Here is a 45,066-nt window from a genome sequence, read left to right as displayed (position 1 = left end):
CGTCTCGGCCACGACATCGCCCGCGCTGTCGACGTAATAGCTGTCGTTCCCGTCCCCGCCGACCATCGTGTCGTTGCCGCCACCGCCGTTGAGGATGTCGGCGCCCGACCCGCTGGCAAGTACGTCGCTGCCGCCGCTCCCTTTCAGACTGTTGGCAAATCCATTCCCCGTCAGACGATCGGCACCGGCTCCGCCGACGGCATTCTCGATGACCACGCCATGTGCGATCGTGTAGCCACCGCGAATGGGGGCGGCGTAGGAGACATAGCCGCCGCCGCCGACCTCGCCCTTCAAGGTAGCAGCACGAAGGTCTATCGTGACGGAGCGTGAACCGTCATAACGAATTGTATCGGTGCCGCCTGTGTCCCAGATGCATTGGAATGCGGTGCCAGTCCAATTCTGATCAGGCAAGACGTAGGTCGAGTCGCCTAGGTTTGAGTTTGGATTTGGCCCGTATTTTTCCTGAAGCACAGCAAGATCAATGGCCATCATTGTGCCTTCGTAGCCGTAATCATTGATCCAGATCGTGTAATCTCCACCGCTGTTGGTGAGGTACGACGAGCCATAGGGTCCACCTGGCCATCCCTCGTCATAATTCATCACCGAATAGACGCCCTGACACAGGCCACCGATTCCATAGGACCCAACCGGCTGTGTGACGCCCGTCAGGATGGTCGATGTCCCCCCGTCGTCATGCATATGAGCCAAACCAAGCGCATGCCCGATCTCCTCAAGAACAACGGCATAGGTGAATCCACCCTTGTTGAGCATGCTCTGCCCCGTTTCGTAATCGGCCCAGCGCAGGAAGTCGTAATCAAGGCCGACATAGCCGGCATAGGGCTCTCCTGGGGGCACACCGAAACCAAGATAACCTCCCGATGACAGATCAAAACTACCCAAGCGCAACTCGGCTCCGTCCGGGGAACCGACTACGTTGAATTCGACATTTGCGAATTTTGATATCCCAGACAGGACAGAAAGGAGCTGGTTTCTCTGAAAATCGGTCCATCCAAGCGCAGGCCCATCGCCAGTGTAACCGTCAATGTAGGTCCCTGCAGGAGCGAAATAGACATCGATCGTCGATGTCTCTATCTTGGTTCCCCAGTCGATCGCAGTCAGCGGATTGCTCGATATTGCCAGAGCTTGGGTTGTCGGTTGCGTTACCGCACTCAGGTCATCAGGACCCGTTCCGCATACCCGCGTTACCCCTTGAAGTGAGACATTCGGGAACAAGTCGATTGTTCCAACCGAGTTGCTAGCCATTTGTTCCCCTCCCCAAGCGAACAACAAGCCGAAGCATCTCCGTTTTTTTGATTGACCTGCCTCGCTAACAGTCACTCGCAAATGCCGGGAAAACGGAAGTGCACAATTCCAAAATATAGATCTGATTGTTTGTTGTACCAACCGGAGCTTGCTGAGACAAAATGTAGCGAACACGAGGCAGCCTGAGGGCGAAGGCTCGCAAGCGGGTTCCGTCAAAAGGACTTTGCTTTCGTCGGACCGGGCGCCGATGAGCTTCTGACGGTCCTGTCAGAGCAACGTGGCTTGAGGCGGGCTGGCGAGCGCCCCTTTGGCCGACCTATCGGGTGCGGGGCCTCGGGACGATCTAAGGCTGGACTTCGACCGTCGGGCGGACCGGAGTTCCGGAGCGATCAGCTTAGTTCTGCGGCGGTTCGTTGAAGCGTTCACTGGGGCCGCGTCGAGCACCCCTCAGTTCTAAAGGCGTTGCCGAGGAGCGGTGCAGTGGGCATCCTGCTGTCAAACAGCACTCCCACGGGAAATGAACCGCACCGGGTTTGCCGGAGGCTCCAACGCCTGAGTAGGATGGAGCATGATGAGCAAGACGACGAACAAGTTTTCCAGTGAAGTGCGTGAACGCGCGGTGAGGCTCGTCTTCGACAACGAGTGTCAGCATGGGTCGCGCTGGCAGGCGATCGTGTCAATTGCGGCGAAGATCGGCTGTTCTGTCCATACGCTGAACGAGTGGGTCAAGAAGGCCGAGGTCGACAGCGGCAAGTGCGCGGGCATCCCGACCGAGATGGCCGAGAAGTTGAAGGCGTTGGAACGCGAGAACCGCGAGCTGCGCCAGGCGAACGAGATCCTTCGCAAGGTGTCAGCGTATTTTGCGATGGCGGAGCTCGACCGCCGGTCGAAGTGATGGTGGATTTCATTGGAGCGCACAGGAATGCGCATGGGGTCAAGCCGATCTGCGACGTGCTGCCGATCGCCCCTTCCACCTAGTATGATCATCTGGCGAAGCGGGCTGATCCAACTCGCCTGTCGGACCGTGCCCGCACTGATGAGGCCCTGCGGCCTGAGATCCGAAGTGTTTTCGAGGAGAACTGGCGTGTCTACGGCATCCGCAAGGTCTGGCATCAATTGCGCCGCGAGGGCTTCAACGGCGCCCGCTACACAGTCGCAGGGTTGATGAAGGACATGGGTATTCAAGGCATTATCCGGGGCAAGCCGCACAGGACGACGATCCCCGACAAGAAGGCGCCCTGTCCGCTGGACACGGTGAACCGCTAGTTCCGGGTGCCGGCACCCAACCTGCTCTGGGTCAGCGACTTCACCTATGTCGCCACCTTGAAGGGCTTCGTCTATGTCGCCTTTGTAATCGACGCCTATGCCCGCAGGATCGTCGGCTGGCGTGTCAGCACCTCGGCGCATGCGGGGTTTGTCCTCGATGCCTTGGAACAGGCGGTGCATGAGCGCCGCCCTGGGAAGGACATGGGGCTGGTCCACCATAGCGACAGGGCCTCGCAATACCTGTCCATTCGTTACACTGGGCGATTGGCGGAAGCAGGGATTGAGCCCTCGGTGGGCAGCATCGGCGACAGCTACGACAACGGCTTGGCCGCGACGATCAACAGGCTGTTCAAGGCCGAGGTCATCCACCGCCGGGGGCCTTGGCGCTGCTTAAAAGCCGTGGAATACGCGACGCTCGGATGGGTGGACTGGTTCAACAACCGCCACCTCCTCGAGCCGATCGGGAAGGTCCCGCCAACTGAAGCCGAGGCCAACTTCTATGCCGCTCCGGAAACCGAACCCATAGCCGCGTAACTGACACAAATCAGGCTCCGGTAAACCCGGTGCGGTTCACTACAGCCGTGCCATCTGCGCGTCCGTCAGCCAGCAAAGGTTGCTCATCGTCCAGTCTCCTTGCCGAGCCTGAATCATCCCGCAAGCGCAACTTCAATGAGTCCTGACCCTACCAGCTGCTCTCCTCATTTTCCGGGCAAGCCCAGTTGAGCGAAAGCGGTTGGTTCGGACAACACGTCCGCGAGTGTGACTTCGTCGAACACCGCAAGAAATGCCCTTGCGGCCCGTTTCGCTACCAGCGGCAACTTGCAGCAAGGCAGGATGATACAGCTGCCGCCGCCTACCTGGCATTCGAACAGTCCGAAATCTGTCTCAGTCAAGCGCAGGACGTCGCCAAGGTTGATTTCCTTGGGGTCTTTGCCCAAGCGAAAGCCACCAGTCCGGCCTTTGGTTCCGATGAGATATCCGGCCCGTGACAACTCCATCACCACCTTCTTCAGGTGGGATTGGGAGATGTCATAGAAGTTCGCGGCATCCTCGATGGTTATGCGGTCTTCCTGCCTGTTCGCGGCAAGCAGCAGCACTCTCAGCGCGTAATCGGTGAACTTTGTAAGGCGCATTTGCTCGACCTTCTGGGCTTGCAGACGTGTGGATAGCGCCCAACGGCAGCGCGGTGCAATGAGACGAATGGGCGCGCTCAAAAAGGACATTTTATTTGACCCAAATCAAGGAACGTCCGGAAAGGCTTGCGTAGGTCTGTCGGCATGATCGCTCGCATCGCCCAATTCTCCCTCTGCCTTTGCCTCAGCGTCGCCTTGGCAATGCTTGGGATGTCTTCGGCCAAGGCCGAGATACGCATGGGCGTCGCGATCCTGGGCCTCACCGCGATGGTCATCTGTTCTGATGGCGATTCCGAAATGATCTTCGTGGACAATGACGGCAATCCAGCAACTCCGCCGGATCACGGTGCGTGTTCAAGATGTCCTGATTGCCTGTCAGCGGGCGCGGTGTTCCTGAGCGCGGATCGGCCGGACATCACGTTCGCTACCGTGATCCGTACCACAGCCTTGGCGGAAATGGGGACAAGGCTCCCAGCTCTTCACGTGGTTGCGATTCCGATGGCGCGCGGCCCCCCAGTCTGGAAACTTTCCCATGTCGCGTAGCCGTTTCCCCTCCATTCGCAGTCGTCTTGCCATGCCGGCAGGGCTTGCAGTCGCCCTGATTGCCTGGTTCCTCGTTGCCTGCCCCGCACTGGCAGAGGCGGGCTCGTTCCTGGCCAAGTATCTGCCCGAGGTGGCTGCGGGTGAATTCGTTCCCGGTGCGGACGGGTTTGGCCGGATCCGCGACGACGTCGCGGCGGCGCCGGTCCTGAAGGCAGGCGAAACCATTGGCTGGGTATTCGTCACCTCCGATTATGTCGGCACCACCGGTTATTCCGGCAAGCCGATCCACACGATGGTGGCCATCGATCTGGACGCGAAGATTTCGGGTGTCCGGCTTCTTAAGCATTCCGAGCCAATTGTCCTGATCGGCATACCGGAAGCCAAGATCAAGGCACTGGTGAAGAGCTTCGTTGGCGTCGATCTGGCGGCTGAAGCCTTGTCGGGTGGCAAGTCGCATGATGTCGACATCATCTCCGGCGCAACTGTTACGGTGATGGTGATCGATGACTCGATCATCCGGTCGGGCATCAAGGTCGCCCGTGCCCTTTCGCTTGGCGGTCTTGCGCCCGAAGTCGCCACCTCTCCCACGGTCGAGGTCAATCCCGATGCGGCCGCCCCGGCCTCATGGACCGCGATGGAGGGCGACGGAACCGTGCGGCGCCTGTCGCTGGATGTGGGTAAGGTGAATGCGGCCTTTAGGGCCCTGAACGACCCGCGTTCCGACGCGAAGGCGCTGACCGATCCGCCCGAGACCACCTTCATCGACATGCAGGCTGCACTGGTTTCCGTGCCGGGCATCGGCAAGGCGCTGCTGGGGCCAGATGAATACGGCAATCTCGCGGGCTGGCTCAAACCGGGTGACAGCGCCCTGATGATCGCGGGGCGCGGGCAGTATTCCTTCAAGGGCTCGGGCTATGTGCGTGGCGGTATCTTCGACCGTATCGTCCTGATCCAGGATGATGTGTCGGTGCGGTTCCATGACCGCGATCACCGGCGGCTGAATGCCCTGGCCGCAGAGGGCGCCCCCAGTTTCTCGGAGCTTGATCTCTTCCGGATCCCGGCGGACAGCGGGTTCGATCCGGCCAAGCCCTTCCGCCTGCAGCTTCTGGTGCAACGGCAGGTCGCCGCGATCGACAAGGTCTTTACCAGCTTTGACCTGGGTTACCAGCTTCCGGCCCAATACCTGCGACCTGTGGCCGTCGCGGCATCGAAAACGTCCGCCGCGACCGAAGCCGCAACCGGTGTCGCTGCGCAGGACGAGGGGACGGCGCAGCAGAACCTCTGGAAGCGGATCTGGCGCGACAAGCGGGCCGAGATTGCCGGACTGTCGGCCATGCTTCTGGTCCTGACAGGGACCTTCTTCTTCCAGGGCTGGATGACGCGCAACGATCGCGTGTTCTTCTGGTTCCGCATCGGCTTCCTGTCGGTGACGCTGGTGTTCCTTGGCTGGTATGCCAACGCGCAGCTTTCCGTCGTGAACCTGATGGCGCTGTTCGGGGCGTTGGTCACGGGGTTCTCCTGGCAGGCCTTCCTGCTCGACCCGCTGACTTTCATCCTGTGGTTCTCGCTGGCGGCAGCGCTGATCTTCTGGGGGCGCGGGGCCTATTGCGGCTGGCTTTGCCCCTTCGGTGCGCTGCAGGAACTGCTGAACCGCCTCGCCAAGGCCCTGCACATTCCGCAATGGACGCTGCCCTGGGGCCTGCACGAGCGGCTCTGGCCAGTGAAATATATAATCTTTCTTGGACTGTTCGGCGCTTCGCTGATGTCGATCGAACAGGCCGAGCATCTGGCGGAAGTCGAACCGTTCAAGACCGCCATCGTGCTGAAATTCGTGCGGGCCTGGCCTTTCGTTGCCTACGCGCTGGCTCTTCTGGCCGCGGGGCTGTTCGTCGAACGCTTCTACTGCCGCTACCTCTGCCCGCTTGGCGCAGCGCTCGCGATTCCGGCGCGGATGCGGATGTTCGACTGGCTCAAGCGCTACCATGAGTGCGGCAATCCCTGCCAGACCTGCGGCAACGAATGCATGGTCCAGGCCATCCATCCGACGGGCGAGATCAACCCGAACGAATGCCTGAACTGCCTGCATTGCCAGGTCCTCTACCAAAGCCACAAGACCTGCCCGGTCGTGATCCGCAAGGACAAGCGGCGCGCATCGGTGGGCGACGCAGCACCGGTGCTGCGTAACCCGGAGAGCCTGAAGAACCATCCAAACCAGAAAGGAAAAGCCAATGTCTGATACGGAACAGAAGGGACTGAGCCGTCGCGGCCTTCTTGGTGCGACAGTTGGCGGGGCGGCGCTTGCCGGCGCCTTCGGCGGATCGCGCCTGGCGCTGCTTGGCGGCGGTGCCGGACTGTCGGCGCTGGCTGCCGGTGCGGCGCAAGCCGCGGGGCAGGCAGAATTCAACGTGCCTCCGGGCCAGCTCGATGAGTATTACGGCTTCTGGTCGTCAGGCCAGACGGGCGAGATGAGGATCCTCGGCATCCCGTCGATGCGTGAACTTATGCGGGTTCCGGTATTCAACCGCTGCTCGGCCACCGGCTGGGGACGTACCAACGAATCCCGCCGGATCATGCAAGAAACGATGACCGAGAAGACGAAGAACTACCTCGCCGCAAACGGTCAGGTTGTTCACGAAAACGGCGATCTTCACCACGTCCACATGTCCTTCACCGAGGGCAAGTATGACGGCCGCTTCCTGTTCATGAACGACAAGGCCAACACGCGCGTCGCGCGGGTGCGTTGCGATGTCATGAAATGCGACAAGATGCTCGAGATCCCGAACGCCAAGGCCATCCACGGGATGCGGCCGCAGAAATGGCCGGCCTCGAACTATCTGTTCTGCAACGGCGAGGATGAGGCGCCGCTGGTCAACGACGGCACCACGATGGATGACGTCTCGACCTACGTGAACGTCTTCACCGCAGTCGATACCGAGACGATGCGCGTCGCGTGGCAGGTGCTGGTGTCGGGTAACCTCGACAACACCGACGCCGACTATGAGGGCAAATGGGCCTTCTCGACCTCGTACAACTCAGAAATGGGGATGACCCAGGCCGACATGACGGCGGCCGACATGGACCATGTCGTGGTCTTCAACATCGCCGAGATCGAAAAGGGCATCGCGGCGGGCGATTTCCAGGAACTGAACGGCTGCAAGGTCATCGACGGCCGCAAGGGCAAGAACAAGAACTACACCCGTTACATCCCGGTCGCCAACAACCCGCATGGCTGCAACATGGCGCCGGACAAGAAGCACCTTTGCATCGGCGGCAAGCTGTCTCCGACGGTGACGGTGATCGACGTGACGAAGCTCGACACGATCTTTGCCACCGACGCCGATCCGCGCAGCGTCGTCGTGGCCGAGCCCGAGCTGGGCCTTGGCCCGCTGCACACCGCCTTCGACGGCAAGGGCAACGCCTTCACCTCGCTCTTTCTCGACAGCCAGGTGGTGAAGTGGAACATCGACAAGGCGATTGCCGCCTATAACGGCGAGAAGGTGGATCCGATCCTCGACAAGGTGGACGTGCAGTACCAGCCCGGTCACCTCAAGACGTCGATGGGGGAAACGCTCGAAGCAGATGGAAAATGGCTCGTGTGCCTTTGCAAGTTTTCCAAGGATCGCTTCATCAACGTCGGCCCGTTGAAACCCGAGAACGACCAGCTGATCGACATCTCGGGTGACAAGATGGTGGTCGTGCATGACGGTCCGAACTTCGCCGAGCCCCATGATGCCATCGCCGTACATGCGTCCAAGATGACGAACATCCGTTCGGTCTGGGATCGCAACGATCCGATGTGGGCGGAAGTACGCAAGCAGGCCGAGGCGGACAAGATCAACCTGGACGACTGGCAGGACACGGTCATCCGCGACGGCAACAAGGTCCGGGTCTACATGTCGTCACAGGCGCCGACCTTTGCCCTGGAAAGCTTCACGGTGAAACAGGGCGACGAGGTTACGGTGATCGTCACAAACCTCGACGACATCGACGACCTGACCCATGGCTTCACGCTTGGCAATCATGGCATCGCCATGGAAATCGGCCCGCAGGCAACCGCTTCGGTGACCTTCATTGCGGCAAATCCTGGCGTCTACTGGTACTATTGCCAGTGGTTCTGCCATGCGCTGCACATGGAGATGCGCGGTCGGATGTTCGTCGAACCGAAGGCCTCCTGACCGATGCGCCCGGCTCTTGCCCTGATCGCTCTGCTGCTTGCCACCGACCTTGCGTCGGCGGCGGAAGTCATCGTCGCGCCAGGGCCGGGATCTCTTGCAACCGCCATCGCCGGGGCGTCCCCCGGCGATGTGCTACGCCTCGGCGCCGGGTCCTATGACGGCGGTGTGGTGATCGACAAACCCCTGACCATCGACGGCCAGCCCGGAAGCCTCATCGACGGACACAATACAGGCAGCGTCATCACGGCGACTGGCACCGATATCATCCTGCGCGGCCTGACCATCACCCGTTCGGGCGGTCGCAACGAACAGATCGACGCGGGCGTCAAGATCGTCAAGGGCGCAGCCCGCGTGACTGTCGAGGGCAACCACCTGATCGACAACATGCATGGCGTTGACGTTCATGGCGCCACAGACTGCGTTGTACGGGACAATGTGATCGAGGGGCGCCAGTCGCCGCGCATGCTGGATCGCGGCAATGGCGTCTATGTCTGGCATTCGCCGGGTCTGATCATCGAGGGCAATGACATCCGTTGGGGCCGGGACGGGATCTTTTCCAACACCTCTTCCAAGGACATCTATCGCAACAACCTGTTCCGCGACCTGCGCTTCGCCGTCCACTACATGTACACGAAGGACAGCGAGGTATCCGGCAACATCTCGATCGGGAACCACCTTGGCTTTGCCATCATGTTCTCGAACAACGTCGAACTCGTCGGCAACATGAGCCTTGGCGACCGCGACCATGGCGTGATGCTGAACGCCGCCAACAGTGGCGATTTCGTGGGCAACCTGGTGCGGGGCGGAACGAAGAAATGCCTGTTCATCTACGATGCGAACAAGAACCTGATCGCCGGTAACCGGTTCGAGGGTTGCGGCATCGGCATCCATTTCACCGCGGGGTCCGAGCGCAACGCGCTGACAGGGAATGCCTTCATCGGCAACCAGAACCAGGTGAAGTACGTCGGCACCCGCGACATTGAATGGAGCCTGGAAGGCCGGGGCAACTTCTGGTCCGACCTCGCCGCCTTCGACCTGAACGGGGACGGGCTTGCCGACAGCGCCTTTCGCCCGAACGACTTGATGGACCATGTCCTGTGGTCGCAGCCTGCCGCGCGCCTGCTGATGGGCGCGCCTGCCGTCCAGCTTATCCGCTGGAGCCAATCCAGCTTTCCCGCGACGCTTCCGGGCGGCGTGGTGGACAGCCACCCCCTTATGTCACCGCCCGTCATCGCCGTGTCCGACAGGATCGCGACGATGGAAGCGGCAGCCGCCGGTCGCTGGACTGGCGCAGTCATTAATGAAACCGATGCCGATCCTGACAGTCTCGTCTCTCAGTAAATCCTATCCGGGCCTCAAGGCCCTGTCCGATGTGTCGCTGACCGTCGGTTCCGGCGAACGTGTGGCGCTGCTTGGTCACAACGGCGCGGGCAAGTCGACGCTGATGAAGATCGTGCTCGGACTGATCCCCTATGACGGGGGCACGGTGACGGTCCACGATGCGGCACCCGGTTCGACCGAAGCCCGGAATCATGTGGCCTATCTGCCCGAGAATGTCGCCTTTCATCCGGCCCTGACCGGGCTTGAGCAGCTTTGTCACTACCTTGCCCTGCGGGGCGAACCGGCATCCAAGGCCATGCCACTCTTGAGCCGCGTCGGTCTGGAAGCAGCGGCGAAGCGGCGGATCGGCACCTATTCCAAAGGCATGCGGCAAAGGGTCGGGCTGGCGCAGGCGCTGATCGGCCATCCGCGCCTGCTGATCCTCGATGAGCCGACCTCGGGACTGGACCCCGTATCCCGGCGCGAATTCTATGCTTTGCTCGACGGCCTTGCAGCCGAGGGGGCGGGTATCCTGCTGTCCTCACACGCCCTGACCGAGGTCGAGGCGCGGACGGATCGGATCGTCATCCTCTCGCGGGGCATAGCCGTTGCCGAAGGGACCCTGACCGAGTTGCGCCGGCGGGCGGCGCTGCAGATCTCGGTGCAGATCGTTCCGGCTGCGGGGGCCGAGGCGGCGATTGCCGCGGTCTTTCCGCAGGCTGAACATCGTGCCGGGTCGCTGCATCTTGCCTGCCAACAGGACGAGAAACTGGCCTTGCTCGCCCGGATCGCATCCCTTGGTGACAAGGTCGCGGATGTCGAGGTTCAGCCCCCCAGTCTTGAGGACATCTACAGCCATTTCAGCAGGGGGGCAGCCGCATGAAGCGCATTCTTTCCACCGCCCGAACCGAGGCCCTGATCGCCGCGCGCAACCGTTGGGTCGCCATTTCGATCGCCATGATGGCACTGTTTTCGCTTGTTCTGGCCGCTGCCGGATCTGCGCCGACCGGCACGCTCGGGGCTGACCGGCTTTCGGTGATCGTGGCGAGCCTGACCAGCCTTGCCGTCTATCTGGTCCCGCTGATCGCTCTTCTGATGGCGTTTGACGCCATCGCCGGCGAAGTTGAACGGGGGACTCTGCCGCTGTTACTGACTTACCCGGTCTCTCGCGCTGAAATTCTTCTTGGCAAGCTCCTGGCGCATCTGGCGATCCTGGCGCTTGCCGTTGCCTCCGGCTACGGAATCGCGGCCTTTGCCGCGCTCTTTTCCGATACCGATGCGGCCGAGGGTCTCCCGGCTCTCTGGCGGCTATTCTGGTCGTCGGTCCTTATGGGAGCGACGTTCCTTGGGGCTGGCTATGCGCTGTCGGCGCTTTCCCGTCGGCCCTCCGGAGCTGCGGGTCTGGCGGTCGGCCTGTGGCTTGTGGCCGTCGTGCTTTACGACCTGGCCCTGCTCGCCGGTATCGTGGCGAGCGGCGACGGGGTCTTCACGCGCCACATCTTTCCGGTCGCCCTGCTGGCGAGCCCGGCCGATGCATTCCGGCTATACAACCTTGCCGCCTCGCAGGCGACGGCTGCAGCCGCCGGCACCGCCGGGGCGGCAAACAGCATTCCAGTCTGGCAATCGCTGCTGTCGATCCTGCTTTGGCCCATCGCGACGGTTGGGCTTGCCATCGCCGCTTTCCGCAAGGTGACGCCATGAAACGTCTGTTGCTTGCGCTCGTCCTGGTTCTGTCAGCCTGTCGCGAGGACGAGGCAAAGCCCGATCCCGTCGCCCTGACACCCGAGGCGACCGGATACTTCTGCCAGATGAACCTGATGGAGCATGCGGGACCAAAGGCACAGGCGCATCTCGACGGTCTGCCCGGAATGCCGCTGTTCTTCAGCCAGGTGCGCGATGTGGTCGCTTTCGATCGGATGCCCGAACGCGACAATCGGATCGTCGCGATCTATGTCAATGACATGGGGGTTGCCCCGAGTTGGGAAGACCCCGGGACAACCAACTGGGTTGATGCCGAGAAGGCGGTCTACGTCGTCGGCTCGACACGGATGGGCGCAATGGAGGCGCCGGAATTCGTGCCTTTTGCCGACCCGGCACGCGCCGCGGCTTTCGCGGCGCAATATGGCGGCAAGGTTATGGCCCTTGCCGAGATTCCCGACAGCGCGGTTTTCCCCGTTGAAGGCAGCGCCGGCGGCGACGATGCCGACTATGCGGCGCGCTTGCGTGCCCTTGCCCCCAAGACAGGAGATTGACATGCCTCTGACCCGCCGTCGTTTCCTGGTCATCGCGGCAGGGCTGCCGCTTGTTTCCGCGAAGCGCGGTTACTCGGCGACCGATGAGTTGTACGAATGGCGCGGCGTGGCGCTTGGCGCCGATGCGGTGATCCGCCTTATCCATCCGCAGGCGCCAGACCTGGTCTCTGCCGCGGTCGCCGAGATCCGCCGGCTCGAGCAAGTCTTCAGCCTCTACGATGCGCAATCGGCTCTATGTCAACTGAATCGTGACAGGAGGCTAACCGCCCCCCCGGTCGAGTTGCTTGCGGTTCTAGCCCTGTCCGGACAGGTGCATGCGGCCTCTGACGGGGCGTTTGATCCGACTGTGCAGCCGCTCTGGCAGGAATATGCTAAAGCCTGGGCCAAGGGAGCGGCGCCTTCGGACGATGTGCTGATAGATGCACAGGAATTGGTTGGATTCGCGCGTGTCTCTTACTCTGAAGAGGAAATTCTGCTGCAACCGGGAATGGCACTTACCCTGAACGGCATCGCTCAAGGGCAGATCGCCGATCGAGTGGTGGCACTTCTTGGGACCGCAGGCGTGCAGAACGTTCTTGTCGATGCAGGAGAAATTGCCACGCTTGGCCGGGCGCCAGATGGAGGGGAGTGGCCCGTCAAAATAGCCGGATCAAGACGAGTCGGTTTGTCGAACCGCGCCCTCGCGACCTCTGCCCCGCTTGGAACGGCCTTCGATCCAGAAGGCCGTGTCAGTCATATTCTGGACCCGCGCAGCGGCAAGCCTGCTGCGCGGATTTGGCGCCAGATAAGCATAAGTGCAGGAAGCGCTGCTGTTGCCGACGCGCTTTCAACCGCTGCGTGCTTGCTGCCGGACGACACCTCAATCCGGCATTTGCTTTCCAAATTCGATCACGCGGTGCTGGTCGATTTGCAGTCTGCTTGATCTCGGTGACCAATTTCGGCCCTGCCGAATGTGGACGCTCCATTTGTGCAAAGATTGATTTGAGCTGCAGTTGATCTCGCGAGCTGCGGTCATGTGTCCGGCCTGATGGCTCAGCGCAAATGGCCGCTGTCCTTGATGAAGTAAGCTTATCGGGTCCCGATCAGAAGAACATGCACCGTCAGAAGAAGGTAGGCTGAGACCAATGAGCCACCCGCTTAGTCCGGATGGATACCCAACCCCGCCCCCTTCCTCTGCTTCTTTACCAGCACAGAGATCATCCGCTTGGCGCTCACGATAAATGTCCGTTTGCCGCTTTCGCTTCGCAATGTCCGAGTGCCTCCTCCACGCGCGGGACATTGACATCAGCCACGAGACGGTGCGGTTCTGGTCGAACCAGTTCGGCCTGATGTTCACTGCGGGAATCTGACAGCAGCGAGTCGAAGGGATCAAACAAGTCATCGCGTTGGCACTTCGACGGGAACTCGCTGATGTGATGTGGTCCTGACTTCAGACCTATGCGTTCGAACAGAGTGAAGATACAATATATTTCAGATGTTTATAGGTAGAGAAGGTTCGACGGCAGGCCCCTCCACTCCGCCACTTGCCCCCACGAGAGTGCCTTCCCTATCCGGTTGCGTCCGGATTTCTTGCGTTGTTTGCGAAGGTTGCGCGGGAGGGGCTGAGGACCGGGTCTTCCGACCATGGAAGCGAGGCTTCACTCCCTAGTCCCTAGATGACCGCCTCTACCAGTCTTAGTCCTGCCCTCTTGGTCGGTCAGTTGCCACTCTGCCTGTGCGGGGTACCCGGCAGAGCGGCGGCGTCGGTGTCGGCGTAGACCTGGCTGGCGGTCACATGACAAAGCGGATCGATTGGAGAACAGCATCCGGGACGTCACGAGGTTTGGTGTTCGTGCCACCTTGATCCGGCCTCTCAGATAACTGCCTTTGAGACCAGCTTTGTCATTTCTTTGCAGGCTGGTCCGGGCCGCCAGTGATCCGGTAGTCCGAGAAACTGAAACGAATCTGCATTCTTCTGCCGGCACAGGCGGAGGAGTGTTGACATCCAACTGGAATATCAGATACCAAATGGCAGAATTCCATCGATGCGGCCCTGGGGAGGAGATCGCGTGAACTCGATGATCACTCTGCGCGGGCTGAACAAAAGCTTTGGGGCGACCCATGCCGTAAAGGATGTCTCCTTCACCCTCGAGGCAGGCGAGGTGCACGCGCTGGTGGGCGAGAACGGTGCAGGCAAATCGACCCTGATGAACATGATGGCGGGTGTCCTGACGCCGGATTCCGGGCACATTCTGTTGCAAGACACGCCCCGCGCCCTGACGTCGACCCTGATGGCGGCGCGGGCGGGGATCGCGACTGTGTTTCAGGAACTCAGCCTTGTCGACGGGCTGAGCGTAGCCGAAAACATCTGCGCGGGCCATGCGCCGGTGCAGTTCGGGCTGATCGACAGTGGGGCGATGGCGCGGCGGGCAACGGACCTGCTGCATCGGCTTGGCACGGACCTGCCTGTCTGGCGACCGGTGGGCTCGCTTCTGGCCGGGCAGCGCCAACTCGTGGAAATCGCCAAGGCGATCGGCCAACTCTATCATCCCGAAGCCGCCGTCCCGCGGCCGGTCCGCGCGCTGATCCTGGACGAGCCGACCTCAGCGCTTACGGCGGATGAGAAGCTGCGCCTGTTCGCCGCGGTTCGGGAGCTTCGGTTGCAGGGTGTGGGGATCATCTACATCAGCCACCACCTGTCCGAGGTCGTGGCGTTGGCCGACCGGATCACCGTTCTGCGCGATGGCGCTACGGTCTGGACGCGCCCCGCGGCGGGCCTGACAACCGAGGATTTGGTCAGTGCAATGGTGGGACGCGAAGTGCTGCGCGCCCCGCGGGATGAGGCCGTGCCGGGGCCGGAGATGGCCCGGCTCGAGGGAGTGACGCGGGCGGGGCAGGTGCGGGACTTGACCCTGTCGATCCGCGGCGGCGAGGTTCTGGGCGTGGCCGGTCTAGATGGATCGGGGCGCGAGACAGTTGCACGGCTGCTGGCGGGCGTCGAACTGCCCGAGCAGGGGCGGATCACCTTGGCCGGTGCGGCCCATCCGGGAACGTTGCGCCGGGCGATGAGTGCCGGCGTGGCCTACGTTCCGGACGACCGAAAGACGCTCGGGCTGTTCCTCGATCTGTCGATTGCCGCGAATGCGGTGGTGACCGACCTGACCCAGGTCGCCCGAGCCGGGATGATGCGAGAGGCGCTCATCCACGTGGCAGGCGTGGAACTGATCGCGGATCAGGGTGTCAAGGCAGCAGGGCCGGATATGTCGGTGCGGTCGCTTTCGGGCGGCAACCAACAGAAGGTGCTGCTTGGCAAATGGCTGCGCCGTGCTCCGCGTTTGCTGGTTGTGGAAGAGCCGACAAAGGGCGTCGACATCGGCGCCAAGCAGGACATCCACATGCGCATTGCCGCGCTGGCGCGAGAAGGTGCGGCAGTCGTGATCGTATCTTCCGATCTCCCCGAAATCCTGGAGCTTTCCGACCGGATCGCCGTGATGCACAGGGGGCGCTTGACCGGGATCGTCGACGCACGGTCGGCAACCGAAGAATCCGTCATGGCGCTCGCTTCGGGTCTGGTGGAGGACGCCGCGTGAACGGTGAGGCTGTTACAGAATGACCGATACGACATTTCCCACCGCGCGCCGGCTGGCGACGATGCGAGAGGCGGCGCTCCTGGCGATGATCGTCGTGCTGGTCGTGGCGATGAGCTTCGCGTCGCCGTACTTCCTGTCAGTCGCGAATTTCCAGGCAGTGATTGCGGGCATGGTTCCGACGGCGATCATCGTCGTCGGCATGACGATCCTTCTGGTTTCGGGATCGTTCGACCTTTCAGTCGGATCGGTGATGGCGCTGGCAAGCACCGTGGTGGCGCTGTTGCTCCTTTCGGGAGTGTCGATTCCGCTCGCCATTCTCGGAGCCTGCGCCATCGGACTGGCAATCGGCGCGGTGAACGGGTTGATCGTCACCGTGCTCAAGGTAAATCCGCTGATTGCGACGCTGGGCACCATGCTGATGGCGCGGGGGGCGGCCCTAGTCTTTACCGAAGGCTTCTCCCTGTCCAGCCTGCCTCAGGGGTTCGCCATGTTCGGCAAGGCGCAGATCCTCGGCTTGCCGCTTATGGCCTGGATCATGCTCTTGATTGTCCTGCTGGGAGACCTTGGCTTACGCCGGACCCGGTACCTGCGGCAGGTCTATTTCATCGGCGGGAACGAGCGCGCCGCAGCCCTGTCAGGCATTCCGGTGTCGCGGGTGCGGGTGGTCTGCTTCATGCTGTCGGGCCTGTTGGCGGCCTTCGCGGGGATTCTGCTGGCTTCGCGTCTCATGAGCGGCACACCAACCGCCGGGAACGCGCTGGAACTGCAGGCTCTGGCAGCCGCAGTGATCGGCGGGGCAAGCCTGCGCGGCGGCGAGGGAACGGTGCTGGGCGCCTTCCTCGGCGTCGTGTTTGTGGCCCTGATCTCGAATGCGATGACCATGCTGGCTGTATCGATTTACTGGCAGATGGTCGTGACCGGCCTTGTGCTGATCGTCGCGGTGGCGGTCGACATGCTGACACGTAGCAAGACCTGAAGGCATCCCAACAACATGGAGGACGAGAGATGAAATCCGCAGATTTGAATCGCCGGCACATGCTTGCGGCGATGGCTACCCTTGGCGTCGGAGCAAGCTTGCCGCTGACCGCGGGGCCCGCCGCCGCTCAGGAGCGCGACGCCGAGTTCGTGTTCCTGTCGGTCGTCACTCAGGTGCCGTTCTGGGCCGACCACCGCGCGGGGCTCGAGGCGGCAGCAGCAGACCTGGGTGTCAAGACCACGTTCACCGGGCCGCTCGATTTCGATACTGCGGGCCAGGCTCGGCAACTGGACGAGATCATTGCCCGCAAGCCCGCCGGCCTTATGATCTTCCCGGGCGACGCAGCCGCTCTCGCACCTGGGATCGACCGCGCGATCGAGGCCGGCATCCCGGTTGCCTGCATCATCGGTGACGTTCCAGGATCGAAGCGCAGCGTCTTTCTGGGCATCTCGAACCAAGACGCGGGCCGGATCGGCGGCGAGATGCTCGCCGAAGCGATTGGCGGCAAGGGCAAGGTGCTGCTCGGCACCTTCCCGGCCCCCTCCACTCTGGAACGAGTGGAGGGCTACAAGGCCGTGTTCGCTGAGAAGTACCCCGAAATCGAGGTTGTCGACGTCGTCAATGACAAGGCGGATCCGTCCTATGCGCCGACCGCATATGCGCAAGCGCTGCTGGCACATCCCGACGTGGTCGGGATCGGCGGCACAGACGGCGACAGCGGCAAAGGCGCGGCGCTGGCGGTGATCGAGCAGGGCAAGGTCGGGGCGGTCAAGATCGTGGCCATGGACCGCAACCCCGATATGCTGCCCTATATCGCCGATGGCACGATCCACGGGGCGGTCGCGCAGAAAAGCTGGCTCGAAAGCTATCTGGCGGTCCACCTTCTGGACTGGCTCGGCCAGTCGAAGATCCGCATCGTTGCCGATCCCGTAGCCGCCGGGATCAACCCGCTGCCCGATACGGTATCGACCGGAGTGATGCGCGTGACCAAGGACAACGTCGCCGCCTTCATGGCGACGTGATGCCCGGCGCCCCTGGGGCCATGCACGGCCCGGGGATGCCGAACGAGAAGGCAGTTTCGATGCGTATCCTTGTCACCGGCGCAGCCGGTCACCTGGGTGGAAAGCTTGTCCGTCACCTCGCGCAGACTGGGCACGAGGTGGCGGGGATTGACCTTGTGTCGCGACCGGGTCCGCAGCCCGTGCATCGGGCTGACCTGTGCCGGCTGGACGCCGATCTGCGGCGGCATTTTGAGGGGCAGGACACGGTCGTGCACCTTGCCGCCGACCGCTCGCCGGACGCCGGCTGGGAAACGGTGCTGCCGCACAATATCGACGCCGTGCTGAACCTCTTCGAAACAGCGCGCGGGGCAGGTGTGGCGCGCGTGGTCTTCGCAAGTTCCAACTGGGTACTGGGCGGATACCGGTTCCGAAGCGGTCGTCTTGATGCGGACACACCACCCGACCCTGTGAATCCCTACGGCATGTCCAAACTGATGGGCGAGCGTATTGGCGCGCATTACGCCGCGAACCACGGCATGACCGTGGTTTGTACACGGATCGGCTGGACGCAATGGACCCATGACAACCTGCCGGGGCCGCACATGGCGATGGGCACTTGGGGACAGGAGATGTGGCTGAGCGATCGCGACTTCCTCGATGGGATGACTGCCGCCGCCACCGCACCGGTACAGGGCTTCGCTGTCGTCAATCTGATGTCGGACAATCCGGGAATGCGCTGGTCACTTGACGGGACGCGCCATGTGTTGCGTTTCAGCCCGCGCGACGGAGCGCCTGCCCGCCGCACGCTCCGCGTCCGACTGACTGAGGCCGGGGCGCGGTTTACGCGGCGGACTCTTCCCGATCTGCTCGGGCGGCTGTCGGGACGGGATTGGTAGTCACAATGCCGCTGGCGCGGACAGAGTTGATCGGATGCCTGGAGGACCATGGTTTCCATGTGGTCCTCCTCGACCTTGGCCAAGGCCTGACTTTGGTGGCGACGACTGCCGGGGGACGGATTTTCGGACCCTATCTGGACGATCTCGATATTCTGGGCTGGACACCGGCCCTGACGGAGTTCGACGCCGCGCTTGGCTCGGGACAGTGGAACATCGGCGGCGAGCGTATCTGGCTGGCGCCGGAAAGGATGTTCAACTTCACGGATCCTCAGGCGATGCTCGAAACATATCGCGTCGATCCGGCGTTGGACCCGGGAACCTGGCAGCTTCAAGCTGAGGCGGACGGCATGGTGCTGTCGGCCCGGATGATCGTGAACCGCACCGATGGCGGCGCGGACATGGACCTGATGATATCCCGCCGTGTCGTGCCTCTGGCTGTTTCCGGGGCGTCCGGCATCGGGCCGATCCGTGGCGGATACCGGCAGTCGATCACGGTCGAAGGTGATCCGGAAGGACCGCCGGTCGTCCCTTGGCTGATCCGGCAGGTTCCCCTCGGTGGCCAAGCCCGCCTTTCGGCCAAAGGGAGTGGGGCCGGTCAGTGCGTGTTCGGGGACCCGCCGCCCGAGGCGCTGAGTCCAATGGACGGCCAGTGGTGCGTACCCTTCGGACCCCGCGGGTTCTTCAAGACCACCTATGCCAGGCAATCCCTCGGTCACGGCGGGCTATCGTACGCGATGGCTGGTTCGTCCATGGCCTCGGTCCTTGAGTTTCGCCCATCGCTTGCAGCACCGCGAGATTACCCCGAAACCCTGCCGCGGGATCCTGGCGGCCCTGGGCAAGCCGCTGCCCTGTTCCGCGACGACGGTCGCTTTGGGACCTATGGCGAACTTGAGATGTACGGCCACCGTTCTGGACCTGCGGAAGGACGCCTTGCAGTCGATGCGCAGGTTCTGCACGGCGAAACCGCCGCGGTTTGCGGAATGGGAACCGTTCAGGCGAGCGATATATCCTCGATCCCGATCTCGTAGGTTTCCTGGGTGCGGCCAATATGGTCGCCGAGAACCTTGACCACCCAGGCGAGATCGCGCGCACGCACGGCGCTGACGATCTGTTGGTGCTCGTCCATCGACATCTGGGTGTGCTGCGGCTTGTTCGCGAGATGAGTCCGCAGGGCCGCAATCTTGCCGACATAGAGCCCATACGCCTTCTGCAGGTAGCTATTGCCGCAATGCGTGAAGAAGGCGAGGTGAAAGTCGGTGTCGAGGCTGAGATAGGCTCGCACGTCTCCGCCCGATAGCGCGTTGCGCATCCGGGTCTCGATGGCCTCGAGATCATGAAGGAGACCCGCGGGATCAGCCGCAAACGACAACTCCAGTGCGGCCGCCTCTAGCACCTTGCGGAACGCACAGATTTCGCGCACTTCCCGCGCGCTGAGCGTGAATACCCGCACGCCGGATTGCGGAACGATCGTCACCAGTCCCTCGTTGCGAAGCTGCGCCAGCGCCTCTCGCACCGGAGTCTTCGACACCTTCAGTTCTGCCGAAATGCCACGCTCAGATATCGCTGCGCCAAGGGGCACGTCGCCCCGAATGATCATCGTGCGGATATGCTCGGTCACGACCGATGAGAGCGAGGGTGGACGTTCGAAGTCAGACATCTGTGCAACCTGTGAAGCGCATTTCGACAATGGGATTTGGTGCACCAGTTGTCAAAGCCCAATCGGTCGTGAATCTCGCTTGACTGGTATTTCAGATAGCAGATATGCTCCGAGGGCTCGCCGAGCCTTGGGAGGGGTGTCGTGCTCGCTGAACTGGTTCTCGATTGCGCAAATCTGCACGGCGAAGGCGTTCAGTGGAACCCGGCGGATGGCCGACTTTGGTGGACGGACATCCATGGCCAGCGCCTTTGGTGGTACGATCCTGCTGCAGATGCGACGGGACAGCAGGAAATGCCTGGACGGCTTTGTGCATTTGCGCCGCGGCGGCAGGGCGGATGGATCATGGCCTTTGCCGACCGCGTCGAGCTCTGGTCGGCCGGGTCGAATCCGAAGGCGGTGTTAGCGGAGTTTGAACCCGAGAATCCCGCTACTCGCCTCAATGACGGGCGGACTGACAGGCAGGGACGCTTTGTTGTTGGAGGCATGAACGAGGGGACGGGGGCCGCGGATTCGACTGTGATCCGGGTGAATTCCGACCTTGGCGTCGAGACCCTGATCCGCGGGGTCAGTTGCGCCAACGGAACCTGCTTTTCGCCCGACGGTCGAACGATGTTCTTTGCCGATACACCGGACCGGAAGATTGTAGCCTATCCTTATGGCGACAGCCTTGGGCAGGCGGCGCTTGTCTACGACTTCGCGGTTGAGCCGGGGTTGCCCGACGGCTCCTGCGTCGATGCAGAAGGTGGCGTTTGGAACGCCGAGTGGGACGGCGGACAGGTGATCCGCGTCGATGGCTCGGGACGCGTAACTCATCGCATCCACCTTCCGGTGCCGAAAGCCACCTGCTGCGCCTTCGGCGGGGCCGACCTGTCAACGCTCTACATCACCACCTCACGCCTTGGCATGACCGGAGGCGATATCGCCAAGGCTCCACTGTCCGGGGGGCTGTTCGCCGCAAGACCCGGTGTTCGCGGGTTGGTGGACATCCCATTTGCCGGCTGACCATTGACCATTTCCAAGGGAGGAAAACGATGAAACGCATCAAGATGACATCCGCTGCGCTTGCCCTGTTGTCCATGTTTGGCAGCGCGGCACTGGCGCAGGACTATCCGGCCCCGGTGCCGCTGAAAGAGGGAGCCCAGGCGCCGATCGAGGCAATCAAGAAGGCCGATGGACCCTTGCGCATTGCCTACATGCCGCCGGCAACCGAGTTCAACTATTACATCGCCATCGGCGAAGGCATCAAAGCCGTCACCGCGGCGAAGGGAGTCGAAGTCTTCATGCTCGCGCCCCAATCGGGTGCCGACATCAACGGCCAGATGGGCATGATCCAGGACGTGCTGACGCAGGACGTGGACGCGATCATCTTCGGCACCCATGACGAAGGCGCAGCTGCGCCGCTGCTCAAGCAAGCGGTCGAGAAGGGCGTCGCTGTTGTCATGATCAACTCCGACATCCCGAACTTCCCGACTCCGATCCATGGCGTCGTGGGCTATGCGCAGCGCGCCGGCACACACAAGATCGCCGACTGGGCGGTGGCCAAGGTCGGCGATGCTCCGATCAAGGTCGGCGTGATCGAGGGCCAGCCCGGCTATCATTCGACCGAACGGGTCGGTGGCTTCCTTGATGGAATCAAGGGACATCCGAACTTCGAGGTGGTCGCTTCGGTCGACGGAAAATGGAACGTCGAGGGGGGCAACACCGCAGCAATGGACTTGTTGCAGGCTCATCCGGAGATTGGGCTGATTTTCGCAGCGAACGACTATATGGCAATTGGCGCGTCGCTGGCCGCCAAGGCGCTTGGCCGGACCGACCTCATCATACTGGGCAACGACGGCGATACTTCGGGACTGGAAGAGATCGCGGCTGGCAACTTTACTGCAACGGTGAACACGGTACCTTTCCTCATGGGCCAGGCTGCCGCGAATGCTACGCTGGACGCACTGGACCACAAGTTCGCGGGCGGCTGGGTGGAGATCCCGACGGAGATCGTCGATGCGAACAACGTGATCTCGGTGCTGCAGCAGCCCGAGAAACTGTATCCGCAGCCGTCCAAGAAATACTGAATGCTCCCGTGGCGCGCGCTGTGCCGTGCGCGCCGATCCTCGGCCGCCCGCAAGGCGGGCGGCCGTCTTTGCCAGGAACCGCCATGACGCAATCGTCCGATGAACCGCTCTGGGATGTGGTCGAGGTCAGCAAGGCCTATCCCGGCGTCCAAGCCAATGACCGGGTCTCGATCCGGCTGATGGCCGGCCGGATCCATGGTCTTCTGGGTGAGAACGGCTGTGGAAAATCGACGCTGATCCGGCTGCTTTCGGGCGTTGATCGCCCAGACTCTGGCGAGATACGCCTCAGCGGCAAAGCGGTCACGCTGGACAGCCCGACAGGCGCGCGGGCTCTGGGCGTCGCGACCGTTTTTCAGGAATTCTCCATCGTCCCCAGCCTTACGGTCGCCGAGAACGTTTTCCTCGGACGCTGGCCACGCCGCGCGTTCGGGCTGATAGACTGGGACACGATGCGTCGCAGATCGCGCGAGGTGTTGGCCGAACTGGACATCGCTCTGGATCCGGACGCGATCACGTCCACCCTGTCGGTCGCACAGCAGCAGCTGATCGAGATCGCAAAGGCGGTTGCGGCCGACTCGCGGCTCATCATCCTCGACGAACCGACAACGGCACTGGGACTTGAAGAGATCGCGCAGTTGCACACCCTTCTTCGGCGGATGCGCGCCAAGGGGCATGCCATCCTCTACGTCTCGCACCGGCTGGACGAGGTGACAGCGCTGGTCGACGAGGTGACGATCATGCGCGGTGGGCGCGTTGTCAGCGCAGCAGGAAACACGGCGGTCCAGGTCGATGCGATTGTAAGCGCCATGATTGGAGGCGACGTAAAGGATCACTACCCCAAGGAACGCAACTCCCGGCCCGAACTGGTGCTGGAGGTCAAGGGCATCAGCAGCGAGGCCGGTGTAGACGATGTGTCCTTCTCGCTTCACAGGGGCGAGGTTCTCGGCCTCGGCGGTGTTCTCGGGTCGGGGCGGACCGAGATCGCCCGCGCGCTATTCGGGCTGGACCCACTGACGGCGGGACAGATCCGCATCGACGGCCGCCCCGTGCGCATCAGGACGCCGGCGGACGCAATCCGCGCGGGCCTGGCCTTGGTCACCGAGAACCGAAAAACCGACGGACTGTTCTTCAACTTCGATGGTCGCGCCAACATCTCAAGCGCCAGCCTGCCGCGCTTCTCCACCTTCGGGTTTCTGAATCTCCGCGGCGAAGTGGCAGAGACCACCGCGCTGGCACGGCAGCTGGAGCTGTCGCGCGGGGCCGAAGACAAGTCCGTCCTGCATTTGTCGGGAGGCAACCAGCAAAAGGTCGTCATCGCCCGCTGGCTCCTGTCGAATGCGCGCGTCCTCATTCTCGACGAGCCCACCCAAGGTATCGACATCGGCGCGAAGCTGGCTGTCTACCGGCTGATCAACCGCCTGACGGCAGCGGGCTGTGCGGTGATGCTCATCAGTTCGGATCACGAGGAACTGCTCGCCATGAGCGACCGCATTGCGGTGGTGCAGCATGGAAGAGTCACGGATATCCGCGCGCCCAAGGACCTGACGCATGCTGATCTTGTCCGGGCGGCCACGACCAAAGACACGCCCGAGGGAAGGACAGCCGCATGAAACGATTTCTCGATGCCCAACTGCTTGGGCCGCTCGCAGCGATGGGGCTCGTCACGCTCGTGGTCGCCTTGAGCACTGACCGATTCCTTGACCCGGGCAACCTTTCAAACCTTGCACTGCAGGTGTCTATCGTCTCCCTGGTCGCAATCGGCGCGACCATCGTGATCTTTGCCGGCGGGATTGACCTCAGCTCGGGGTCAATGGTCGCGCTTCTGACCATGGTTCTGGCCACGCTGGTGAAGACGGCGGGTTTGCCACTTTGGCCGACGCTTCTCGGGGTTCTCGTGTTGGGCACTCTGCTTGGCGCATTGAACGGCGTCCTTACGGCCTTCCTGCGGATCCCGTCCTTTATTGTTACGCTGGCCGGCCTGATCGCCTACCGGGGCCTCGCGCTGATGTTCAACGCGGGCTCGCCCATCTTCTCGCTCGATCCTAACCTCGAGCCGATCTTCTACGGCAGCTTCCTGGGTATTCCCCTGCCTTTCTACTACGTCGTGCTATTCTACGGGGCGGCCACGGTGATGATGATCAACACCCGGCTAGGCCGAGAGATCTATGCCGTTGGCGGCAACCCTGCTGCGGCAAAGCTCTCGGGGATCAACGTCCGTCGAGTGCAAACCTGGGCCTTCTGTATCGCCGGTTTCATGACGGCGGTGGGTGCGATCCTGATGTCGGCGCGGCTGAACTCGGGGTCGCCCAATTATGGTCAGACGCTGGAGCTGCAGGCCATCGCCGCGGCGGTCGTCGGCGGAGCAAGCCTTGCGGGCGGGCGGGGCAATATCCTGTCCACGCTGGTCGGGGCCCTTACGATCGTGATCGTCCAGAATGGCCTCAATCTCAACGCTGCACCCTCGGCCGTACAGAACGTGATCCTGGGCCTCATCATCCTCGTGGCCGTTGGCGTCGACATGTGGCGCTCAGAGATCGCCCGCAGCATCGGCGGGCTTCTGCGGGGCCGCATGTCCAAGGCTGAGGAGGTGCGTCGTGGAACTTGATCTGAAAGGCAAGCGCATTCTGGTGACTGGGTCCGCCCTCGGAATCGGCCGAGCGACCGCCGCGTGCTTCTTGGCGGAAGGCGCCGAGGTCATCCTCAACGGATTGACCGAGGCGGAGGTTGCCGCCGCGCGCGAAGCCCTGTCGCCGCTCGGCACCGTCAGCGGGCTGGCCGCCGACCTTGGCACGGCTGAAGGGGCGGATGCGCTGCTGGCGTTCGCCGGAACGCCGGACGTCCTGGTCAATAACGTGGGCATCTTCTCGGTCAAGCCTTTCGCAGAGATCACCGATGCTGACTGGATGCACCATTTCAACATCAACCTGATGTCGGCGGTGCGCCTGACCCGGGGCGTCCTTCCCGCGATGCTGGCGCGCGGGACAGGAGCCATTGTCAACCTCGCCTCGGAGGCGGGCGTGAAGCCCTTGCCGCAGATGATCCATTACTCGGTCACCAAGACCGCGATGATCGGGCTGACACGAGGGTTGGCCGAGCTGACCAAGGGTACAGCGGTCACGGTGAACGCCGTGCTACCCGGCCCGACCTGGACCGAGGGTGTCGAGGCCTATTTCGACGGGCTGGCTCGCGAAACGGGCCGCCCGGTCGACACGATCATCGAAAGCTACTTCCGAGAAGGCGAGCCAACATCGCTCATCCAGCGCTTCGTGAAGCCCGAAGAGGTGGCGCGCATGATCGCCTTCATCGCATCTTCTCCCGCCTCGAACGGTGCCGCCTATCGCATCGAGGGCGGCATCATCCGCAGCATTCTCTGACCTGAAGGACCCAAGACCATGGCAGCTGTCACCTTTTCGCACATTGGCATCACCGTTCCCGACCTGGACCGAGCCGTGGAGTTCTACTCCAAGTGCTTTGATTTCTACGTCATCATGCCGCCAACCACGATCCATCACGATGACAGCGCCATCGGCCAGATGTGCGATGACGTCTTCGGCGAGGGCTGGGGATCGTTCCGCATCGCTCATCTTTCGACCGGCGATGGCATAGGGATCGAGTTGTTCGAGTTTCCCAAGACTGTCGAGGAGACCCGCCCCTTCGAATACTGGCGCAAGGGCCTGTTCCACTTCTGCCTGCAGGACGAAAAACTGGAAGAGCGGGTCAAGCTGATCGAGAGGATGGGCGGGCGGCAGCGGATGCAACAGGTCCGCTACTACTACCCCGGGCAAAAGCCCTACCGGATGGTGTATGTCGAGGATCCCTTCGGCAATGTCTTCGAACTCTACAGCCATTCCTACGAGCTGACCTACTCGGCCGGCGCCTATGTCTGACGGGGGGAGAGGATGACCTCGAAACCGAAGGTTGTGATCACCGATTACGACTATGGCAATATCGACATCGAGCGCGAGATCCTGGAAGCCGCCGGGGCCGAGGTCGTAGCACTGCAGGCCAAGAGCGAAGATGATCTTCTGACAGCCGCCCGCGACTGCTCGGCTATCATGAATCAGTATGCGCGGGTTGGGGCGAAAACCATTGCAGCGATGGAACGCTGCAAGGTGATCGCCAGATATGGTGTCGGGGTGGACATCGTCGATGTGGCCGCCGCGACGGCGAAGGGCATCCTCGTCACCAATGTGCGCGACTATTGCACCGAGGAGGTGGCCGATCACGCGGTCAGCCTGTGGCTGGCCCTGGCGCGTGGGCTGTTCCCGTATGACCGGGCGACGCACAGGGGAGAGTGGCGCTGGCAGTCGGCGGCTCCGCTCCATCGGTTACGGGGCCAGACGATGGGCATAGTGTCATTCGGCAAGATCGGCCAGGCAATTGCGGCGCGGGCCCGCGGGTTCGGTGTGGAGATCGTGGTCTACGACCCTTACCTCTCGGCGACCCTCGCCAGCAGCCTCGGCGTGCGCCAGGTGGACAAGGCTGAACTGCTCGCCCAGTCGGACATCCTCATGATGCAGGTTCCGATGACGCCCGAAACCTGGCACTTCCTCGGCGAAACCGAGTTCCGTGCCATGAAGCCTGGCGCCTTGGTGATCAATACCGGCCGCGGCCCGACCATCGACAACAAGGCACTTTACCGTGCTCTGAGCGAAGGCTGGATCGCCGGCGCCGGACTTGATGACCCTGAGGAGGAACCAGCCAAGCGCGCCTCCTGGACGCCGGCAGACAACCCGATTTTCAGCCTGCCGAATGTCATCGTGACCCCGCACGCCGCCTACTACTCGGAGGAGTCGATCCGTTCGGCCCGTGAGATTGCGGCCAGCGAGGTTGCGCGTGTCCTGACCGGACAATCCCCGAAAAATCCTGTCAACGCGGAAGCGCTTGGCTTGTCTGCCTGAGGAAACCGATGCTCAAAGAATTCCGAGACTTCGACCGCCGCCCCGATCTGCTGGCGGAGTTCGACAAGGTGCTGCCCTGCTATTCCGCGGCTGCGGTCTTTGCCGATGTACAGTACCGTACCGGCGTGATGGACAGCGCCATCAAGCCCGCCTTTCGCGCCAAGATCACGGGCCAGGCCATCACCGTGCAACTGTCCAAGGGCGATCTGGTTGACCCCTTGAAGGCGCTGGAGATGGGACAGCCGGGGGATGTGATTGTCGTAGACGCGGGGGGCGACCCCAATACATCTGTCTGCGGCGGGCTGATGGGCGGTCTTGCCCAGAACCGCGGCATCCGCGGCATGATCATCGACGGCGCCGGCCGGGACACGGACGAACTCGAGGATATCGGCTGGCCGATCTGGACCCGTGCCATCACCCCGCGAGGCACCCACACGATGTTTTCGGGCCGCAAGGAGGAGTTGTCGATCAACGTGCCTATTGCCTGCGGCGGTGTCGTGGTGAACCCGGGCGACTTCATCGTTGCCGATCTTATGGGGGTGGTGGTGATCCCACTTGCCCGGGCGGCAGAGGTTGTCCGTCTGGCGGCAGAGCAAGCCGATCGTGAGGAGAAGACGCGGGCCTGGGTCAAGCAGGGCAAGACCGTTGAAGACCTACTGGCGGAATTCGGCCGGATCTGAGCGATGTCCGATACGGCCTTGATTGCGATCGATTGGGGTACGACGTCATTCCGTGCCTGGAAGATCTCTGCTGCAGGAGAGGCGGTCGGAGAGATCATCACTTCCTCAGGAATCCTGTCCGTCAAGGATGGCGCATATGACGCCGTGTTCGAGGGCCTGCTTGGCGAATGGCTTGACGCGAATCCCGGCGTCCCGGTGATAGCGTCGGGCATGATAACCAGCAGGACTGGCTGGGTAGAAACAACCTATGCGCCGCTGCCGACCGGCGTACATGCGCTCGCCGGAGAACTTCGCGCACATGTCACCTCGCGGGGGCGGGTCATACACTTCGTAACCGGAACAGCCGTGAACCCCGCGGACGGGTTGCCCGATGTCATGCGCGGCGAGGAAACCGAAGTGATCGGCCATCTGGCTGCCTCCGAGGACAAAGACGCACTGATCGTTCTTCCCGGCACTCACAGCAAATGGGTGCATGCCGAGAAAGGCGTGATTACCGGCTTTGAGACCTTCATGACCGGCGAACTTTATGCCGTGCTCCTCGGTCACTCGATCCTGGGACGACTAATGGCGGATGGCCCCTCTCGCCCGGAGAGCTTTCGCGACGGAGTCGAGGTGGCCCGGACAAGCGGATCTATCCTTGGGAAGCTCTTCTCGGCGCGGTCGAAAGTGCTTTTCAACCGTCTGCGGCCCGACGAGGTTGCCGAGTACCTTTCTGGCATGCTGATCGGCGAGGAAGTGAGAACGGGGCTGACACGCTATGGCGTGGAACGGCCGATCACTGTTGTCGGTCGCGGCGACCTTGCCGAGCGATATCTTGTCGCTTTGACTCTGTGCGGCGCGCGAGCGAGGACTGCAGAGCCCGGCATGGCGCGGCATGGGCTTTACCGGATTGCCCAGCACGCCGGTTTGGTCGCGTGATGAGACACGGCCGCTCGACCCGGAGCGTTAAGCCTCTGGCAACCATAAGGGACCGACATAGCGCGCGTTCCGATGGCCTGCGGCGGTGCGGGCGTGTAACCATGAGCGCTTTGTTGTGGCTGAAGTTAAGGGTGATCTTTGCGTGTCCTTGGAAAAGGGCAAAGAAGTTCCTCGCTTTGCCTTTCAACGCGCCGAGCACGAGGAGAGGAGCGTGTTGAGGTCAAAGAGGCGTCGACGATAGAGCCTCTGTTGGCCTGTTTTGGCCGGATTGCTGCGCGGCCTTTGCAAGACCCTGAACCGGTTTCCTGCCGGCAACCGCAGTCATCACCAACTATTCCCGCAGAAGCCCTTTTCGTTGATAGGCTTCGGCTGCCTCGCGAATGTAGGCGCCCGTCTCTGGGGCATCGTAGCGGGCGATGACCTCCTGGGACAAGGCCAGCAACTCGTCATAACGCGAGCGTTTCGGGCGCAGCATGTCGTACATTTCCAGAAGCTTCGGTCCCGGAATGTTGGTGAGTTCCGCCGCCCGGCGAAAGTTGCGCGCGAGTTGGTGGTAGCCTTCTTTCGCGGCACGGTTTGCTTGAGCTTCGAGGGTGCTCCGCCGTATCGTCACATCCTCGGGCGAGATAGCGTCTGTCCGCAAGGCATCGAGCGTGATGTCCTCGGCCGCAATTTTCGACTGCGATCTGCGCGGATCATCTGGGTCGTGAAGGTGTTCAGACGACAAGTTGCATCTCCATCTCTTCGGCGGGCGCATCCGACGTGACGGCGGCGATCTCGCGCTTGTGCATCAGCATCGCATGGACGATCAGGCGCAGGCGGGACATGTTGTCGACGCGGACCGGAACCGGCATCGGTGGCTTGCCAATCGCGTGGCTGGCCGCGTTGGCGCCGATCTGGACATAAGCCTCGCGCGACAGAAGTGGCGCCTGAGAGAAGAGTTCCAGATTGTCGAGCGGGGCAAGCCCCTTGCGCTGAATCACGGTCGTCCCCTTCGACTGGATGCCGATGCCGATGCCCGAGCCGGACAGCTGCGTTGCCTCCCAGCCGATCATGCCGCAATCCGCGCTGTCGCGGATGCGCACGATCCGCGGCGCGAGCCCCATACTGCGGATACCTTCCGACAAGGCGGCCAGGACCTCTCCATGCGACAGTCCGCAGAGCGTATGGTCCAGTCCTTCGGCAAAAGCAGGCCCGATCCCGATAACGACTTCGCCGTCAGCCCCGATGCCGGCCCGTCCGCAAGCTTTCAGAACCACTCCTGGCGAGCCCGAAGTGATCGGCACCATCTGGATCGCGGATTTCTCCTGCGGTATGGCGCGCAGCCGGTCCCAAACTTCACCTTCGACGCGGTAGCCCGTACCAGGCCCGAGATAATCGTTGCGGTCGGTGAAGGCGCTTCGCGCAGCGAAGTCAGCGTCCAGAACTGCGGCTGGCTGCAGATAGTCGCCCACCACCCGGACACGCTGCATGGCAAGGACGTTGCGCGCGATGTCCTCGAAGCCTGCCTCGTCCAACGCCTTTGCCACGTCGAGCGCTGTCAACGGCCCGTCGAGGAAGGACTGGGCGGCGGCAATGTCGGCAACCAGGTCCCGCTCCGGCATGTCGTCGGAATGATAGGCCATGGCGGCCGCCTCGATTTCGTCGTCCCGGATCTCGGGGAAACCAAGAGCCCTGAACACCGCCTGCATGGCCTGTCCCGCTCGAAGACGGATTGCGACCGCCTGTTCCTCGGTGATCGGCAGGATCCCAGCGTTCACCCGCATGTCACGCTGGATCACCATCCAGTCGTCCAGATCCTCGGCATCGAAGTTGCCGCCGCCGAACATGTTGTCGCGCCGTGGCATTGACGAATAGCCCGAGGTGACGAAATCCGTACCGGGCAGGAACTGGAGCATAAGCTTCGCAGTCTTGCGCATGTCGGAATGGGACGACATGGCGTCATTTCCGGATGCAACCTCGAGACCGAGCGCGGCCGCAATCAGGTTTTCTGCAAGGATCGCCCGAACGCCTTCGGGCAGGGCGCCGGTCAGGGCGACGCACGAGATGGCTCCGTTCTGGATGCCCTGCGCCCCCGCGCCCTTGGCGAGCAGGAGACAGCGCGCCTCCAGATAGAGCATGGACTTGCCGTTCTCATAGCCCATCAGGGTCTCCGAGCCGGTCCCCGACGTAAAGCGGATCTTTATCCCGCGGGACGCATAGGCAGAGGCAAGGAAGCCTTTCGACCAAGGGGTATCGTCACCGTCGCGCAAGGCTTCGTCCGTGCCATAGACCGAGAGCGTCTCGGCATAGGTGGTGAGTCCCTTGAGCCCCAGCCGCAGGTTCAGCGCCTCTTCCACTGCGCATTGGGTTAGAACACCTCCCCTGCCGGTCTGCGACCCGACAAGCAATGCCAGTGCGTTGAAGGGCGCCATCCGGGCAACGCGACAGGTGGTCTCCAGCTCGTCAAAGCCCCGCAGCGCGGCTTCGGCCGCATCGGCGGCCATGAGAACGGGGTTCTCGCGCCAGTTCGTAACATGGGCCTGGTTGCCGGGCGTGCGCCGGGCCCGCATCTTCTGCAGCGCCATCATCATCTCGACGACGTTCATGTGCGACATGATCTGGCAGAGCTTAGCCGGCGTGCATCCGGACAGGAGCCGGACGAGCGCGTCACGCGGGGTGACGATGTCTACCAGCTTGCGAGCAAGGTCCAGCGACGGAATTGCCATCGCCTCTTCGGCAATCGAGCGGTCGATTGCGTGGGCAGCGATGTATCGGTCCACCGTGTCGAAATCAGTTTCCTCGATACCATCCATCTCGACGACTCGTCCCTTCACCACCGTTATGCTTGGCGCGGGATCGTTCGGGCTGTTCATGGCGACCAGACCAAGCGCGGGATCCTCACAGACGAAGGTATCAAGGTTCACGGGCCGCCGGGCGCGTACCTCGAAGCGCTTGGAGCGCAACATGATGAATTTCTCCTCCTAGAAAGGTAACAGGTCACACGACTTTTCGATATGATGGATATACTTATTACGCCTATTTTCAAGTCAACAGAGTCTTTGACACGCAATCTGACATGTTACATGCTTGACTTCGAATCAACATGACCAACTGGGAGGAGGTCAGTCATGAAGAAGGTGTTCGCGTCAGCGAGCTTAATTGCGCTTTTCTCTGGCGGAGCGGCATTCGCACAGGAATGCACTGATCCAGTGCCGATCACGTGGTCAACGATTGCCGGCTTCTACACCGACGCGATGGCAAGCTTCGTCAAGAGCTTCGAGGAAAAGAACTGTGCAAAGGTAACTGTCGTAAACATCGACAACTCGCAGCTTTACAACAAGCAGGTCATCGAAATGGTCGGCCAGACCGGCGCATACGATGTCGTGACGCTTGAAACCGCAGAGAAGGCAGAGTTCGCCGAGAACGGCTTCATTCTGCCCATGACCGACTTCTTCAAGGACAAGCAGGACCTTCTGAACGATGTGTCGCCGACGCTTCGCGCGATGACCGTTGAATACAAGGGCAACGTGTGGGGCCTTCCCTACTACACCTATTCGGCGGGGATGTTCATCCGTCAGGACCTCTTCGACGATCCGACCGAGCAAGCCGCCTTCAAGGCCAAATACGGCTACGACCTTGCTCCTCCCACGACCTGGGAACAGCACCGGGATCAGGCCGAGTTCTTTACTCGCAAGAAAGGTGATCTGCTCAAGGGGCAGCCGCTTGAAAAGGATTTCTATGGGGTCGGCCTCATGGCCGGTCCGTTCCCGGAGATTCAGGACGAGATGTCTGCCATGATTTGGGGCATGGGCTCGGACTGGCTGAACGCCGACGGCAAGGTTCCGGTCGACGACGTCGAGAAAGCAATGAACGAGTACCTCGCCCTGATGCCGTTCGCTCCGCCGGCGGCGCTGACCGTCACCTATGACGGGGTGATGAACCAGATGAAGGACTGCCAGATCGCCATGACGGCGGGCTTCTTCCTTGATCAGTGGCCGAATGCGGTGAAGACCGAGGAAAGCTGCCCCGGCGCCAAGATGGCGGCAATCGAGGCACCGCTGAAGAAGGCCTATGTCGGTGGGTTCCTGCTGGCCGTGTCTTCCAGTTCGGCAAATCCCGATATGGCCATGAAGTTCGTGGCCCATATCGGCGGACCGGAAATCCAGAAGCAGTTCGCCGAGCTTGGTGGCGCGTCGACACTGACTTCGGTTCTGACCGACCCGGAATTCGCGACGCCCGAGAAGCGCGCGACGAACGGCCAATATGCGACCTTGAACCAGGTCTTCGACTCGATGGCCGGGTTCTCGTCGAACCTCTTCAAGACGCCTTTCGGCGCCAAGATCTACAACACGATGCAGATCCCGCTCCAATCTGCAGCGTCCGGTCAGATTACGGCCCGTCAGGCGGCGGAACAACTTGCCGCGGATGTCGAAAAGATCTGCGGGGGGCCGTGCCCGATCGCAAACTGATCTAACAGATCAGGTTTCCGGGGGCGAAATGAACGCCCCCGGCAGTCGGAACCGCAAATCCAAGGAATTCAGATGACCACCACCTGGGAGTCTCCCGGCTCAGATGTCGTGCCGAAGCCTGGCCGCGCCGGGATGTCCGACCGCATGTTCTCGATCCTGCTGATCGCGCCCGCGATGCTTGTCACGCTGGTGTTTGCCATCCTTCCTCTTGTCCAGGCTCTCGACGTCTCGTTCCGGATGGGTGATCTGTCGCGCGGAAAGCTCGGGGACTACGTGGGCCTTGAGAATTATCGCGTCGTGTTCGCGGACCCGGCCTTCTGGTCGGCGGGTCTGACAACGCTCAAGTTCACGATCGTTGCGGTCGGATTGCAGATGATCCTCGGGGTGGGGATCGCCTTTCTTCTGCACTCGGCGACATTCGGCAAAGGGTTGACGCGATCGCTTCTGATCCTGCCACTTGCGACTTCGGCCGCCGTAACGGGCCTGTTCTGGCGGTACCTCTATGATACGCAGTTCGGAGTCATCAACTGGGTGCTCGGATCCTTCGGCCTGCCTGAACCGAACTGGCTGGGCGACTATACGATCGCGCTGTGGTCTGTCGTCCTGTTCGACATCTGGCAATGGACTCCGTTCGTGGCGCTCATCGCGCTTGCCGGTCTTCAGGCGCTGCCGAAAGAGCCTTTCGAGGCAGCGGAGCTTGATGGCGCATCGCGTTGGCGCGTTCTGACCACCCTTACATTCCCGCTGCTGAAGCCCGTGCTCTTCCTGGTCCTCGTCTTGCGGACGATCGACTGTGTCCGTCTTTACGATGCGGTGGCCGTTCTGACGCGCGGCGGTCCAGGTACTGCTACCGAAACCATGACCTTCTACCTTTACCGCACCGGTCTGAAGCTCTTCCGGATGGACTATGCCTCGACCATGGCGGTCTTCTTCCTCTACGTGATGCTGGTCGCCGCTGTCTTTGCCCTGACGCCGCTGCTCAAGCAGTTCACCGACCGCGCGAAGGAATCCTGACATGCTGCGTAGAAAGTCATCCTGGCCGGTCGAGGTGCTGCGCTACGGCACAATCCTGCTGGTGATACTGTTCTTCTTCTTCCCGATCTTCTGGATGGTGCTCACCAGCTTCAAGCCGGAATCGGCCATCATGGTATCGCCCCCTCAGTTCTTCTTCACACCCACGCTTGACAACTATGCCCATGCGTTGGTCGACAAGAACTTCCTCTTCTACGTCAAGAATACGCTGATCATCTCGGTGATCTCGACCCTTATCGTCGTGGCCTTCGGATCCTTGGCCGCCTACAGTTTTGCCCGGTTCAACGTGGGCGACGGCCATATCCTGTTCTTCATCCTGTCCACCAAGATGATGCCGGCAATCGCGGTCATCCTGCCTTACTTCCTGATCTTCCGCGATCTCGGTAAGACCGCGATCGGAAAGTCGCTGCACCTCGGTCTGGACCAGCACGGTGCCCTCATCGTGTCTTACGTGATGTTCAACCTGCCCTTCGCAATCTGGTTACTTGTGAGCTTCTTCCAGGACATCCCGCGCGAGTTAGAGCATTCGGCGCGGCTGGATGGCCTTTCGAGGCTGCAGGTCCTGCGCAAGGTGACTTTCCCGCTGGCCGCGCCAGGGATCGCCGTGACCGCCGTTTTCACGCTGATCTTCTGCTGGAACGAGTTCCTGTTTGCCTACATCCTGACCCGCAAGGCCGCATCGACCGTCACTGTCGGTGTCGAAAGCTTCTTCACCCTGCAGGGGATCCTCTGGGGGCCGGTTGCGGCGGCAGCGACGATTGCGGTCGCACCCATGCTCGTCTTCGTCCTCGTCATGCAGCGCTACATGGTGCGCGGTCTGACCTTCGGCGCGGTAAGGGGGTAGGCGATGAATTTCTCTCAGGCTTGGGACGCCGGCTTCAAGACGCTTCTGATCTATGTCGGAACCGTGTTCTTCTGGCTGATCTTCGTCGAGGCACATTTCGCGGACCTCGGCACCTCGGTCCTCGTCATGAACATCGTCGCAATCGCGCTCGGCATCTCGTTTTTCCTTTACCGCCGACAGGTCTGCCGCGCCGAACGGGCCGCGGCCGAGGACGAGGTGGCGGCCCTGATTGCGGAGGATGCGTGATGTACGCCCTGATCGACGTGCACAAGCGCTATGGCCTGCGGACTGTTGCCCTGCGCAAACTCAATCTCGAGATCCGGCATCGCGAGTTCTTCGTCCTTTACGGCCCCGCAGGTGCTGGCAAGTCGACGATCCTCAACCTGATTGCGGGTCTGACGAAACCAACCTCAGGCGACATAAGCCGTGACGGTGTCTCAATCGCCCATTTGCCGCCGGAACGACGCGGCGCGGCGATGGCGTTCGAGAACTATGCTCTCTACTCGCATCTCTCCGTGGCCGAGAACCTGGCGTTTCCGCTTCGGGCCGCAGGACTGGATCGGTCTGAAATCGAGTCTCGCGTGAAGCGCATCGCGTCTGTGCTTGGGATACCGCATGTTCTCGACCGTCGGCCGGGTTTCCTATCGGGTGGTCAGAGACAGCGCGTCGCGCTTGGCCGTGCCATTATCCGGCCGGCCGACATCTACCTTCTTGATGAACCGATCGGCCACCTCGATGCCAAGTTGCGTCACAGGATGCGGGCGGAACTGAAGGCGCTAGCGGTCGAGATGAACGCGACAGTCGTCTTCACGACGACGTCCAGCAAGGAAGCGCTCGCTCTTGGGGATCGGGTCGGTATCCTGAATTCCGGACGCCTCGAGCAGGTTGGCACGCCGGCCGAACTCTACAATTCTCCGGCAAACACGTTCGTAGCCTCCTTTGTGGGCGACCCGCCAATGAGCTTTCTCTCTGTAACGGCAAGACGGTCCAGTGACGGTGTGAAGCTTTACAACGGCGACGGGCAGGCGATCGCCAGTGCGCCATTCGATGTGCTGGGCAGGACTGCGCTGAAAGCAGGGCTGAGGTCAAATGCCATCCAGCTCGTCGATGCCCAGACCTCTGGTGCGCTCAAGGGCAGTGTGCAAGTCGTCGAGCATCTGGGGCATTCCAACATCGCCGTGATCGCTGCGGGTGGCGATAGCATCCAGGTTTCCCTGCCTGCGGACCGGCGGCTCAAACCTGGCGAGCCTGTCGGAATGATAATCGATCCGCGCCAGATCCATCTGTTTGCAGATGAGCGCGCACTTGTCGGGGAACACGTCTGAAATGGCTCGAATAACTGCGCAGAACCTCATCAAGCGCTACGGTGCGTTTCAGGCCGTTCATGGCATCAACTTCGACATTGCGGACGGCGAGTTTGTTGCAATCCTTGGCCCCTCGGGCTGCGGAAAATCCTCGACCATGAGGATGATCGCGGGGCTGGAGTCGATTTCGGACGGCGCCATCCTTTTCGACGGCAGGCCGGTCAACGACTTGCGCGCAAGGGATCGCAACGTCGCAATGTCGTTCGAGAACTACGCCCTTTATGCGCCGATCACTGTCTACGAGAACATAGCCTTTCCCTTGCGGTCCGCGGGGATGGATGCCGCCAGCATTGACCGCGCCGTGCGTTCCGTTGCGGAGAAGATGGAACTGGGCCAGTTGCTGTCTCTGAAGCCAGGGGCACTTTCCTCGGGGCAGGCGCAGCGCGTCGGCCTGGCTCGGGCCCTGGTCCGAAAGCCGGCCGTCTTTCTGCTGGACGAGCCGATCAGCCATCTCGACACGCGCCAGCGCTACCGGATGCGCAGGTTCATCAAGTCGATCCACCAGGAATTCGGCCATACGATGATCTACGTGACGCACGATCAGGAAGAGGCTTTGGCTCTTGCCGACCGCGTGATGGTGATGTCGGACGGACTGATCCAGCAACTCGCAGCGCCCGACGAGGTCTATACCCGTCCTGCGAACGCATTCGTCGCGGGGTTTGTCGGGGAGCCGCCGATCAACTTTCTCGATTTCACGGATGCCGATGACCGGGGCCTGACGATCGAGGGCAACCGCGTCGCTCTGACGGAAAAGCTTTGCGGACTGGTCCGCCAGATCGGTCCGCGCGGCATCGCCGCAATTCGTCCTCACTTCCTCAGACTTGGGGGCGGATCGCCCGTTCAATTGCGGGGACAGGGCTTCATCACCGAGGAGCTGCAGGACCACAACGAGATCTTCGTTGATGTGGGACGAACTCGGATAGCGCTTGTCACCCCCCCGGGTCAGAAGGTGCATCGCGGCGAGGACGTGACCGTCTCGGTCGATCCTGACCACCTTCTTCTTTTCCCGGCGGGCAACAAGGTCAGGGAGCATTCCGATGACATATGACTATGTGATTGCAGGGGGCGGTTCGTCCGGATCGCTGGTCGCGGGCAAACTGGCTGAGGCAGGAGCCAAGGTTCTGGTTCTGGAAGCGGGAGGCTCGGATCGAAATCCGCTGATCCAGATGCCTGCGGGCTTCGTCAAGCTGCTCGGCGTCGAAAAGTACATGTGGTTCTACCAATCCGAAGTGCAGCAGCGACTGGGCGGGCGTCAGCCCGTCGTGCCGACGGGGCGTGTGATCGGAGGTGGGTCCTCGGTCAATGCGATGGTCTACATCCGCGGACAGGCGGGGGACTACCTTCCGTGGGTCGAAGCCACGGGTGACGATGGCTGGGGGTGGCCGGAACTGCTCAAGCGGTTCAAGGCGATGGAGGGCAACAACCGCTTCAACAACGAACTGCACGGCACGGACGGCCCATGGTCTGTGTCAGACCCCATCCATATCTGCGAACTGAGCCGAGCCTACGTCATGGCCGCTCAGGCAGCGGGTCTGCCGTTTACCCCGGATTTCAACGGTCCCCGGCAATCAGGGACTGGCTTCTTCCAGCTGACCACAAAAGATGGCCGTCGGGTTTCTGCCGCCGACGCCTTCTTGCATCCGGCAATGAAGACCGGGCGAATTTCGGTCCTGACAGGGTGCCTTGTTCACCGCCTGCTGATCGAGAACGGCCGCGCCGTGGGCGTCGAGTATTCCCGTGACAACAAGATCGAGACCGCGCGTGCGGCAAAAGAGGTCGTGATGTGCGCCGGAGCCATCGCCACGCCCAAGATCCTGATGCTGTCGGGGATCGGCCCGCATTTCCATCTCAAGGAGATGGGCATCAAGACGATTGTCGATCACGAAGGCATCGGCAAGAACCTTCAGGACCATACAGAGGTTCCGGTCCTGGCGTTCTGCAATGGTCCCTATGGCTATTTCGGGCAGGATCGAGGCTGGAACCAGATCCGGAATGGTCTGCAATACATGATGTTCCGTACCGGTCCGGTCGCCTCGAATGGCGTCGAGGCATGCTCGTTCTTTGACCCTGACGATCTGTCAAACGAAGCCAAGATCCAGCAGTTCTGCGTTCCTTCGGTCTATCTTGAGCCTGGAACGACCGACCTCAAACCCTCTTGGGGCATTACGCTTAACTCCTGTGTGCTGCGTCCCGGTTCGAAAGGATCGGTGCGCCTCAACTCCGCGGACCCACGCCAGCAGCCGCTTGTCGATCCAAACTACTTCGAGGACCCAGAGGATCTGCGTCTGTCGATCGGAGGCGTCCGGCAGGCGCGCCGCATCCTTGCGCAAGAGCCCATACGCCGGATGATCGACCGGGAGATATTCCCGGGTCCAGAGAAGGATACCGACGAAGCGCTCGCAGAACATGCAAAGCGATTTGTGAAAACCGTTTATCATCCGGTGGGAACTGTCCGAATGGGGCGTGACAATGATCCTCTTGCCGTCGTCACGCCGGATCTGAGGTTGAAGGGGGTCGATGGTTTGCGGGTCGCGGATGCGTCGGTCATGCCCACGATCATCAGCGGAAACACCAACTCGACGACCTTGGTCATTGCCGATCGCGCCGTATCTTTCATGCTGAGTGCAAATGGGAAATAGGGGCCCGAACCCATGAACAGGGAAATCGCCAGGATCGAGAAGCCACGACCGGTGTCAGAGCTCGTGCTGGAGCGGCTGCGCCAGGACATCATCGAGAACCGCTTCATGCTTGGTGAGAAGATATCCGAGGGCAATCTGTCCGAACTCTACGGCGTGACGAAAGCGCCGATCAGATGGGCCTACAGCCGTCTGGAAGGAGAAGGACTGATCGAGATCCGACCGCAAAGTGGAACATTCGTGTTCCGGCCGACGGTCGACGAATTGCGCGCCTTGTGCGAACTGAGAAGCGCACTCGAGGTCGCCGCAGTCGAGCTTGCCTTCGAGCGTGACCGGGCGGGTCTGGCCGAAGATATTCGGAGGACCTGTGTCGAGATGCGCGAGGCCCTCAGGACGCGGGCTCAGGATGCCTATCAGATCCTGGATAGCCAGTTTCATCTGTCGATCATCGGCAGGGCAAAGTCTTCGCTTCTGGAGCAGACCTATATCAGCCAAGTAAATGGCCGCTTCGCTGCACTGCGCTACCGCTTCTCGAAAGAAGAAGCACATAATGCGAATTCGATGTCCGAGCATGAGGCTCTGCGCGATGCGATAGCTGCAGGAGACCGGGACCAGACCGTTGCTCTGTTGCGTGCCCACATCGCTTATACAGAGCGTTACTACTCCAGAATAGTGACCTGAGGCGGGGCGAGAGGCGATGCCTGTATCCGACACGGTTTCCACCCCGCTGATGCCCTATCAGCTGCCGTTTCCGGCCGACGCACTTGCTGAGATCGTGGTGCCGGATGCGGTGCCGAAGGACGAACGCCTGTGGGTTCCGCAAGCCGAGAACGTATGGTTCCGACCGCTCTGCCTCAACCGGTCCCAGGGCTACTGGATGAACTTCTTGCGCGTTCGCCGGTCCGGCATCCTGTCGCGCCATCGACACCCGAATGCCGTTCATGGCTGGGTGCTGAAGGGTCGCTGGCATTACCTCGAGCATGACTGGGTTGCAGAGGAGGGAAGCTACATTTTCGAGCCCCCCGGCGAAACCCACACGCTGGTAGTTCCGGAGGGGGTGGAAGAGATGATCACCTACTTTCAGGTCAATGGCATCATGTCCTACGTCGATCCATGGGGAAGGCCGCTTGGCTACGAGGACGTCTTCACCACGATCGAGATGTGCCGGAGCCACTACGCGTCGGTGGGTCTCGGCGCCGAATTCACCAATCAGTTTATCCGATAGGAGAGAAACATGCCAAAGCTGCGCATGATGCACACCATGCTCCGCGTTCAGGATCTCGACGCTTCCATCCGGTTCTACACCGAACTCCTGGGTATGTACCTGATCAAGAAGCTGGATTTTCCTGAAGGAAAGTTCACGCTGGCCTTCGTCGGTTACGGGCCGGAGGAGGACAATACCGTGCTCGAGCTGACCTACAACTACGATCACGGCCCTTATGAGATCGGGACAGGCTACGGCCACATCGCACTTGAAACGTCGGACATCTATGCGACGGCCGAGACTTTGCGGGCGGGCGGTGCGCAGATCGTGCGCGAGCCGGGCCCCATGAAGCACGGCAAGACCCACATCGCCTTCCTGAAGGATCCGGATGGTTACCTGGTCGAGCTTGTCCAACCCGACTGGCTTGAAGCAAGGACCTGACCTAACCGAAACCCGACATGAATTCCTCTGCAGCGCCTGCGAAACGCACCAAGCGCCTTTCGCATGGTGATCAGTAATGTCTCGAACTTGGTGGAGTATCCAAGATGACGCGATATGAACAAACCTTTCGGAACGATCTCTTCGCCGGGAGAACCGTGCTGGTAACCGGTGCGGCAAGTGGTATCGGCGCTGCGATTGCAATGGCTTTTCGCGATCATGGTGCTCGCGTGATCGGCACGGCGAGTTCAGCCGAGAAGGCCACCCGGCTGCAAGTGGAAGGGATCGAGGGACATGTCTGCGATGTCAGATCCGACGAACAATCGGAAGCCCTGCTAAACTCGCTTGAGGCTCTCGATGTGCTGGTCTGCGGCGCGGGAATAGCGCGCCGAGTAGACGAATACCAATGGCCGGTCTTTCGCGACGTGATGGAGGTGAACCTATTCGGTACGGCCCGGTTCGCCCTGCACGCGCGGACCCTGCTGGCGACCAGCCGAGGTTCGATCATCACGATTTCATCGATGCTGTCGACCTTCGGAGACAGGTTGGTCCCGGCCTATGCCGCTTCCAAGGGCGGCGTGACGCAGTTGACCAAGTCACTGGCCATCGCCTTCGCGGAACAGGGAATACGAGTCAATGCAATCGCTCCGGGCTGGATCATCACGAACATGACGCAGGAACTGGTCGACGATCCGGTATCCGGACCGTCGATCGCCAACCGGACTGCCGCCGGGCGATGGGGCATGCCGCAAGAGGTCGCGAACGGAGCGTTGTTCCTCGCATCGCCCGCCGCTTCCTACATCACCGGTGCGACGCTGACGATCGATGGCGGCTACAGCATCATCTGAGCCAGAAGGACAAGGAAAGACATGAAGGCAATTCTCTGTACCATTCCAAAGGATGACCTCTCCACTACGTCGCTTGCCGAAGTGCAGGTGCCAGTCCCTGCCGCAGGCGAAGTCCGCGTCAAGGTCGCAGCGGCCTCATTGAACCCGGTCGATTGGAAACTGTGCGCAGGGGTTGCGCCATGGTGGAGCGAGCCGCATGTTGTCGGACTGGACGCCGCAGGCACGATCGATGCGATCGGTGAGGGCGTCACCGGCTGGATGATCGGGGATCGTGTCGTCTGGCACGGCAACCTGAACCGGCAGGGCGTCTTCGCCGACTATGCCACCACCGTCGCACATGTCTTGACCCGTGTTCCCGAAGCGGTACCGTTCGAGGCGGCTGCGGCAATTCCCTGTGCCGGTCTGACGGCGTTTCAGGCCTTGGTCCGCAAGATCAGACTGAGCGCCGACCAGACTATCGTGATCCAGGGGGCATCGGGCGGCGTTGGTGGCTTCGCCGTCCAGATCGCCCGCCGGATCGGGGCGAGAGTCATCGCGCTTGCACGTCCTGAAAAGGCCGAACGGGTTGTCGCACTCGGTGCCGACGTCGTCCTCGACTACCGTGATCCGGATCTCGCGCTAAAGGTCCGCGCGGCGAATGACGGTTTCGGGGCAGATGCCATGCTTGAAGTGTCAAATCCGCGCGATGCGCGCAAATCGCTGTCTCTCCTGCGCTACAACGGCCATCTGGCTTGCATCGATCCGCTTGCAGATCTTAGCCAGACGCCACCCTACACCTATGCCGCCTCCATTCATGAAGTGGCGCTCGGCGGTGCCTATGGCGCAGGCGATCTTCGCACACAGAGGGACTTTGCGGCGATGGGCGAGGTCCTTGTCGGATGGCTGGCCGACGGAACGCTGGACCCCATGATCGAACATCGGATCGGTCTTTCGGAAGTGCCGGAATATCTGGCCCGCCTGCGTCGCCGCGAGTTCGACGGAAAGGCAGTAGTGAGGATCAGCTGATGCGACGCAAGGCGGTCGTGATCCTGCCGGGCTATGCGGATCACTCCATAGAGCGTGCGGGCCTCGCACCTTTCGGACTGTCAGTCGATGAACTCGACTGGAACGGCGACCGCGCTGCAATGGCTGATGGGGTTCGTGATGCTGAGATCGTCTTTGTCCGAGACGTGCCGCTCGATGCGTCCGTGATCGCGGCGATGGAGCGGTGCCGCGGGATTGTCCGCTACGGTGTCGGGGTCGACACGATCGATCTCGTCGCTGCCCGATCTCGCGGGATTGTGGTAACGCGGGTTCCGAACTACGGCGCAGAGGTCGAAGTCGCCGACCACACGCTCGCGCTCTTTCTCGCGGTGCGCCGCCGGATCGTTTCAAGGGATCGGGACGTCAGAAAGGGGGCATGGCTTGTCGGCCAGGCCGAACCGATTGCCCGGATTGCGGGGTCCACTGCCGGTATGATCGGCTTTGGTCGGATCGGTCAGGCCGTCGCTCACCGACTGCGCAGCTTCGGCGTGCGACGATTTCTCGTGCATGATCCCTATCTCAAGCCTGAAGGCTTGCCTGCGGATGCAACACTGGTCGATCTGGCGAGGCTTGCGCAGGAAAGCGACCTTGTCACGCTTCATGCGCCAGCAACGGCAGAGAACCGCCACATCATCGATGCGGCATTCCTCGCGCGGGTCAAACCGGGGGCAATCCTCGTCAACACCGGTCGCGGGCCACTCATCAACGAACAGGATCTGGCTGCGGCCCTGAAAGACGGACGGCTGCTTGGGGCGGGGATCGATGTGTTCGAAACCGAACCTCCGCTCCGGTCGCCCCTTCTTGCCGCACCGAACGTTGTCCTCTCAGACCATGCCGCCTGGTACTCCGAGGCGACCGTCGAGAACCTTCAGCGCGGCGCACTCGAACAGGCGGTCCAGATACTTGAGACCGGCACAGCAAGCGAACGCGTCAACTGAACGCGGATCAGGGAGGAATGAATGTCTGTCACCCACTTCCAGATGTATATCGACGGTACGTTCACTGACGGAGAGTCGCGCGACACGGTCGCGGTCGAGAACCCGGCCACGGAGGAGATCTTTGCGACGGTTCCGGCCGGCACCATCGCAGATGCCGATCGCGCGATCGCAGCAGCCCGGCGCGCTCAGCCCGAATGGTCCCGTCGTCCGGCGATCGAGCGCGGACGCATGGTTCGGCGTCTGGCGTCAGCCATTCTGGACAGTCGCGAGCATCTCGCCCGTATCGTGGTTGCAGAGCAGGGAAAGCCGATCTCGCAGGCCCGCGGTGAAATCGACGCCACTGCGATGTTCCTTGAATATGCGGGTGAACAGGCCCGACGCATCCAGGGCGAGATCCTGCCGTCAGATCATCGCGAGGAAGATGTCTGGATCCGACGGGTCCCCTACGGTGTCGTCGCAGCTTTGACCGCGTGGAACTACCCCTCTGCCCTGGCCGGACGCAAGCTTGGGCCAGCGCTGACTGCTGGAAATAGCGTGGTCCTCAAAGGCCATGAGATCACACCTCTTTCGGGTCTCGAGATCGCGCGAATTGCCCATGATCTCGGCTTCCCTCCCGGCGTCATCAATGTGATTACCGGCGGGGGGCGCAGTGTCGGGCAGCATCTCGTGGAAAGCCGCGACACGGATCTGGTCACGATGACGGGCTCGGTTCGGGCGGGGCGGGAGATCTTTGCCGCCGCGGCGCCCGGACTGAAGCCGATCCGACTCGAACTCGGCGGCAAGGCCCCCTTCATTGTCCTTGAGGATGCAGATCTCGATCGCGCCGTCGATGCGGCCATCGTTTCACGCTTCACCAATTGCGGGCAGATCTGCACCTGTGCCGAGCGGATATATGTCCACCGCTCGCTGGCCGATGCCTTCATCAGCGCGTTCGTCGCCCGTGCAAAGGCACTCAGGCTCGCCGACCCGATGTCTGACCCCGACATGGGGCCGAAGGTCAGCCGCCCTGAACTGGAAAAGATCGAGAACATAGTGAGCCGCGCGGTAGCAGGAGGAGCCGAGATCCTGACTGGCGGCAATCGTCCTGGCGGCGACCTTTTCGGTCGCGGACATTGGTATCTTCCCACGGTGATGCTGGCTCCGGCCGACAGCCTGCTTGTCCGGGAAGAGATCTTTGGCCCGATCGCACCCATTCGCGTGATCGATGGGTTCGAGGAGGCGTTGGCCGAGGCAAATGCCAGCGACTATGGTCTCTCCGCTTATGTCTTTACCCGAAACCTGCGAAGGGTCATGCAGTCCGCGCGGGATCTGGCCTTCGGCGAGATCTATGTCAACCGCGGCTGCGGGGAACTGGTCCAGGGCTTTCACTGCGGCTGGAAGAATTCGGGACTCGGCGGCGAGGACGGCCAGCATGGCTTCGAAGGCTATTTGCGCCGCAAGACCATGTATGTCTCGTGGTCCGATTGATGCTCGTCGTTTCAAATCCGCTCTCAGGTCAGATGCACGTCCCGAGTGAGGCACAATCGCGCAGGCTTGCCTGCTCGCCTCCGGATGCTGGAGACAGCGCTTTCCTTGGCGCAGGGTGTGAGCTTCGACATTGGCTGAGCGCCGTCTGAAGGACTGAACTGATGGACCGCGCGGAGATTGTGCACGAGAACTTCCGCCGTCGGGT

The 45,066-nt window shown here is 61.8% G+C and carries 41 protein-coding genes, 2 pseudogenes and 1 other annotated feature; of the genes and pseudogenes, 38 read left to right on the top strand and 5 right to left on the bottom strand.

Going from position 1 to position 45,066, the window contains the following annotated elements; all coding sequences use genetic code 11:
• On the bottom strand, nt 1-1,263 hold a 1,263-nt coding region (locus L0V05_RS20360; protein WP_234873332.1), incomplete at its 3' end, for a M10 family metallopeptidase C-terminal domain-containing protein.
• A 571-nt stretch (nt 1,264-1,834) separates the two neighbouring features.
• Here L0V05_RS20360 and L0V05_RS20355 point away from each other — a divergent pair.
• Nucleotides 1,835-3,063: pseudogene (locus L0V05_RS20355) on the top strand (IS3 family transposase).
• Nucleotides 2,116-2,232: a sequence feature (AL1L pseudoknot), on the top strand. Its footprint overlaps the pseudogene before it by 117 nt.
• A gap of 164 nt (nt 3,064-3,227) precedes the next feature.
• Here L0V05_RS20355 and L0V05_RS20350 read toward each other — a convergent pair.
• Nucleotides 3,228-3,752 (bottom strand): RrF2 family transcriptional regulator, encoded by a 525-nt coding sequence (locus tag L0V05_RS20350; RefSeq protein ID WP_234873331.1) that lies wholly within the window; start codon nt 3,750-3,752, stop codon nt 3,228-3,230.
• 54 nt (nt 3,753-3,806) lie between these two features.
• Between L0V05_RS20350 and L0V05_RS20345 the strand changes: the two genes are divergently transcribed.
• The 14 genes and pseudogenes from L0V05_RS20345 (at nt 3,807) to L0V05_RS20280 (ending at nt 19,422) form a co-directional block, all read left to right on the top strand.
• Entirely contained in the window at nt 3,807-4,205 is a 399-nt protein-coding gene (locus tag L0V05_RS20345; protein ID WP_234873330.1) for a hypothetical protein, read from the top strand.
• Nucleotides 4,195-6,441: a 4Fe-4S binding protein gene (locus L0V05_RS20340; RefSeq protein WP_406565999.1), complete on the top strand. Its 2,247-nt coding sequence runs from the start codon at nt 4,195-4,197 to the stop codon at nt 6,439-6,441. Before L0V05_RS20345 ends, L0V05_RS20340 begins: the two co-directional genes overlap by 11 nt.
• Nucleotides 6,434-8,380: a TAT-dependent nitrous-oxide reductase gene (gene nosZ, locus L0V05_RS20335; RefSeq protein WP_234873329.1), complete on the top strand. Its 1,947-nt coding sequence runs from the start codon at nt 6,434-6,436 to the stop codon at nt 8,378-8,380. Before L0V05_RS20340 ends, nosZ begins: the two co-directional genes overlap by 8 nt.
• A gap of 3 nt (nt 8,381-8,383) precedes the next feature.
• Nucleotides 8,384-9,721 carry a nitrous oxide reductase family maturation protein NosD gene (locus L0V05_RS20330; RefSeq protein ID WP_234873328.1) on the top strand — a complete coding sequence of 446 codons (1,338 nt, stop codon included), beginning with the start codon at nt 8,384-8,386 and terminating at the stop codon, nt 9,719-9,721.
• Nucleotides 9,690-10,583, top strand: coding sequence for an ABC transporter ATP-binding protein (locus L0V05_RS20325; RefSeq protein ID WP_234873327.1), 894 nt, complete (start codon nt 9,690-9,692; stop codon nt 10,581-10,583). The genes L0V05_RS20330 and L0V05_RS20325 overlap by 32 nt, the downstream gene beginning before the upstream one ends.
• The gene (locus tag L0V05_RS20320) at nt 10,580-11,401 is read left to right on the top strand and encodes an ABC transporter permease (RefSeq protein ID WP_234873326.1); all 822 of its coding nucleotides are present in this window, start codon (nt 10,580-10,582) and stop codon (nt 11,399-11,401) included. The genes L0V05_RS20325 and L0V05_RS20320 overlap by 4 nt, the downstream gene beginning before the upstream one ends.
• Nucleotides 11,398-11,952 (top strand): nitrous oxide reductase accessory protein NosL, encoded by a 555-nt coding sequence (locus tag L0V05_RS20315; RefSeq protein ID WP_234873325.1) that lies wholly within the window; start codon nt 11,398-11,400, stop codon nt 11,950-11,952. Before L0V05_RS20320 ends, L0V05_RS20315 begins: the two co-directional genes overlap by 4 nt.
• Nucleotide 11,953: 1 nt before the next feature.
• On the top strand, nt 11,954-12,874 hold the full coding sequence (locus L0V05_RS20310; RefSeq protein WP_234873324.1) for an FAD:protein FMN transferase: 921 nt from the start codon (nt 11,954-11,956) through the stop codon (nt 12,872-12,874).
• A gap of 228 nt (nt 12,875-13,102) precedes the next feature.
• Nucleotides 13,103-13,298, top strand: a pseudogene (locus L0V05_RS20305) (IS6 family transposase); the annotation flags it as partial.
• 711 nt (nt 13,299-14,009) lie between these two features.
• Nucleotides 14,010-15,521: a sugar ABC transporter ATP-binding protein gene (locus tag L0V05_RS20300; protein WP_234873335.1), complete on the top strand. Its 1,512-nt coding sequence runs from the start codon at nt 14,010-14,012 to the stop codon at nt 15,519-15,521.
• A gap of 19 nt (nt 15,522-15,540) precedes the next feature.
• Entirely contained in the window at nt 15,541-16,497 is a 957-nt protein-coding gene (locus L0V05_RS20295) for an ABC transporter permease (protein WP_234873323.1), read from the top strand.
• Nucleotides 16,498-16,568: 71 nt separating this feature from the next.
• A complete protein-coding gene (locus tag L0V05_RS20290; protein WP_234873322.1) occupies nt 16,569-17,519 on the top strand; it encodes a substrate-binding domain-containing protein in 951 nt (316 codons plus the stop codon).
• 59 nt (nt 17,520-17,578) lie between these two features.
• Nucleotides 17,579-18,394: an NAD-dependent epimerase/dehydratase family protein gene (locus tag L0V05_RS20285; RefSeq protein WP_234873321.1), complete on the top strand. Its 816-nt coding sequence runs from the start codon at nt 17,579-17,581 to the stop codon at nt 18,392-18,394.
• Nucleotides 18,388-19,422 (top strand): hypothetical protein, encoded by a 1,035-nt coding sequence (locus L0V05_RS20280; protein ID WP_234873320.1) that lies wholly within the window; start codon nt 18,388-18,390, stop codon nt 19,420-19,422. Before L0V05_RS20285 ends, L0V05_RS20280 begins: the two co-directional genes overlap by 7 nt.
• On the opposite strand, the gene L0V05_RS20275 is transcribed toward L0V05_RS20280, so the two are convergent.
• A complete protein-coding gene (locus L0V05_RS20275; protein WP_234873319.1) occupies nt 19,386-20,051 on the bottom strand; it encodes a GntR family transcriptional regulator in 666 nt (221 codons plus the stop codon). The two genes, L0V05_RS20280 and L0V05_RS20275, sit on opposite strands and share 37 nt — an antisense overlap.
• 141 nt (nt 20,052-20,192) lie before the next feature.
• Here L0V05_RS20275 and L0V05_RS20270 point away from each other — a divergent pair, with 141 nt between their 5' ends.
• The 9 genes from L0V05_RS20270 to L0V05_RS20230 all read left to right on the top strand — a co-directional run bounded on the left by L0V05_RS20270 (nt 20,193) and on the right by L0V05_RS20230 (nt 28,616).
• Nucleotides 20,193-21,053 (top strand): SMP-30/gluconolactonase/LRE family protein, encoded by an 861-nt coding sequence (locus L0V05_RS20270; protein ID WP_234873318.1) that lies wholly within the window; start codon nt 20,193-20,195, stop codon nt 21,051-21,053.
• 29 nt (nt 21,054-21,082) lie between these two features.
• Nucleotides 21,083-22,117: a sugar ABC transporter substrate-binding protein gene (locus tag L0V05_RS20265; RefSeq protein ID WP_234873317.1), complete on the top strand. Its 1,035-nt coding sequence runs from the start codon at nt 21,083-21,085 to the stop codon at nt 22,115-22,117.
• Nucleotides 22,118-22,200: 83 nt separating this feature from the next.
• On the top strand, nt 22,201-23,727 hold the full coding sequence (locus tag L0V05_RS20260; protein WP_234873316.1) for a sugar ABC transporter ATP-binding protein: 1,527 nt from the start codon (nt 22,201-22,203) through the stop codon (nt 23,725-23,727).
• On the top strand, nt 23,724-24,722 hold the full coding sequence (locus tag L0V05_RS20255; protein ID WP_234873315.1) for an ABC transporter permease: 999 nt from the start codon (nt 23,724-23,726) through the stop codon (nt 24,720-24,722). Before L0V05_RS20260 ends, L0V05_RS20255 begins: the two co-directional genes overlap by 4 nt.
• Nucleotides 24,712-25,491 (top strand): SDR family NAD(P)-dependent oxidoreductase, encoded by a 780-nt coding sequence (locus tag L0V05_RS20250; protein WP_234873314.1) that lies wholly within the window; start codon nt 24,712-24,714, stop codon nt 25,489-25,491. The genes L0V05_RS20255 and L0V05_RS20250 overlap by 11 nt, the downstream gene beginning before the upstream one ends.
• An 18-nt stretch (nt 25,492-25,509) precedes the next feature.
• Entirely contained in the window at nt 25,510-26,004 is a 495-nt protein-coding gene (locus tag L0V05_RS20245; RefSeq protein WP_234873313.1) for a lactoylglutathione lyase family protein, read from the top strand.
• 12 nt (nt 26,005-26,016) lie between these two features.
• Nucleotides 26,017-27,018, top strand: coding sequence for a C-terminal binding protein (locus tag L0V05_RS20240; RefSeq protein ID WP_234873312.1), 1,002 nt, complete (start codon nt 26,017-26,019; stop codon nt 27,016-27,018).
• An 8-nt stretch (nt 27,019-27,026) separates the two neighbouring features.
• Nucleotides 27,027-27,698, top strand: a complete 672-nt coding sequence (locus tag L0V05_RS20235; RefSeq protein ID WP_234873311.1) for an RraA family protein — start codon at nt 27,027-27,029, stop codon at nt 27,696-27,698.
• A gap of 3 nt (nt 27,699-27,701) precedes the next feature.
• The gene (locus L0V05_RS20230; protein WP_234873310.1) at nt 27,702-28,616 is read left to right on the top strand and encodes a 2-dehydro-3-deoxygalactonokinase; all 915 of its coding nucleotides are present in this window, start codon (nt 27,702-27,704) and stop codon (nt 28,614-28,616) included.
• A gap of 331 nt (nt 28,617-28,947) precedes the next feature.
• Here the strand turns inward: L0V05_RS20230 and L0V05_RS20225 are convergent, their stop codons facing one another.
• Entirely contained in the window at nt 28,948-29,343 is a 396-nt protein-coding gene (locus L0V05_RS20225; RefSeq protein ID WP_234873309.1) for a diol dehydratase small subunit, read from the bottom strand.
• Nucleotides 29,333-31,564 (bottom strand): propanediol/glycerol family dehydratase large subunit, encoded by a 2,232-nt coding sequence (locus tag L0V05_RS20215; RefSeq protein ID WP_319937972.1) that lies wholly within the window; start codon nt 31,562-31,564, stop codon nt 29,333-29,335. The genes L0V05_RS20225 and L0V05_RS20215 overlap by 11 nt, the downstream gene beginning before the upstream one ends.
• Nucleotides 31,565-31,726: 162 nt before the next feature.
• On the opposite strand from L0V05_RS20215, the gene L0V05_RS20210 reads away from it, so the two are divergent.
• The 14 genes from L0V05_RS20210 (at nt 31,727) to L0V05_RS20145 (ending at nt 44,861) form a co-directional block, all read left to right on the top strand.
• Entirely contained in the window at nt 31,727-33,067 is a 1,341-nt protein-coding gene (locus L0V05_RS20210) for an ABC transporter substrate-binding protein (protein ID WP_234873308.1), read from the top strand.
• A 72-nt stretch (nt 33,068-33,139) separates the two neighbouring features.
• Nucleotides 33,140-34,081, top strand: coding sequence for a carbohydrate ABC transporter permease (locus tag L0V05_RS20205; protein WP_234873307.1), 942 nt, complete (start codon nt 33,140-33,142; stop codon nt 34,079-34,081).
• Nucleotide 34,082: 1 nt separating this feature from the next.
• Nucleotides 34,083-34,943 (top strand): carbohydrate ABC transporter permease, encoded by an 861-nt coding sequence (locus L0V05_RS20200; RefSeq protein WP_234873306.1) that lies wholly within the window; start codon nt 34,083-34,085, stop codon nt 34,941-34,943.
• A gap of 3 nt (nt 34,944-34,946) precedes the next feature.
• Entirely contained in the window at nt 34,947-35,189 is a 243-nt protein-coding gene (locus L0V05_RS20195; protein ID WP_234873305.1) for a hypothetical protein, read from the top strand.
• Nucleotides 35,189-36,268, top strand: coding sequence for an ABC transporter ATP-binding protein (locus tag L0V05_RS20190; protein WP_234873304.1), 1,080 nt, complete (start codon nt 35,189-35,191; stop codon nt 36,266-36,268). The genes L0V05_RS20195 and L0V05_RS20190 overlap by 1 nt, the downstream gene beginning before the upstream one ends.
• A 1-nt stretch (nt 36,269) precedes the next feature.
• Nucleotides 36,270-37,355, top strand: a complete 1,086-nt coding sequence (locus L0V05_RS20185; RefSeq protein ID WP_234873303.1) for an ABC transporter ATP-binding protein — start codon at nt 36,270-36,272, stop codon at nt 37,353-37,355.
• The gene (locus L0V05_RS20180) at nt 37,345-38,946 is read left to right on the top strand and encodes a GMC family oxidoreductase (protein WP_234873302.1); all 1,602 of its coding nucleotides are present in this window, start codon (nt 37,345-37,347) and stop codon (nt 38,944-38,946) included. Before L0V05_RS20185 ends, L0V05_RS20180 begins: the two co-directional genes overlap by 11 nt.
• 12 nt (nt 38,947-38,958) lie before the next feature.
• Nucleotides 38,959-39,624, top strand: coding sequence for a GntR family transcriptional regulator (locus L0V05_RS20175; RefSeq protein ID WP_234873301.1), 666 nt, complete (start codon nt 38,959-38,961; stop codon nt 39,622-39,624).
• 16 nt (nt 39,625-39,640) lie between these two features.
• On the top strand, nt 39,641-40,168 hold the full coding sequence (locus L0V05_RS20170; protein WP_234873300.1) for a 2,4'-dihydroxyacetophenone dioxygenase family protein: 528 nt from the start codon (nt 39,641-39,643) through the stop codon (nt 40,166-40,168).
• Between the two features lie 9 nt (nt 40,169-40,177).
• Nucleotides 40,178-40,588 carry a lactoylglutathione lyase gene (gloA, locus tag L0V05_RS20165; protein ID WP_255683887.1) on the top strand — a complete coding sequence of 137 codons (411 nt, stop codon included), beginning with the start codon at nt 40,178-40,180 and terminating at the stop codon, nt 40,586-40,588.
• Between the two features lie 104 nt (nt 40,589-40,692).
• Nucleotides 40,693-41,433: an SDR family NAD(P)-dependent oxidoreductase gene (locus tag L0V05_RS20160; protein WP_234873299.1), complete on the top strand. Its 741-nt coding sequence runs from the start codon at nt 40,693-40,695 to the stop codon at nt 41,431-41,433.
• A gap of 21 nt (nt 41,434-41,454) precedes the next feature.
• The gene (locus L0V05_RS20155) at nt 41,455-42,438 is read left to right on the top strand and encodes a zinc-binding dehydrogenase (protein WP_234873298.1); all 984 of its coding nucleotides are present in this window, start codon (nt 41,455-41,457) and stop codon (nt 42,436-42,438) included.
• Entirely contained in the window at nt 42,438-43,394 is a 957-nt protein-coding gene (locus L0V05_RS20150) for a C-terminal binding protein (protein WP_234873297.1), read from the top strand. The genes L0V05_RS20155 and L0V05_RS20150 overlap by 1 nt, the downstream gene beginning before the upstream one ends.
• A 21-nt stretch (nt 43,395-43,415) precedes the next feature.
• Entirely contained in the window at nt 43,416-44,861 is a 1,446-nt protein-coding gene (locus L0V05_RS20145) for an aldehyde dehydrogenase family protein (protein WP_234873296.1), read from the top strand.
• Nucleotides 44,862-45,066 lie beyond the last annotated feature (205 nt).

The organism is Alitabrizicola rongguiensis (assembly GCF_021491355.1).
Taxonomy (GTDB): Bacteria; Pseudomonadota; Alphaproteobacteria; order Rhodobacterales; family Rhodobacteraceae; genus Aliitabrizicola; species Aliitabrizicola rongguiensis.
Note: the sequence above shows the minus strand (reverse complement) of the source record. Positions and strands in the feature narration are given on the sequence as shown.

Coding starts and splice junctions, on each gene's coding strand:
- L0V05_RS20330 (WP_234873328.1), top strand. CDS start 8,384: ATGCGCCCGGCTCTTGCCCTGATCGCTCTGCTGCTTGCCACCGACCTT.
- L0V05_RS20320 (WP_234873326.1), top strand. CDS start 10,580: ATGAAGCGCATTCTTTCCACCGCCCGAACCGAGGCCCTGATCGCCGCG.
- L0V05_RS20295 (WP_234873323.1), top strand. CDS start 15,541: ATGACCGATACGACATTTCCCACCGCGCGCCGGCTGGCGACGATGCGA.
- L0V05_RS20240 (WP_234873312.1), top strand. CDS start 26,017: ATGACCTCGAAACCGAAGGTTGTGATCACCGATTACGACTATGGCAAT.
- L0V05_RS20160 (WP_234873299.1), top strand. CDS start 40,693: ATGACGCGATATGAACAAACCTTTCGGAACGATCTCTTCGCCGGGAGA.
- L0V05_RS20210 (WP_234873308.1), top strand. CDS start 31,727: ATGAAGAAGGTGTTCGCGTCAGCGAGCTTAATTGCGCTTTTCTCTGGC.
- L0V05_RS20205 (WP_234873307.1), top strand. CDS start 33,140: ATGACCACCACCTGGGAGTCTCCCGGCTCAGATGTCGTGCCGAAGCCT.
- L0V05_RS20260 (WP_234873316.1), top strand. CDS start 22,201: ATGACGCAATCGTCCGATGAACCGCTCTGGGATGTGGTCGAGGTCAGC.
- L0V05_RS20200 (WP_234873306.1), top strand. CDS start 34,083: ATGCTGCGTAGAAAGTCATCCTGGCCGGTCGAGGTGCTGCGCTACGGC.
- L0V05_RS20265 (WP_234873317.1), top strand. CDS start 21,083: ATGAAACGCATCAAGATGACATCCGCTGCGCTTGCCCTGTTGTCCATG.
- L0V05_RS20255 (WP_234873315.1), top strand. CDS start 23,724: ATGAAACGATTTCTCGATGCCCAACTGCTTGGGCCGCTCGCAGCGATG.
- L0V05_RS20350 (WP_234873331.1), bottom strand. CDS start 3,752: ATGTCCTTTTTGAGCGCGCCCATTCGTCTCATTGCACCGCGCTGCCGT.
- L0V05_RS20340 (WP_406565999.1), top strand. CDS start 4,195: ATGTCGCGTAGCCGTTTCCCCTCCATTCGCAGTCGTCTTGCCATGCCG.
- L0V05_RS20190 (WP_234873304.1), top strand. CDS start 35,189: ATGTACGCCCTGATCGACGTGCACAAGCGCTATGGCCTGCGGACTGTT.
- L0V05_RS20150 (WP_234873297.1), top strand. CDS start 42,438: ATGCGACGCAAGGCGGTCGTGATCCTGCCGGGCTATGCGGATCACTCC.
- gloA (WP_255683887.1), top strand. CDS start 40,178: ATGCCAAAGCTGCGCATGATGCACACCATGCTCCGCGTTCAGGATCTC.
- L0V05_RS20215 (WP_319937972.1), bottom strand. CDS start 31,564: ATGTTGCGCTCCAAGCGCTTCGAGGTACGCGCCCGGCGGCCCGTGAAC.
- L0V05_RS20175 (WP_234873301.1), top strand. CDS start 38,959: ATGAACAGGGAAATCGCCAGGATCGAGAAGCCACGACCGGTGTCAGAG.
- L0V05_RS20235 (WP_234873311.1), top strand. CDS start 27,027: ATGCTCAAAGAATTCCGAGACTTCGACCGCCGCCCCGATCTGCTGGCG.
- L0V05_RS20195 (WP_234873305.1), top strand. CDS start 34,947: ATGAATTTCTCTCAGGCTTGGGACGCCGGCTTCAAGACGCTTCTGATC.
- L0V05_RS20170 (WP_234873300.1), top strand. CDS start 39,641: ATGCCTGTATCCGACACGGTTTCCACCCCGCTGATGCCCTATCAGCTG.
- L0V05_RS20155 (WP_234873298.1), top strand. CDS start 41,455: ATGAAGGCAATTCTCTGTACCATTCCAAAGGATGACCTCTCCACTACG.
- L0V05_RS20310 (WP_234873324.1), top strand. CDS start 11,954: ATGCCTCTGACCCGCCGTCGTTTCCTGGTCATCGCGGCAGGGCTGCCG.
- L0V05_RS20315 (WP_234873325.1), top strand. CDS start 11,398: ATGAAACGTCTGTTGCTTGCGCTCGTCCTGGTTCTGTCAGCCTGTCGC.
- L0V05_RS20285 (WP_234873321.1), top strand. CDS start 17,579: ATGCGTATCCTTGTCACCGGCGCAGCCGGTCACCTGGGTGGAAAGCTT.
- L0V05_RS20300 (WP_234873335.1), top strand. CDS start 14,010: ATGATCACTCTGCGCGGGCTGAACAAAAGCTTTGGGGCGACCCATGCC.
- L0V05_RS20245 (WP_234873313.1), top strand. CDS start 25,510: ATGGCAGCTGTCACCTTTTCGCACATTGGCATCACCGTTCCCGACCTG.
- L0V05_RS20325 (WP_234873327.1), top strand. CDS start 9,690: ATGCCGATCCTGACAGTCTCGTCTCTCAGTAAATCCTATCCGGGCCTC.
- L0V05_RS20345 (WP_234873330.1), top strand. CDS start 3,807: ATGATCGCTCGCATCGCCCAATTCTCCCTCTGCCTTTGCCTCAGCGTC.
- L0V05_RS20145 (WP_234873296.1), top strand. CDS start 43,416: ATGTCTGTCACCCACTTCCAGATGTATATCGACGGTACGTTCACTGAC.
- L0V05_RS20180 (WP_234873302.1), top strand. CDS start 37,345: ATGACATATGACTATGTGATTGCAGGGGGCGGTTCGTCCGGATCGCTG.
- nosZ (WP_234873329.1), top strand. CDS start 6,434: ATGTCTGATACGGAACAGAAGGGACTGAGCCGTCGCGGCCTTCTTGGT.
- L0V05_RS20290 (WP_234873322.1), top strand. CDS start 16,569: ATGGCTACCCTTGGCGTCGGAGCAAGCTTGCCGCTGACCGCGGGGCCC.
- L0V05_RS20230 (WP_234873310.1), top strand. CDS start 27,702: ATGTCCGATACGGCCTTGATTGCGATCGATTGGGGTACGACGTCATTC.
- L0V05_RS20185 (WP_234873303.1), top strand. CDS start 36,270: ATGGCTCGAATAACTGCGCAGAACCTCATCAAGCGCTACGGTGCGTTT.
- L0V05_RS20275 (WP_234873319.1), bottom strand. CDS start 20,051: ATGTCTGACTTCGAACGTCCACCCTCGCTCTCATCGGTCGTGACCGAG.